Genomic DNA, 43,944 nt, shown 5'->3' with positions numbered 1-43,944 from the left:
AATTCACGCCCCAAAAGGTTTTATCTGAATGTGCTTTTAACAAATCAAAAGTTACAAACAACGCTTCGCTGATAAAAGCGTAAAATAGCCGATAAATCCAAATTATCGATGATAAAAGCTCTAATCAATCCCCCCCACTAGACCCAATCAACCTTTACTGCACCTAACTCCCCATTCTCAAAGCCCTCTTAATCCCTCATACTTGCCCCATCAAATACTCATACAACATCTTCGGAACCTTATTCGATGTTACATCTAAGAACTCCAATATATAAGGAAGATCGTTTGACTCTCTTGCATGGAATAAATCTCCCCACCATTCAGTTTCATACCGACAGATCATACTGAGATTATACAGTAAGAGGTAGTGAACCATTACTTCATTAATATCATTATATTGAGCACGATGAGCAGGGAGGAAGACGTCATCTCCCATATGTAATAACGGTCGACCACTCAGGTTAACAAATAGCCCATCTAGCTTCACTGACAATACTCCACGAGTAGAAGAAGAGATGGACGTTACTTTTACAGGAACATGCTGGTTAAGGTAATTTTCAAATCGCTCGCTCGTCATATTGAGGGTATCTAAAATACTCGATGAAACTGTGAAAGAGTTTGGTGAAGTAGGGTTAAGCTTATAGCTTTGTGTCTTATTAGACAGCACTTCAAATAGCGAATTCATTTCTGGAATGAGACTAAGAAGATCATTCATTTGATACTTCTCTCCTTCGACTTGTTTCACATGAAACATTTTCCTTGAAAAGTATTCGAATAGCCCATTCTTCTGTCCTTTCACTTCATCCTGCAGAAAGGAGTACTGACGTTTTTTACGCTTTCTTGATGTGACGCCATGAGCTAAAACGAGCGTATCTCCAGGATAGTTCGGATCTAGAGTGAGTAAACATCCTTTTAAAAGCTGGATCATGCCGTAAAAAAGCAGGATCGGTTTTAACTCCGTATCCGCTGTATTGGCGTGTTTAAAGTAACGATCGCCGTATTCCATAAAATATATAAAGCGGTAGCAGTTGTCGTAGCTCTTCCTCTCTGAATCATCAAACCCTAGTTTAGAATAGCAATCATTGAGATACTGTTGAACAAAGGTAGATGAGTGAAAAGCATGCCATGTTGTTTTGTATGGTTCCATGTATCTCATAAACAGCCTCCCTGTTTGATAATTCAAACTTATTCAATCTTTCTTGACACTAGTTTAACCAATTGATAAGCTACTAATAAATTTTTCGAAACGATCAATAGAGGAGGACGAAAGGGATGTGGGAAACAAAATTTGCAAAAGAAGGGTTAACCTTCGATGATGTGTTATTAACACCAGCTTTTTCTGATGTGCTTCCAAGAGAAGTATCTGTAGAAACAAAGCTAACAGAGAACTTGAAGCTGAATGTCCCAATAATCAGTGCAGGCATGGATACTGTGACAGAAGCTCCTATGGCGATTGCAATGGCTCGTCAAGGTGGACTTGGTATTATTCATAAGAGCATGTCGATTGAAGAACAAGCTGAACATGTTGACCGAGTGAAGCGTTCTGAAAGTGGCGTTATCACTGATCCCTTCTTCTTAACACCAGAGCATCAAGTATTCGATGCAGAACACCTCATGGGTAAATATAGAATTTCTGGCGTTCCGATCGTGAACGATGATCGAAAACTAGTTGGAATTCTGACTAACAGAGATCTGCGTTTTATTGAAGATTACTCGATTCAAATTAAAGAAGTTATGACAAAAGAAAACCTTGTTACGGCTCCGGTTGGAACGACGCTAAAAGAAGCAGAGCGTGTGCTTCAACAGCACAGAATTGAGAAACTTCCTCTAGTAGATGATGATGGTACGCTAAGAGGTCTGATTACGATTAAAGACATCGAAAAAGTCATTCAGTTCCCACAATCAGCGAAAGATAGCCGTGGACGTCTACTCGTAGGTGCTGCAGTAGGAAATACAGCTGATGCGCTCATGCGTGTAAGTAAGCTTGTAGAAGCAGGTGTCGACGTCATCGTGCTTGATTCTGCGCATGGACATACTGCTGGTATTATTAATAAGGTTCGTGAAATACGTGAAGAATATCCAGAGCTTTCAATCATTGCAGGGAACGTTGCAACAGCAGAAGGAACGAAAGCACTCATCGAAGCTGGAGCAGATGTTGTGAAAGTCGGAATCGGACCAGGATCGATCTGTACGACGCGTGTTATCGCTGGTGTCGGTGTACCACAAGTCACTGCGGTTTATGAATGTGCAACAGAAGCAAGGAAACACGGAGTAAGTATCATTGCTGACGGTGGTATCAAGTTCTCAGGTGACATCGTAAAAGCGATCGCAGCTGGTGGACATGCTGTCATGCTCGGAAGCCTTCTTGCAGGCGTAGATGAAAGTCCTGGTGAACGTGAAATTTACCAAGGTCGTCAGTTTAAAGTGTATCGAGGCATGGGCTCAATCGGGGCGATGGAAAAAGGCAGTAAGGACCGTTATTTCCAGGAAAATATGTCTAAGCTCGTTCCTGAAGGCATCGAAGGCCGTGTTCCATACAAAGGGCCGCTAGGTGATACGATTCATCAGCTCTTAGGTGGTATCCGTTCTGGTATGGGCTATTGTGGCACAAGAACGCTAGAAGCGTTACGAGAAGAAAGTCAATTTGTCAGAATTACTGGAGCAGGGCTTCGTGAGAGTCATCCTCATGACGTTCAAGTGACGAAAGAAGCGCCAAATTATTCCGTTTGATAGTACTTTTGAAGGAAGTTTTATCAGGTCTGTGACAAATTAAACTAAATACGTTAGAAAAGTAGATAGGGGACTTTCCTCTATCTATTTTTTTAATTTTAGTTGTGATAAAATAGCGGTTATGTGAGACTCAGTTGGAGGTGTAAGGGTTGAAAAACCTTGGTTTTAAAGCCATGATTTTAACCATGGCATTTGTTTTACTTTTAGCAGGAACTTTCGGTACTAGCCATGCAGAAGCTGCAGAGGCACCCGATATTAACGCAAAAGCAGCGATTTTAGTAGATGCCGAATCTGGTAAGATTCTTTATCAAAAAGATCCAGACTTAACGCTCGCGCCTGCAAGTATGACAAAGATGATGACAGAATACTTAATACTTGAACAAATTCACGAAAAGAAGATTAATTGGGACGATCAAGTAAGCATTAGTGAGAATATACATATTCTTTCTCAAAATAGAAGTCTTTCCAATGTACCCCTTCGTTCAGATGCTCAATACTCCGTCAAAGAGCTTTATGAAGCAATGGCGATCTATTCAGCAAATGCTGCTACGATGGCTCTAGCAGAGCACGTTGCGGGGACTGAGACGAAGTTTGTCGAGATGATGAATGCCAAGGCGAAAGAAATGGGTATGAAGGAATACCGTTTCGTTAACAGCTCTGGTTTAAATAACAAAGACCTTCGTGGAAATCACCCAGCAGGTGAACCGAACGAAGAGAATATGATGTCTGCTCGATCGACTGCACTTCTTGCCTACCACTTGATTAAGGACTACCCTGAAGTGCTTGATACGGCAAGCATCCCAGTGAAGAACTTCCGTGACGGCACGGATGACAAAATCGTCATGAAGAACTGGAACTGGCTTCTTCCTTCACTTGTTTATTCAAACAAGTATCCTGTAAAAGGGATCGATGGTTTGAAAACAGGATCGACTGACCTTGCAGGATATGCATTCACAGGTACTGCAAAGCAAGGTGACATGCGCCTGATTTCAGTTGTGATGAAGACAGATTCTTATGAAGCACGTTTTGAAGAAACATCAAAACTACTTAACTACGGATTCGATAATTTTGAAGCAAAAACAATCATTACTAAAGGTGATCAAGTAGAGAAAGATTCTACGATTCCCGTTGTAAAAGGGAAAGAAAAGCAAGTAGAAGTAGCTGCTGGTGCATCGTTTAATGCGATCGTTCAGAACGGCACGGAAGAAGCTTATAAAGCGAGCTACAAGCTGAACGATAAATTACTCACTGAAGATGGTGAATTAACAGCACCGTTAAAAGAAGGTGAGGAAGTAGGCCAGGTTATGCTAAAAGCAACTGGTGAAGAGTTCGGATACATTACAGGCGAACAAAGTTCTTCTGTACCACTTGTAACGACAGATTCAGTTGAGAAAGCTGGTTGGTTCACGCTCACCATGAGAGCGATCGGAGGCTTTTTCTCAAGTATCTGGAGTAGTGCAGCCGGAGCTGTAAAAGGACTTTTCAGCTAATATTTTTCAGGAAATAAGGTGAGAATACTCTTCAAATGCAAATTTGGAGAGTATTTTTAAAATCTTTTAGGAAATCAAAGCGAAGACGATAGGACAAGTCTTCAAAAAATGTTACAATAGATACGTTTAATGTAGGTTATAAAAAAATATCACTTATCTATTATAAATATGGGAGGAATATAGATGAATCAACAAACAGGTACAGATCGCGTAAAACGTGGTATGGCTGAAATGCAAAAAGGCGGCGTCATCATGGACGTTGTGAACGCAGAGCAAGCAAAGATTGCAGAAGAAGCTGGTGCAGTCGCTGTAATGGCACTTGAGCGCGTTCCATCCGATATTCGTGCAGCTGGCGGGGTAGCTCGTATGGCTGATCCTACTATCGTAGAAGAGGTAGTAAACGCAGTATCGATCCCAGTAATGGCAAAATGCCGTATTGGTCATATCGTTGAAGCTCGTGTTCTTGAATCAATGGGTGTTGACTACATCGATGAGAGTGAAGTACTAACTCCAGTTGATGAAGAATATCACCTTGATAAGCGTAAGTACACTGTTCCTTTCGTTTGTGGTGCTCGTAACCTAGGTGAAGCACTGCGCCGAGTAGGTGAAGGTGCTGCGATGCTTCGTACGAAAGGTGAACCTGGAACAGGTAACGTTGTTGAAGCTGTGCGTCATCAGCGTCTTATTCAATCCCAAATCCGTAAAATTTCAAGCATGTCTGAAGATGAGCTGATGACTGAAGCGAAAAACCTTCAAGCGCCATTTGAGCTTCTTCTTCAAATTAAAGAGCTTGGACGTCTTCCAGTCGTAAACTTTGCTGCTGGCGGTATCGCTACTCCTGCAGATGCAGCGCTAATGATGGAACTTGGTTCTGACGGTGTATTCGTTGGTTCTGGTATCTTTAAATCAGATAACCCAGAGAAGTTTGCAAAAGCAATCGTCGAAGCAACAACTCATTATCAAGATTATGAGTTGATCGCTAAGATTTCTAAAAACCTTGGTATCGCAATGCCAGGAATTGAAATTTCTTCACTACAGCCTACTGAACGCATGCAGGAACGCGGCTGGTAATTCATTCAATCACCCCCACCTGAGCAATCCAGGTGGGGGTCTTACTTAGATATAGATTAAAGGAGTCGAAAGCAGTATGGTGAAAGTTGGAGTCCTCGGACTGCAAGGTGCAATTCGAGAACACGTGAAAGCATTAGAAACAAAAGAAGCGGAAATCGTTGTTGTAAAACGCATCGAGCAGCTTGATGACCTCGATGGTCTTGTGCTGCCTGGAGGCGAAAGTACAACGATGCGCCGCCTTATCAATCAATATGGATTTCTTGAGCCTTTAAAAGCTTTTGCTGCTGAGAAGCCAATCTTTGGTACATGTGCTGGCCTCATCCTGCTTGCAGAGCGTATTGACGGGATGGAGGAATCTCATATTGGCGTCATGAATGTAAAAGCAAAGCGTAACGCGTTTGGACGTCAAAGAGAAAGCTTTGAAGCACCGTTATCCGTTGTAGGACTTGAAGAGCCTTTCATCGGTGTCTTCATCCGTGCGCCTTATATCGAAGAAGTTGGAGAAGGTGTCGAAGTTCTAGCGACGTTCAACGACAAAGTGGTTGCAGCACGCGACGGACGCTTCCTTGCATGTGCGTACCATCCAGAGTTGACGGATGACGATCGCATGCATCAGCTCTTTATCGACATGGTCCTTGAGTTTAAAAAAGAAGGGCTTGCAACCGAGTAAATTTTCGTGTAAATTATTACGTACTAGGAAGCGGGGCATAAAAACTCTGCTTGTGATACAAGATATACGAAAACGTTGACGGGAAATAGTAATAGATGTTCAATGCTAAGAGAGTCGATGGCTGGTGAGAATCGACCGTTGAACCCTGTGAATCCATCCCTGAGTAGAAAGCTGAACGTTAGTAAGCTTTCTCGGAGCAGACCGTTATTCTGTTAAGAGGCAGGCAATTGTCTGCAATCAGGGTGGCAACGCGGGTAGCTCTCGTCCCTTTCCAAGGGGACGGGGGCTTTTTTGTATTCCTAAGACGCTTATCGTAAAAAAGGAGGAAAAAGCATGATTGATTTAAAGGTTCTACGTAAGAATTTTGATGAAGTAAAAGAAAAGTTATCAAAGCGTGGGGAAGATCTTGTTGGTCTTGACCGTTTTGAAGAGCTTGATCAGCGAAGAAGAGATCTCATCGCGAAGACTGAAGAACTTAAAGGAAAGCGTAATGAAGTTTCAAAGAAAATCGCAGAATACAAGCGTGAAAAGCAGGATGCTGATCATTTGATCAAAGAGATGCGTGAAGTTGGGGACGAAGTGAAGACGCTTGATGAAGAGCTTCGCGGTGTAGAAGGGGAGTTAGAGGAAATCCTCCTACATATTCCTAATATTCCTCACGAGAGCGTACCTGTTGGTGAAACAGAGGATGACAATGTTGAGGTGCGTACATGGGGAGAAAGAAAAGACTTTTCTTTTGAAGCAAAGCCTCACTGGGATATTGCGACTGATTTGAACATCATTAACTTTGAACGAGCATCTAAGGTTACAGGAAGCCGTTTTGCTTTCTATAAAGGAGCGGGAGCACGTCTAGAGCGCTCTCTTATTAACTTCATGATGGATCTTCATGAATCTGAGCATGGATACGAAGAGATTCTACCTCCATATCTCGTGAATCGCGAAAGCATGACAGGAACTGGTCAGCTACCTAAGTTTGAAGAAGATGCTTTCAAAATTCGTGAAGAAGATTACTTCTTGATTCCAACGGCAGAAGTACCTGTTACGAACTTCCACCGTGATGAAATTCTTGATAGCGCTGATCTTCCACTTGCATACACTGCATTTAGTGCTTGCTTCCGTTCAGAAGCAGGATCTGCAGGTCGTGATACGAGAGGATTGATTCGTCAGCACCAATTTAACAAGGTTGAGCTTGTTCGTTTTGTAAAGCCTGAAGAGTCTTATGATGAGCTTGAGAAGCTTACTGGACACGCTGAGAAGGTCCTTCAGTTACTAGAGCTGCCTTACCGTGTGATGAGCATGTGTACAGCAGACCTCGGCTTCACAGCGGCAAAGAAATACGATATCGAAGTATGGATCCCGAGCTATGGAACTTACCGAGAAATCTCTTCTTGCAGTAACTTTGAAGACTTCCAGGCGCGCCGTGCAGGAATCAGGTTCCGTAGAGAAAAGAACGGAAAACCTGAGTTTGTTCACACGTTGAATGGCTCTGGGCTAGCGATTGGAAGAACGGTTGCTGCTATATTAGAAAATTACCAGCAAGAAGACGGTACGGTCATTGTACCTGAAGTGCTGCGTCCATATATGGGTGGCCGTGAAGTTTTAAAATAAAGGAAAAAAGGGGGAGAAAATCCCCCTTTTATATAAAAAATAAAAAATCTCATTCAAAGTGTTGACTTCATACCGAACCGGTGATAAGATATTATTCGTGTCACCGAGTTATTAAGCAACACACACGGAGGAATACCCAAGTCTGGCTGAAGGGATCGGTCTTGAAAACCGACAGGGGCTTAACGGCCCGCGGGGGTTCGAATCCCTCTTCCTCCGCCATTAACTAATTGAACTACCAACGCGCATATAATTTGGAGATTATATGACCGCTGTCTCTTGCAGACAGCGGTTTTTTTATGTTTTATACCTATATGAAAAAGGAGCTATCCGCCGGATAGCTCCTTCTTTATTTATCTGCTCAATAATGGAATCTGGTTAAATTTCTGTTCGATTCTTTTTAGAATCAGTTCAACTGAAGACGGGTCGTTCACAAGGTCATATTCATTGATGTTAAGTCTAAGGATCGGGCATGCGTTGAAGCTATCGATCCAATTGTTGTAGCGCTCATACATCTCTTCCCAGTAAGCAGTTGGCGTTTGCTGTTCCATCGGACGTCCGCGTTCCTTGATACGATCGACAACATCCTCGAAAGATCCTTCAAGATAGATCATTAAGTCAGGATGTGGGAAGAAAGGCGTCATGACCATGGATTCAAAAAGGTTCGTGTACGTTTCGTAATCGACGCTCGACATCGTTCCTTTTTCATAGTGCATTTTTGCAAAGATGCCCGTATCTTCATAGATCGAACGATCCTGTACAAAACCTCCACCGTACTCAAACATTCTCTTCTGCTCTTTGAATCGTTCAGCTAGAAAATAAACTTGTAAGTGGAAACTCCAGCGGGAAAAGTCATTATAGAACTTCTCAAGGTACGGGTTATTATCAACTTTTTCAAGTGATGTTCTAAATTGCAGGGCATTTGCAAGTGAACTTGTAATTGTAGATTTACCAACTCCAACAGTACCTGCAATCGTTATGACGGCGTCCTGTGGAATGTTGTATTTTTCTCTTAGATTCATACAGGGTCTCCTTCTTTCAAGGTTAATTCGAGGGATTCAAAAATGGTCTGCAAATCTTGTTCATTTGCAACGAAGTCCATCTCATCGCCATTGAACCGGAGAACAGGTATATCAGGGTGATGTGCTTCGAACTCCTGCATAAACCGTTCATAGTCAGACGATAATCGCTTAAGGTAAGAGGGGTCAATGTCTTTCTCTATTTGACGACCTCTCTGTGAAATACGATTCAATAACGTTTCGAGGCTAGCATTCAAATAGATGATCACGTTCGGTTCAGGCATGCCCTCGGTTAAAATATCGTAGATCTTCATATATTTAGAAAAGTGCTTGTCACTCAGTGTCTGTTGGGCAAAAATTTTATTTTTGAAAATGTGATAATCAGAGATGACTGGACGTTGTTTGGATAGATAGTGTTTATCCATCTCTTCTAACTGTTTGTATCGATGGCTAAGAAAAAACATCTCGGTTTGGAAGCTCCACTCTTCAATGTTGCCGTAGAACTTACCGAGGAACGGATTTTCTTCTACGATTTCTTGAAAAAGTTTAAACTGATAGTAATCAGAAATAGCGCGGGAGAGAGAGGTCTTTCCAATACCGATCGGGCCTTCGACGGCAATAAATGGGGTCTGGTTCATACGTATCCTCCTCCGTCGTTTCCTATGCTAACCAGATCTTGCTCTCTTTTTTATAGACAAAGATAATTGTAGCATAGACCAAGAACTGTGGACAGGGTTAAAACCATTGACTTAAAGGTAAAAAAAACCTTCCTGTTTTATATTTGGATGATGGGGAAGAAACGTTATGGAAAGGGGGAGAAGCATGGGATCTCATCATATTCTAATCTTATTATTCATAGGTTATCTGGTTTATACGATCGACACGAAACAGAAGAACTTTCCTGCACCGTTAGTTCTCTTACTCATTGGAATTAGTTTGTCTTTTATTCCCTTCTTTCAATCTGTACATATAACAAAAGAGATTCTTTTTGAATGGTTTTTACCAGCACTGCTATTTATCTCCGCATATCAGTTCCCATTCGATCACTTTAGAAAGCATGCAGGCATCATTTCTATGCTAAGTACACTCGGCATTATTGTGAGTGCAGTTCTTTTAGGAGGAACCATCTTCTTATTGAGCGACCCATTCTTCTCTTTTTCATTTCTTGGCGCCTTGCTAGTCGCTTCCATTTTGACACCGACTGATCCAGTATCTGTCGTTTCGATCTTAAAGAAAACATCGAAAGACCCTAAGATCGCAGATGTTGTGGAAGGCGAATCGATGGTGAACGATGGGACGAGTATCGTTCTTTTTAGCGTGTTTGCAGGAATGCTGTTGCAGGGTCGTACTTTTTCTGTGAGTTCTTTCATCTATGATTTCATTCTCGTATCCATAGGGGGAGTAGCGATCGGTGCGATTTTTAGCTATCTTGTTTGTCGTGCAATTCGTCTTACCCATCATCGTCAGTATCAGGTCATGTTAAGCATCGTTCTTGCTTATGGAAGCTTTTATGCAGCAGAAGCGCTTGAAGTATCAGGCGTACTTGCCGTTGTTGCAGCTGGAGTAGTCCTTTCTTATGAGCTTGATCGATTGATCAAAGAATCACACTACAGAGAGTACTTAAACAGCTTTTGGGAAGTTGTTGAACCGAGTATTCTTGCATTGATCTTTTTGTTGATCGGAATAGAAACGACAAATTATTTGGCACTTAATCATTGGCTGTTTATTACTCTTGTGTTTTTAGCTTCAATCATCATTCGGTTCCTTGTTTTAACGAGTATCATAAAGATGTTTAAAGCATGGCGTAGTGAGTTCGATTGGAAAGATATTTCGCTTGTGACTTGGTCTGGCATACGAGGAACGATGTCAGTCGCATTGCTCCTTAGCTTAGAAGTCGATAACGCATCGATCGATCACGATATCCTGTCCATTACGTTTGGAGCAGTCCTGTTATCTCTCATTATACAAAGCATGACGATTTATCCTCTCTCTCATTTATTTGAAAAGAAAACCGACATTGAGTAAAGCGCACCAATACAGGAAAGCGTTATGGCTTTAATAGATACTCTTGAAAGGTTTGTGAAAAAGATTTACGTTTAAGCTGGTTGACTAACAAAAATTGGAGGGATTTGCGTGCAGGAACAAACGTTGAATAGTAGCCAGCAGGATACAGTAGATTTTTTCCCGGTGCATGATGTCGATTATCTTGAACTTTATGTTGGTAATGCAAAGCAATCAGCTCATTACTTTTGTAAGGCATTCGGTTTTAAGCCAGTCGCTTACTCTGGACTAGAAACAGGTGATCGCGAGAAAGTATCCTATGTGCTTCAACAGAATAATATTCGACTCGTTCTAACAGGTGCTCTTTCAAATGATCATCCAATCGCAGATTTTGTCAAACTTCATGGAGACGGCGTTAAGGACATTGCTCTTACTGTGGAAAATGTTGAAAAGGCTTACAAAGAAGCTGCAGAGCGTGGAGCGATCGAACTTAGCCCTCCGAAAGAATATAACGATGAGTTTGGAACAGTAAAAAAAGCTGTCATCGGTACATATGGTGACACGATTCATACATTAGTCGAACGAAAAGAGTATGAGGGCGTGTTTTTACCAGGCTTCAAACAGTTCGAAGGTGATATTCCATCACAGACGACAGGACTTCTCGGTATCGATCATTGCGTAGGGAACGTGGAGTCGATGGAGGAATGGGTTTCTTACTATGAAAATGTAATGGGCTTTAAACAAATGATTCACTTTGACGATGAAGACATCAGTACGGAATATTCCGCTTTAATGTCCAAGGTTATGCATAACGGTGGTCGAATTAAATTCCCGATCAATGAACCTGCAGAGGGAAAGAAAAAGTCACAGATTCAGGAATACTTAGATTACTATAATGGCCCTGGTGTGCAGCATATCGCTGTTTTGACGAACGACATCGTAACAACAGTAGCGAAATTACGAGATGCAGGTGTAGAGTTTCTAGAAGCTCCTGATAATTACTATGATGTGTTAACGGAGCGAGTTGGTGAGATCGATGAAGAAATCGACAAGCTTCGTGAATTGAAAATATTGGTAGACCGAGACGATGAAGGCTATCTTCTCCAAATTTTCACGAAACCTGTCGTCGACCGTCCAACGCTATTTATAGAAATCATTCAGCGTAAAGGTGCAAAAGGATTCGGTGAAGGGAACTTTAAGGCGCTTTTCCAGGCGATTGAACGTGAACAAGAACGAAGAGGCAACTTATAAAAAACGAGAAAATGGTAGAAAAGGAGTTGCCAGTATGAAAGTTCAACCAGATACACTTGCATGGAAAGATGCATACAAATTACTGATCGGTTCCGTTCTTCCTCGCCCCATCGCGTTTGTCTCTAGTATCGATCGCAACGGCAGAGAAAACCTTGCACCATTTAGTTTTTTCACTGGAATATGTGCGGATCCTATGATGGTTTGCTTTGCACCGATGCGAAAAGCGGGTGAAGGTGATAAGAAAGACACCCTGCTGAATATAGAAGAAACGAAGGAATTCGTGATCAACATTGTAGGAGAAAAGATCGTTGAGCAAATGAATGAGTGTGCGACGCCTTTCGATCGTGAAACAGATGAGTTTGTTGAAGCTGGTCTAACAAAAATTGAAAGTGAGTGCATTACCCCTCCAAGGGTGAAAGAGAGCGATGTGCAGCTTGAATGTGTACTCGATCAGATCGTTGAATTTGGGGACCGTGAAGGGGCAGGCAGTCTCGTAATCGGGAAAGTCGTGATGGTCCATGTTCGGGATGAGTTATATGAAGATGGCAAGATCAAGACAGAACTTTTGAAGCCTGTTGGAAGACTTGCAGGGCAGGAGTATACTCGAGCTACAAGCGATACATTTACACTCAAAAGAAAAACAACGGCTGAAGGAAAGAGCTGAGGACATTGAAATTCGTCACGTATGAGTTGCAAGGTGAAGAGCATGCAGGGGTTTTAAAGGGAGAAAAGGTGTATAACGTCCATCAAGCTTCTAACGGCAAGGTGCCAGATGACCTTTTAGAAATTGTTAAAGGAGATTATGCACTTGATCGTTTAGAATTAAACGATGGGCACGACCTGTCCCAAGTGAAGCTGAAAGCACCTCTTCCTTGCCCTGCTAGTATAAGAGACTTTTATGCGTTTGAAGAACATGTCATTACGGCTAGAGGCAAAAGAGGACTTGATGTGGTGCCTGAATGGTACGAGATTCCCGTCTTCTACTTTACAAATCATCATGCTGTAAAAGGTCCAGATGAGGTTATTGCCTCACCAAAAGACTGTGAAAAACTAGACTATGAACTAGAAATAGCTTGTGTCATAGGCAAAAAAGGTAGAAATATAAAAGCGAGTGAAGCAAGCGACTATCTATTCGGCTACATGATCATGAACGATTGGAGTGCGCGGGACATACAAGCGAAAGAGATGAAAGTAGGGCTCGGGCCTGCAAAAGGGAAGGATTTTGCAACTTCTTTCGGACCATATCTTGTTACGCCGGATGAATTACCGCTGCACGGGGAACTCGACCTTAAGATGGAAGCTTATGTGAACGGTGAACGTTATTCCGTGGGAAATGTGAAAGACATGTACTATTCATTTGGGGAATTAATCGAACGAGCGTCGAAAGATGTCACGCTGTATCCAGGGGAAGTAATCGGATCGGGTACCGTGGGCAGCGGATGTATCCTTGAGCAAACCGGACGTGATTGGTTGAAGGCTGGTGATCGAGTGGAACTCTCTATTACTCATCTCGGTAGCCTGATCAATGTTGTTGGAGGGGAGGAATAAGAGTGGCTTTTTACCAGAAGATGGGGGAGGTCCCTCACAAGAGACACACGATGTTTAGGAAAGAGGATGGATCCCTTTATAGAGAACAGGTGATGGGGACAAAAGGATTCTCAGGCATTCAGTCCATCCTCTACCACCATCATTTTCCTACAGCAGTAAAGGAAGCGAATTATTTAAAAGATGCTTTACCAGAGTATGAGAAGCAGGATGCATTGAGGCATCGTCATTTCCGTACAGCAGCATACGACAAAAAGGGGGATGCTGTTGTCGATAGATGTTATTTCCTGGGGAATGAGGATGTTTTGATCGGAGTTGTGAATCCTGCAGAATCGATGAATTACTTTTACCGCAACAGTGATGGAGATGAGCTTTTCTTCGTTCATCATGGTACTGGTAAGATTGAAACGATGTTTGGTGAAATCACCTATGAGCCGGGCGATTATGTGTTGATTCCCATCGGCACGATTTATCGTGTCTTTCCGAACGACGAGAACCGCTGGTTAGTGATCGAGGCAACGAGCGCCATCACAACCCCTAGACGCTACCGGAATGAATACGGTCAGTTGATGGAACACAGCCCTTTCTGCGAGAGAGATATCAATGGGCCTGAGAGCCTGAATACGTATGATGAGAAGGGTGAGTTTGAGGTCGTTACAAAAGCACGTGGCAGCTTGCATCGACATGTGTTCGACCATCATCCATTGGATGTTGTTGGGTGGGATGGCTACCTTTATCCGTGGAAGTTCAATATCCGTGACTTTGAACCGATAACGGGTCGTATTCATCAGCCGCCACCGGTTCACCAAACGTTCGAGGGACATAACTTCGTTGTATGTTCATTTGTGCCAAGATTATATGACTATCATCCAGAGTCGATACCAGCACCTTACTTTCATAGTAACGTCGACAGTGATGAAGTGCTTTATTATGTAGAGGGAAACTTTATGAGTCGTAAAGGGATCGAAGAGGCTTCGATCACCTTGCATCCATCTGGTATTCCTCATGGCCCGCATCCAGGTAAGATCGAAGGAAGCATCGGCAAAAAAGAAACGCTCGAGCTTGCTGTCATGATCGACACGTTCCGACCGCTCAAGACGATTGAGCAGGCGAGGGATTATGAAGATCAAGCTTACATGAAAAGCTGGGTTACCGAGTAAACGATCAATTGGGGGAAACGAACGGAAGGCGCGGCTAGAATAATAGCCGCGCTATTACTTTTCATACATTGCCTTTTATTGTATAATAAAATCCATTCGGCCCCGTAGCTCAGGGGATAGAGCAACGGTTTCCTAAACCGCAGGTCGGAGGTTCGATTCCTCTCGGGGCCGCCAAAATATACAATAATACCAAGGGTTTATCTGTAACATTGTGTATTAATAACCTTCTTGAAACAGGTGACTTGGGGACAATTTGGTGACAAACATAACTTTAATTAGCTTCTTAGACTAAATCGCAAAGGTTTAGTTTTTTTTTTAGATGTAATACTTTCAAAGGGAGAACAACGATTTATGTATAGTCGAAGATTAAATTAGCTTAAGCTCAGGGGGGATCGGGGTTGGAAAAAAGTAATTTTGATTTTCTTAACAATCATTGGGGGTTACTAGCAAACTTAGGTGAAACAGCTGAAAGGAATTTATATAGTGATCCCAATACATCTTTAATAAAATTACGGATGTTTGCTGAAACTTTAACGAAGTATGTTCTAGCTTATGAGGAAATAAAAGAAACATATGATACCAACCAGGTGGACCGCTTAAAAACACTTAGAAGAGATGAGTTGATAACTGAAGAGTTATACTCGATGTTGGATACTATAAGGCGGAAAGGAAACAAGGCGGTTCATGAAGCTGGATATGGCACGGAAAAAGAGGCTCATACCTTATTACATATGTCTTTTCGGTTATCTATTTGGTTAATGCAGGTATATGGTGATTGGGATTTTAAAGAACCATCCTTCCAGGAGCCTGTTGAAAAGCAAGTCGTCGACGAGGGAGAACTAGAAGAGCTTTCTAACACTTACGAGGAAAAAGTTTCTCAGCTTGAAAGTGAGCTTGAGAAGTTAAGGAAGCAACAGACTTATGTTTCATCAGAGGATAAGTTACAGCGTAAAAAAGGATCGAAATCTTTTGGTAGTCGGTTTGAACTAACAGAAGCAGAGACTCGTGTTTTAATCGATGAACAATTAAGGAGAGCAGGTTGGGAAGCTGATACAGAAAAGCTAAGGTTTGGAAAGAAAGTACGTCCTGAAAAAGGAAAGAACTTGGCGATTGCAGAGTGGCCTTTAAAGAAAGGTTTTGCCGACTACGCCCTCTTTATTGGATTAGAGTTTGTGGGAATTGTTGAAGCAAAAAGAGTTAGTAAAAACATCATCTCTGACATCGAACAAGCAAAAGAATACGCGAGGTTGGTCGTACGGCACGATGAGGAAGAAATTCACCGTCCCTATGGTGATTACTTTGTTCCTTTTCTGTTTGCGACGAATGGGCGTCCTTATATTAAGCAATTTGAAGAGAAGTCTGGTATCTGGTTCTTGGATGCTCGTAAAGAAACGAATCATCCTAGACCTTTGAAAGCTTGGTATTCCCCAAGCGGATTAAAAGAATTACTAAAGAAAGATGTTGATCAAGCAAACAGAAAACTCCATGATGAAACGCTAGACTACTTGCAATTGCGCCCGTATCAAGAAAAAGCGATCAAGGCTGTAGAGAATGCACTTGAAAATGAGAGTAGAAAAATTCTACTAGCCATGGCTACAGGGACGGGTAAAACACGTATGGCAATTGGCTTGATTTATCGACTTATTAAACATAACCGTTTTAACCGTGTTCTGTTTTTAGTAGATCGAACCGCTCTAGGCGAACAAGCGGAAGCGGCTTTTAAAGACTCGAAGCTTGAAAGCTATCATTCATTTACTGAGATCTTTGAGCTTCAGTCACTTCAGGATGCATCGCCAAATCCTGAAACAAAGGTGCAAATTGCTACTGTCCAGGGAATGGTGAAACGATTGTTTTATTCAGAGACAGAAGAAGGGCAGGAAGCACCTACTGTCGATCAGTATGATTGTATTATCGTGGATGAAGCGCACCGTGGGTATACGCTTGATAAGGAAATGTCAGAAGTAGAAGAGCTTTTCCGAGATCATAATGAGTATGTTAGTAAATATCGTCAGGTGCTTGATTACTTTGATGCCGTGCGGATTGGCCTGACGGCTACACCAGCTTTACACACAGTAGATATTTTTGGAAAACCTGTGTTTACATATTCTTATAGAGAAGCGGTTGTGGACGGTTACCTTATTGACCATGAGCCACCATATCAATTTGAAACAACGCTAAAGAAAAATGGTATTCAATGGTCTGCTGGTGAATCGGTTGAAATATACAATACTCGCACTGGTGAAATAGAGACGGAGCTATTAGAAGATGAAGTAAATATTGAGGTAGCCAACTTTAATAAAATGGTTATCACCGAAAACTTCAATCGCGCTATTTTATCCGAATTAGCTAATTACATCGATCCAATGAGCTTGGGGAAAACGTTAATTTACGCAGCATCTGATGATCATGCCGATATGGTTGTTCGGATTTTTAAAGAGGCACTAGAGGAGATCCATGGTCCAATTAGTGACAATACGGTTATGAAGGTTACAGGTTCGATTAAAAATCCTTCCCAGGCGATTCGTCTCTTTAAAAATGAACGTCTGCCTAATATCGTTGTGACTGTTGATTTATTAACGACTGGAATTGATGTGCCGAACATCACTAATCTTGTTTTCTTAAGACGAGTGCGATCACGAATACTGTATGAGCAAATGTTAGGACGTGCTACGAGAAGAAGTGATGAAATTGGAAAAGATCATTTTTCAATTTATGATGCTGTTGGACTCTATGAATCATTAAAGCCATATACAGCGATGAAGCCTGTAGTGAGGAGTCCAAAAATAACAGTTCGTCAACTAGTGGAAGAGCTCGAACACATGAGGAATACCGAGCACCAAGCGCAGCATAAAGAAGAACTCATCGCGAAAGTACAACGGAAAAAGCAGGGATGGACCGAAAAGGATCAGGATGATTTTAAAGTGATTTCAGGCGGCAAATCTATTAATGAGTTTGTCGATTGGATGAAACAATCTAAACCTGCAGAAGTCGTGAAGGAACTAAATGCCACACAAAACATCCTTCAGTATATCGACGAAAACCGAGGTAGGCCTGTGCTTCAATATATCTCCACACACGATGATGAAGTAAAAGAAGTTACGCGTGGCTATGGTAAAGCTGAGAAACCAGAGGACTATTTGCAGAGCTTTAATGAATTCATTAAAGAAAATATGAACTTGATTCCTGCTCTTCAAGTCGTCTGTACACGTCCAAAAGAATTAACGCGAGCACAATTAAGAGAACTGAAAATTGCACTGGATCAACAAGGCTTTACAGAGAAGAGTCTGCAAACCGCATGGCGGGATACAAAAAATGAAGATATTGCAGCTGACATCATTAGCTTTATTCGCCAACAGGCCATCGGAGATCCATTGATTGATCATGAAGAGCGGATTAAGAATGCTATGAAAAAAATCTATGCTATGAAACCATGGCAAAAAGTTCAAAAGGCATGGTTGGAAAGAATTGAGAAACAATTAATCAATGAAAGTGTATTAGATCCAGATCCAGAGAAGGCTTTCAATGTCGAACCGTTTAAAAGTAGGGGCGGTTATAAGCAATTAAATAAGATATTCGGTGGACAACTGGATGACATCGTTAGTAAAATCAACTATGCATTATACGTTAATGATGAGAAGGAGCAAGCATAAGAATGGGCAACCAGCAGATTGTACAGAAGTTATGGAATTTATGTAACGTGTTAAGAGATGACGGTATTACCTATCACCAGTACGTAACAGAGCTTACGTATCTGTTATTCCTAAAGATGATGAAAGAAACAGAAAATGAAACAGCGATCCCAGAAGACTATCGTTGGGACTCCTTAACGAATCTTCACGGACTCGAACTTAAAACGCACTATCAGAAGTTACTAATTGATCTAGGGCAAGAAAGCAATCCGGTTCTAAACCAGATCTATACTAATGCAAAAACAAATATCGATGAACCGAAGAACCTTGAGAAAATTATCCGTTCGATTGATGAATTGGACTGGTATAGCGCGAAAGAAGAAGGACTGGGAGATCTTTATGAAGGATTACTTGAAAAGAACGCAAGTGAAACAAAGTCTGGAGCGGGACAATACTTTACCCCTCGTACACTGATTGATGTGATCGTGCAGTTAACAGATCCAAAACCAGGTGAACGATGCAATGACCCAGCTGCCGGAACATTTGGCTTCATGATTGCAGGAGACCGTCATGTGCGTGAGCAAACCGATGACTACTTTGACCTAGGTGAAAAAGAAGCTGAGTTTCAAAAGTATAAAGCTTTTTCAGGTGTTGAGCTAGTCAAAGACACGCACCGTTTGGCTCTGATGAATGCAATGCTTCATGATATTCAGGGAGATATTATCCTTGGTGATACGTTATCCGAACTTGGAAAAGATCTTAAAAATTACGATGTGATTATGACAAACCCTCCATTTGGTACGAAACAAGGTGGAGAACGACCAACTCGTGATGACCTCACGTATGCCACAACGAACAAACAATTGAACTTCCTACAGCATATTTATCGTGCTCTAAAACCTGATGGAAAAGCACGTGCGGCAGTAGTCTTACCAGATAACGTTCTCTTTGAAAGTGGCATTGGAGCCAAAATACGTGAAGATTTAATGGACAAGTGTAACCTACATACGATTTTACGCTTACCAACAGGAATCTTTTATGCACAGGGCGTTAAGACAAATGTTCTATTCTTTAATCGCGGAACAGTTGATAGAGAAAATACCGAAAATGTGTGGGTATATGATCTTCGTACGAACATGCCTAGCTTCGGTAAGCGTAACCCACTAACTGAAAAGCACTTTGAAGAGTTTGTGAAAGCTTATCAAACGGAAGACCGTACAAGTATTAAAGATGAGAGGTTTAATGTCTTTACCCGTGAAGAGATTGCGAAGAAAGAAAATAGCTTGGATATTGGGTTGATTGCTGATGAATCTTTGTCTGTTTATGAAAATCTTCCGGATCCGATTGACTCTGCGGAAGAAGCGATTGCGAAGTTAGAGCAGGCTGTTGGGTTGCTGAATGAAGTAGTGGACGAGCTTAGGGCTGTTAATAGTGGTACTACGTATAAAGAATCAGACGTTGAAGTGAGTATGGTTGCGGAAACTGCTGAGGTGGGACGTAATGAGTAAGAAGGTTAAAAAGCAGAAGACAGTTGAGGAGTTGTTGGAGGAAGCGGTAATACCCGAAAAAGATCATCCTTATAAAACCCCTGAAAATTGGATTTTAACTCATTTGGAAACAATGCTACAAAGTATTCAATACGGATATACCGATTCTTCTTCACACGAAAAAGTTGGACCAAAGTACTTAAGAATTACTGATATCCAAAATGACTTCGTTGAATGGGGAAATGTTCCTTCTTGTAATATAGATGAACACCAGTATCAAAAGTATAAATTATTAACTGAAGATATTGTAGTGGCTAGAACAGGTGCGACGACTGGTAAGAGTTTTTTAATTAAAAATCCCCCAGAGTCAGTCTTTGCATCCTACTTAATCAGGTTGAGGACAAATAAAGCACTAGATCCTAAGTATCTTTGGTTTTATATGAGAAGTCCTGAATATTGGAAGCAGATAATGGTGGTAAAAAAAGGAAGCGCTCAGCCCGGCGCTAATGCTAAGATTTTAGGTGGTTTAATATTACCGGTACCTCCAATAAACGAACAAAAACGAATTGCTGACAAAGTTGATCGACTTTTAAATAAAATTGATGAAGCGAAGCGATTGTTTGATGAAGCAAAAGAAACGTTTGAGCTTCGTCGAGCGGCGATTTTGGATAAGGCTTTTCGTGGGGAGTTGACCGAAGAGTGGCGGGAAGCACACAGCAATGTGGAGTCTGCAGATAACTTATTAAAGACAGTTGCTATAGCAAGAAAGGAAAAATACAAGCTGATTTGTGCAGAGGCTATTCAGAATGGTGAGAGAAAACCGACAAAAACATTTTTAGATAAAATTCCTAATGTTGATGGAAAACCAATCGACGTTTTACCTAATACATGGGCTTTAACTAACGTAGGTTTCCTCGCACATGTAACAAAGTTAGCTGGGTTTGAGTATACTAAATATTTTAAACTAGAGGATGAAGGGGATATACCAGTAATTAGAGCACAAAATGTTCAGATGGGTAAGTTTGTTGAAAGTAATATTAAATATATATCAAAAGATATATCTGATTCACTAAGCCGTTCACAGTTACATGGAAAAGAAATACTAATGGTTTTTATAGGAGCAGGTACAGGAAATGTTTGTATGACACCAACTGAACGAAGATGGCATTTGGCGCCAAATGTCGCAAAAATTACTGTTGATGGAATCTTACCGGAATATCTAAATTACTTCTTACAATCCCCAGCAGGACAAGGTTATATAAAATCTAAAATGAAAGCGACAGCACAACAAAGTCTGTCAATGGGGACAATAAGAGAAGTTTTAGTCCATTTACCTCCTTTAGAAGAACAGTATAAAATAGTTGATACAATAAAAAAGCTAGATGAGGCTCTATATAAAGAGAAAAACGCGCTTCTAGAAATAAACCTTGAAAGTGTGAAGCAATCTATTCTCTCTAAAGCCTTCCGAGGAGAACTTGAGACAAATAATTCAAATGAAAAAAGTGCAATTGAACTGCTAAAAGAAGTAATTAAACAGAAGCATTGATATGTATTCTTTAGCCATACAGCAATAGGAGTGATTATGATAATACCATTCTATGCAATACTTGTTACGGTATTAACAGGCTTATCGATTTATTACGCATATTTTAATTGGGAAGTTCTACAAACAAATACATCATTGCTCACACTCATTACGGCGGTACTTGCTTCGTTATATGGAGGAGTTATTGGAGGATTAGGTAGTTATTATGGTGGGATAAGTGGAGCTAAGCGAAATGCTTTATTTATTGAAGATTTGGAAAAAAAGAGAGGGGTTAAGGCATTAATCGCTCAACTAAACTACACACATGATATTATGACTGAATGGCTTCCAACTCTTGAGGATAATAAGGACTATAAATTTATTGATTTTATATATGATAAGAGTTGGCCAATACACTTATCTTTTTATAATGACAAATTATCTAATGACCAAATATCCATGATTACTACTTGGTTTCACATGTTTGATATAGTTAATTCTCTAAAGGATCATAATGATTATGTAAAAGGGGGAAAAATAAAAAGTGTATTTAATTCCCCTTTTATTGATAAAAATGATAACTCAACTGGAAAAACAACCATTCAAGAAATGGGAGAGGTATTTAAAAGCCTCCCCAACTAACTATCCATGATAATGAGCTTCATCCAACTTAAAAAATCTGCTCTCATCCTTGAATGGTTTGGGAGCTTTTTTCTATAGTTTCTTCTTAAACTGTAAATACATCATTTAATTTATCAGCAGCTTCTTGATCTGAACTTTTTAGGGCATGACCGTAAATATCCATGGTAGTTGAAATGTTAGTATGGCCTAGTCTGTTGCTGATAGTTTTGACATGGACACCTTTCTGGATAAGTAGGGTTGCTGCAGTATGCCTTAAACCATGGAAAGGTATAGGTTTAAGGTTATTCCTTCTGATGAATTTACGAAACCAGTTATTTATTGTACTAGGATGAATAGGATCTCCATCCCAAGTAGTGAACAAACGATTAGAATTATTCCAAAGGTCTCCTACCTGCAACCTCTGTTCATTTTGATGAGCTTTATATTCTTTTAATAATATGACAATCTTACTTGGTATGGAAATAGTTCGCTTGGAGCTCTCGTTTTTAGGTGCTTTTGTAATTATCCCTTTGCCACTAACGTATAGACTGGATTGGACGACATGAATAAGTTTTTCATCAAAGTCAACATGTGACCATTCTAGGCCTAACAACTCTCCTTTTCGTAACCCTGTTGAAATTGCCATGTTGATTAATAACTTATACTTAGGTTTTTCAAACAGGACAAGCTCAAGTAAATGTTTAGTCTCTGCTTCATCGTAGTACTCCATCTTTTTTTTATTCACCTTTGGTGGTTTTACGTTGGTAGCCGGATTCATAGCCAATAACTGCCACTCAACAGCGTCTTGAAACATTGCGGAGATAAGCCGGTGATGATGTAAGATTGTTTGCTCAGATAATCCACCATTTTTTCCATCTGCTCTTATACCGTCTTCTTGAAGGTTGTTATAAAACTCCAAAAGGTGAAGGGGTTTGACTTGCTCTAATTTGAAATGACCTAAGGCAGGTAATATACGAGATTCGAGGTATTCTCTATATCGCTTAAGAGTTGTAGGAGAAAGACTTTTCTCACCATAGTCTTTTAACCAACGGGAGGAAAAATCGGACAATGTAATCTTTGAAGGTTCAATGTACGATCCTCGTTCAATTTCTGCAACGAATTTTGCTAGCTCTTTTTCCGCTTCACGTTTGCTTTTTGCCTTAATGGATCGAGTGTGTTTTATCCTTTTACCATCTGAACCTCTTCCTCCGCTGGCTACTAACCTCCAAGATTCTTTTCCCCGCTTTTCAATACTACCTGCCATCTTGTTTCCTCCTTGTTCTTCTCATTTTTTGTGAATAAGCATTGTAACACTTACTGCGTTTTCCCTTTTCTTCAGACGGACAGAACTTTTGGCTACCATGTGAAGCTGCAAACACCCAACCACAATGTTTACAGTATCTAAAATCTATTTCGCCAATCAAAGCTTGTTTTAGTTGCCACCATGCCACATCTAGTAAAGAGGAAAAAAATATTGACGGAGCACCAGAGTCACCAATGTGTTGAATACCGTTGTAAATAAACCTTTGCTCAGAATTCACGATATTATAAAGCAAGCTCATTTTTTCTTTGTTATCATTCTCTTTTAATAATGAATTTGCTAGTTTTAATCGATAGATATCCTTTCCATAGTCGCTGATAGGTTCGCTTGGATAGGCATGGTTGAAAATCTTGTTCTCATTGCTTATCAAATTGTTTTCAGTTGCCTCAGTGTAAGTATATTTACGTTGGTAAGAACCAAGGAGCCCATACTTCTCTACAAAAGTAAGAAGGCTTTTTTTGGCTTTTGGGGATTTAATTTCATGTGCAGTATACTCGCTACCATCTTCAAGTGTATAAGTGAAGCTATCAAGATGAATTTTCGCTATTTCTAGATAGAGTGGGGAGTTTATCTCCAAAGGGTCATAAACAGTTTTAACTTCATAGTTTTTCGCTTTTATTATTACTTCTTTATCACCAAAGATATCTACCTCCCCATCTTCAAAATCATAACCCCAATAGACACTCCACCTTGAGCGATTATATGGGTTTGAAAAGTCATAGTCTTTCCTTACATGCAAGTTTTCGTCCTCTTTAGTATCAAACGTAATAACCTTCATTTGTGCAACAGCTACTTTCTTTTAATGTATAGTATAAAAACAAGTATTTATTACATACAAGAATTATATGCTATGTATTACTATATAAGCAAGCAGTACTTCTATTGGCCAAAAGAAGTTCAAAGCAATGGTATTACACAAAAGGATTTCAAAACAAAGGAGACTACTAAAATGAATGAAAAAGAAGTTACTAATGTTGGTTACGGTGCTATGGAACTAAACTACGGACGAATAACATTGACTGCGAAAGAAGCTGCAGAATACCTTGGTGTTTCTTATTGGTTAATACTAGAAATGGCTAAGAGAAAAGAGATACCTCATGTAAGAGCTGGGAAAAGGGTCTTGTTTCGTAAAGAGTCTTTATTGGCTTGGGTGAGAGACCGAGAAGCCACCGGTTCTCAAACTGAGGAAATTGATTCTGCAAAAGGCTCGTTGAGAAAATTACAACCGTAAGGTATATGGAGATGCAAGGATGGATAAGTTTACATCGGAAAATTCTTGAACATCCATTGTTTTTGCAAAAACGATCATTTTCAAAGTTCGAAGCATGGATTGACATGTTACTTCTAGCAAACCACAAGGAAAACAAAGTACTGCTAGGGAGTGAGTTTATCCTTATAAAGAGAGGTAGCTTTGTAACATCTGAGTTAAAGCTTATGAAACGCTGGAGTTGGTCCAAAGTTAAATTAAGGAAATACCTAAATTTACTTGAAGAAGAATCAATGATTGTGAGAGAACCAGATAACAAAAAGACCACCATCACCATATGTAGTTACGATGTTTATCAGCAGACCGGAACTACAAAAAAACCAATATCAAACCATCAACAAGACACAAACAATAATGAAGACAATGAATTAAAAGAAATATATACACACTGGAATTTGTGCGGAATTATTGTTCATAGATCGTTTACAGAAAAAATGAAGAGACATCTCAATGCAAGGCTACAAGAATATAAAAAGGCTGAGATTATTGGCGCCATAACCAACTACAACAAAGTTCTTAACAGCAGTAGTTATTATTGGACACACAAATGGACTTTTCAGGACTTTTTATTACCAAATAACATAGTTCGCTTCTTGGACGAATCGGATCCATTTAACGTCTTCCAACAACAGAAAAACAACCTAAACAATGTATTAAAAGAGGAGGAGTTTGACCTTGATGAATAAGAAGAAAGCATTTCAAATATTGAACTACATCAGCAGTGAGTATCCATCCTTTGAAGTAACGCAGTTTAAAGTAGATTTATGGGCTAAGACCTTAAAGAAAGATAATGAAGCCCTAGTAATGAGAAATGTAGAATCTCATTTAGCGAACCTCAAATATCCACCGAAGTTGGCTGATATACGGGCCTCTGCTCCTTTAGAGGTTGACTATCTACAGCTTGTAGATGAATGGAGAAAAAATGCAAAACCTAAAGGCTGAACAATCTATTTTATCGTGCATCATACGGAATGGGTTATTATTAAAGGAAACAGATGTTACAGAAGATCATTTTGAATCAATTGAGAATAAACTAGTTTTCGCAGCGATGATAGAACTTTCTAAAAGAAACGAACCTATCGATATTGTTACCATCTACACTCAATTAGGTAGCAATATATTGCAGATTGGCGGAAGCGAATATTTATCATTTCTCATTGAGGTGCAGTGTCATGAGGAGAATTTCGATACTTACCAAAAGTATGTTCATGATTACTTTAAACTACGTGAGATCAAAAAGAATCTTGGTGAATTATCTAGTATTACTGAGATTAGTGATTTGCCATTGGTAGCAGACAAAATCCAGATGCTGGGCAATATTCTACAACACCGATCCAAAAAATCATTTGATTTAATTGAATCGTTAGTTCAAATCGCAGAAGAGATGGAAACTGTTCGAGAGGGTATTACGGGTATAACCACTGGATTTGAAGAATTGGATACCATTACTGATGGATGGCAGTTGCAAGACTTGATTGTTTTGGCTGCTAGGCCATCAATTGGTAAGACAGCAATGGCACTAACTTTAACTTTAAATGCAATCGAATCTGGTAGTTACGTCAATTTCTTCTCGCTAGAAATGCCCGCTGACTCTTTGTTAAAACGAATGATATCCACTATTGGTGGAATTAATTCATTGAAAATCAAAAATGCTCTGGAGAGGTTTGATGAATCTGATTGGACAGGATACACCCATGCCCAGACTCTCCTCTCTAAATACAAAAATGCCTTGAATATTTATGATCGTTCTTCACCGACTCTACAAGAGATTCGGAAAGAAGTACAAATAAGAATGAGCGATAATCCGGACAAAAATCACCTTGTTATCATCGACTACCTCACATTAATAAAAACACAGGCTGTAAGGAGTCGTACCGAAGAAATTGGAGCATTGAGCCGCGGGCTAAAACAAATGGCTAGGGAATTAAATTGCTGTGTATTGGTGCTATCACAATTGAACAGAAGCGTTGAGTACCGACAGAATAAACGACCAGTACTATCTGATATTCGTGAAAGTGGGGAAGTTGAGCAGGATGCAGACTTAATTCTTTTCCTGTACAGGGAGGACTATTATGAGGAACAGGCAGAAAGTTCTCCGATTACTGAGGTGAATATCGCAAAGAATCGAAATGGGCCACTAGGCTCTGTGAAGTTGCTATTCGACAAAAAAACCAACAGCTTTAAGGAGGCTCGTTATAAATGACTATAAAGGATCTCTACAATGACGCTATACGTGAGAAAGATACTACACTGCTGTTGGTATTAGATTATCTCGTTATTTTCTCAAAAACGTTAAAACTTACTGACGATAAAGGAATTCTACTTTCATACTTATCAAATGAAGAAAGTTTCCAATTGAATACGAAGATCAAAGAATACAAAGGTCAAAGAATACAAAGCACAAAGTAACAAAATTACTGTTTATGAACTCTATGAGAATAGCAATGAGAGTGGGTGATTGGAAATGATGCTATCTCCAAAAAAAGAAAAGGCAATGCTGGCACTTTTAACTTCAACATCTGTAAAAAGTGCTGCAAAAAAAGCTGAGATTGGGGAGGCGACTTTATTTAGGTGGCTAAAGACTAATTCTTTTAAAGAAGCTTATCGAGAAGCAAGGAGAAATGCTTTAGAGCAAGCTATATTGAGGTTACAACAAATATCAGTTACGGCTGTAGATACGCTTGAAGTAGTAATGAACGATGATATGGCTTCAGCAAGTAGTCGGGTTAGTGCCGCACGAAGTACTCTTGATTTAACTTTCAAAGCATTTGAGCTAGAAGAGATTGAGGAGCGGATAGATCATTTAGAAAGAGAGCTTGAACGGAGGGAGAGTCAATGAGGAGTAAGAAACGATTAAAAGCACTAGAAGAAGCTTTTACAGCAAATCAGGGCATTACTTTAACAGTTGTTTTCAGAGATTTTTCAAATGGAACTGTATCAATACCTTCATTAGGGTTTATCGGTTCCAAACATGAGGGAGAAAAAATTATTAAATACAGATGTAACCAAGATACAATTGTTTACTTCAACATCCCCAGGCCGTCTCATAAATTGCATACTAATTAATTTGTACAAATAACATCTTTGGCTGTTTTGAAGATGAATAAATTGGATAAAGGTTAGTATGCTTAATATAACCTCCCTTCATCTGATTCTATTTTTTGGTTAGAGTGAATATTTATTGGAAACAATGGTGATGTCGTTCATATATTGTAAAGACTGAAAAAACAGAATATTTTGATGATTGGAGGACAAATTCATGGACAAGAAACCCCGAGGTTGGTACAATAACGTTAAAGGAACTAATTTCCAAATACTTGAGGTGAAAACAATGTCCAAAGTAATTGAGGGTATCAGTACGAGTGAATCCTCCGCTGCTTTCCAACAGTTCGTAAAAGAATCCCAAGGGATGAGGCCAGATGAAATCATTGATTTTTTTGAAGATCATTTTGCATTAGAGTACGGTGCTCCAGGTACTTTTCTTACAGATCTGTATAAGGAAGGGAAATAATGCTTATGGATAGTTTAGGAAGATCGGAAGCGTTGAACATAGGTCAGGCATCTATTTATTTAGATGCCTGTTTTCTTCTAAAGCTGGCTGATAAGAGTGATCCATTACATAATGATATTGTTCAGTTAGCTAAATCTTGGGGGAGTAATGACAGTATAGTTGGAATTAGTAGCCATGTATACGGTGAGGTAGTACATAATTTATTTATCAGAATAGTACTCGAAGCGATATATCTAAGAGAAAAGCAGAAACAGGGGGCGACTTTGACAACTCGACAAGTCAATAAAATCGTGGATACTAGCCTAGTAGATAGATTAATTGGTTCTTGTTCACCTGGCGAATTAGCTCAATATGTTTCCCATGTTGACCTTACCCTTAGAAGAATTACCAATAACAGAAACGTAAGATTTTCAATGTATAACAGAGGTATGAATATCACGTATTTAATAAAAGGATTAAAGAGAAACCCAGATTATATTGAAAGTTACAGGGGGAGCATTAAGAAATTCTACGAGAAAGCCTCAGCCCTTTTTGACACTTTAATGTACACAGTCGTGAAAGGGTATAAGCTCAGGGTTAGTATGGAAAGATCTGACCTTAGTTGTATTCAACGTGCTAAGTACAATATAGATTGGTATCAATTGGATGCTCATGATGCAATTCATCTCGCAATTGCAATGAAAAACGGATATGAGTACTTTGTAACTACAGATTCAGACTATTTCCTAAGTTCCTATGTACCAAATTTGAAGGCAACTAAGTTAATAATCATCGCTTAAAAAAGATACGATCTCACCCCTTCTTCAGTAAACAGAGAAAGGAATCACTTTAATCTGTCTACTAGGGAGGTTTTTTTTTGCTTAATTTTCCGGGGACAAATAGGGGACAAACCTTAATGAAATCACCATAAATCAACCTATTCGTAAGTCATTGAATGTAGTTTTCTCCTAATATACCAATACCAAACTTAAGTAAACTGTTTCATTTTAACAAGTAGAAGGGGTTTCCTAAACCGCAGGTCGGAGGTTCGATTCCTCTCGGGGCCGCCATTCTTTTAATAACATACATACATCTAGTAACACTCGAACAAAAATTTGTTCGGGTGTTTTTTTATATCCAGAGTTCAAAAAAACAGGCTTGTTCAACTAGGGACAAGGATGGAATTTAAGAGCACATATAGGCCTATCCACCACGACATGTACCCTTTCTATGCATAAACCTATAGGAAGTGAATATTAAGGAGGAAGAATAGTGTCATTTCCGAACGAAAATCAATATACATCCGTGCCTTTGGGATCAGGTTTTTATTTTGATGTGTTCAATGATGAATCTCCGGCAGCAGTAGATTTAGTCGGTGATACATCAAACCCATCGTTCGCCATCGCGTATGATGATACAAATGTCTACTTTCGTTTACGTTTAAACGATGACCCGCGTAATAATAAGAAAACAGGCTTTCAAAATTTTTCATGGGGTGTTTTATTCAATACTGGAGGACCGCCGGGAACGTACCAATGGCTTTTAGCTGTAGATGGGCTAAGTGGGGAGCTCGTTCTCATTGAAAACACAAACCAAGAAGTCAACTCATGGAATGATCCGGCTGAAGGAACCGATGGCAGAGGGAAACCAAATTACTCGCAGCCGATCATAAACTTCGATATTGCGAGGGTTACGCCAGCTGACACAACGTTTGGTGGGAATAACAACGTCTTTCTGGACTTTTTTATACCAGCCAACATTTTATTCGATTTTCTAAACATAACTGAAAACACACCACTGCAGCTTATATCGTTCACCTCGACGAATGCGAACAACTACAATAAGGACTCTTTGAGGATTTCTGAAGGTTTTCAGTTCACCGATGCTTTTTCTGATCCGATCTCAGTAGAGGATACTAACGTAAAAGCAAAACTAGATCTTCAAAAAATACTAGTGAGTGGTCCTACTACAGTCGGGGCAGGAGATGAAGCAGTCTATACTGCTAGATTAGTTGTAGAAAACACAGGCCAAAGCAAAGCAGCAACCGTTAAGTTGCAAGATGTGATCGAGTTTGATTTAGTGAGTGGATTTTCAATCATTAGTCGTTCAACAGGTAATGCGTATTATAATGAGCACACAAACACGCTAGGATGGGAGATTGGGATTCTACCACCGGGAGAAACAGCAATCCTTGACTTTGAAGTGAGTGGATTCTTCACGACGGATGGAGAACGTGTTCTTGAAAGAGCAAGAGCGATAGGGACGGATGGTAACACAGGTGCGAGAATATCATCCGATACGGTTACGACGGTTATTACTGTAACTAGTAATGGAGGAGTTACCGGGATCGTTAAAAACCACACAACGGGTCTTCCTTTAGCGGATGTTGTTGTGGAATTAAAAGATGGCGCAACAACGATTGCTGTAACGACAACGAATGACAGAGGAGAGTATTCGCTTACTGAGATAGCGCCTGGGTCATACACGATTGAATATTCTAAGCCCAATTTCATTACAAACATCCAGACGGTGGAAGTCAGTTCAGGAGCGATCACAAGGAAAGATGTTTTTCTAACGGAGCTGCAAGGAGCCGTAGAAGGAACTGTTACAAATGGAAGTGGCGGGGCAATTGCGAACGCTACTGTTTTACTCGTCGATTCTGCTGGAAACGTCATCGATGAAGGTACCACGAATGCGAGCGGGGAATATAACTTCCCATCGGTAAAGACAGGATCTTACACAGTTGTTGTCAGCGCGTCAGGGTTTCAGTCGGCTGAACAAGGCGTAATGGTAAAGGGGGGTCAAACGTCGACTGCAAACTTTGTCCTTGAACCGAATCCAGGAACGGTACAAGGCACTGTAACAAATGAAGCAGGTGACCCACTGAGCGGTGCGTTAGTGGAGGTATTGAATTCTGCCGGAACGACAATCGCTAGAGTGTCCACTGATGCTTCTGGTAATTATGTTATCGATGATTTAGCACCAGGGGATTATCAATTACGAGTAAGTAAAGATCTTTATCGAACATCCGTTGTTGGGTTTAATCTTGATGCTGGAGAAACAAAGAACGTGAACGTAGAGCTAATTGCAAACCCCGGGGCACTGGAGGGAGTTGTGACTGACTCTGCAACATCTGATCCGCTTCCTGGTACAACCGTTCAAGTTGTTGACGCTCGCGGCGTTACAGTAGCATCCACTATTACTGCTGTTAATGGCTCATATAGCTTTTCTAACCTTGCTCCGGGACAATACAGTGTGACGTTTATAAGCGATGGTTACGGATCGAAGACTGTTGGAACAAAAATACGTTCAAACGAAACGACACAACTTAACGTAAGTCTCGATCAATTAGTAGGGGGAATTGCAGGTCAGGTAACAGATAACGATGGGAATGTCCTGACAGGAGCGATAGTCGAAGCATTCTTCAACAATGTTCACGTTGCAACTGTTACAACGGATAACAATGGTTTGTATGAAATCAATAATCTTAGTCCAGGATTTTATACGATCACTGTCTCCAAGATGGGATATTCTACGGAAACGGTTGGTGCATCTGTTGTTGAGAATGAAGTGACTCTGGCAAATGCAACTCTTATTCCTAATCCAGGAACGCTAGAAGGGACTGTGCAATCTAGCGGTGATCCGCTTTCTGGAGCTGTCATCACCGTACGCGATGATCGAACGGAAGCTATTATTACGCAAGTCATCACAGATGATCAGGGCAGATATACGGCACTAGGATTGGCACCAGGACCTTACACGATTATTGCGTCGGCTGAAGACTTTCAAAGTCAATTTAAAGGTGCGACGATCGTTTCAGACCAAACGACTACTGTAAACTTCTCATTAGAGCCAAATCCTTCAAGTGTTTCAGGCACAATCATAAACGGAGATACTGGCCTTCCAATCACTGGTTCTATGATTGAAGTGCAGATTTTTGATGCAGCTGGAACGTTAGTAACAACTGCATTTACGAATCTTAATGGAGAATACGAAGTAACGGATCTTCCACCAGGAATTTATAACATTACTGCGCATGCAGCTGATTTTCAATCGAACTCAGCTACTGCTTCCCTATTACCAGGAGCATCGACGGTAGTAGATATTGAACTTACGCCTGCACCGGGTAATATTGTCGGCACAGTAACAGATAGTGATGGAAACCCGCTTAGTAATGTATCTGTGAGGATCATTGATGATCAGGGACTTTTAGTAGGAACGATCTTAACTGATTCAAATGGAGGTTATGTGTTTAATGGTTTAGCACCAGGAAATTATACTGTTACAGCAATTGCTTCTGGCTTTCAGTCCTCTTCTACGGGGGCTATCGTAGAACCTAATGAAACAACAATCGTGAACCAAAGTTTAGAGAGTAACCCGGGCAGCATTTCAGGGACGGTATCTCCTGTCGTTGAAGGTACTACGGTTACGCTAAGAACATCAGATGACCTTTTTGTTGCAACAACACTCCTAAATGAGGCTGGAGAATTTACGTTCAGTAACCTCGTTCCCGGAGAATATATTGTTTCCGCCACTGCACCGAATTACCGTGTATCTACCGCGGGTGCCACGGTTGTCGCAGATCAAATAACGTCTGTTGATTTAACGATGCAGCCTAACCCTTCAGAAATGAGCGGTACGATTACTGATCCTAGTGGCAATCCGATTCCAAATGCTACTATTCAAATTATCGATACGAACGGTAGTATATTAGGCTCAGGTGCAACGGACCAATCCGGGCAATATGTGATTGGAAACTTACCGCCTGGATCTTTTTCAGTCATTGTCAGTGCACAAGACTTTGCTTCCACAACTGGTGGGATCACATTAACACCTGGTCAAACTGTAACGGATGCAGATTTTGTCTTGATTCCGGATCCAGGAACCATCGTCGGGCAAGTGATCGACACTTCTGGAAATGGCATTTCTAGTGCCACTGTCATCATTCGAACCTTTGATAATAATCAAATCAAAACGCTTACGACGAATGAGTTTGGAGAATTTATCGTTGAAGGGATCGCCCCTGGTTCATATACGGTAGTGGCAACGGCCAATAACTTTTCAACGGAATTTGTCGGTGCAGTAGTTGCGAGTAACGAAAATACGATCGCAACGTTAACTCTCGAGAGTTTAGTAGGGAATATTTCAGGATCAGTCGTTGATAGTGATGGCAATTTAATCACAGGTGATAATATTGGCATCAAGTTATTTAGTGCAAGCGGTGCCTTACTTCAAACGTTTGTTGCAAATTCAGACGGGACATTTTTCATTAGTGCGCTACAGCCTGGACAGTACAATGTGAATGCAACCGCCCCTTCTTACACTGCAAACACAGCGAGTGCAAGTGTAATTGCTGGAGCGACAGAAACGGTAACGATTCCTCTTCAACTTTTACCTGCTACTCTTACAGGAAGGGTAACGAATACTGCGACAGGTGAAGGGATTACCGGGGCTGTTCTAACGTTTACAACTTCAGAAGGACTACCGATCGCAACTTCGATCTCAGGCTTGAATGGCGAATATATTGTAGAAAACATCCCAGCAGGCACGGTAGTACTAAGCGTAAACGCAACTGATTTCGGCGCGAAATCCTTGACGACAGTGGTTGAGCCAGGAGAAGTTAAAACGCTAAATGTTGATCTTGAACAGAGTTTAGGATTTTTGACAGGTTATATTACGAATATTGACACTGGAGAAGCGATTTCTGGTGCAGTCATCTTAATCAATGAAAATGGAGAACAAATCGCAACGATTACTTCTGATGAGTCTGGACAGTTTTTAACAGAAGGATTGAGTCCTGGAAACTACCAAGCAGTTGTCGCTGCAGAAGGTTTTACAAGTCGTACAGCTAGCTTTAGTATCGAGCCGAACGAAACAACCGTACTCAGCTTCGCGCTATCACCGATCCCTGGAACGATTACTGGAAGAATCACTAACTTTAATACTGGAAGTCCGATTTCTGGAAGCACAATCGTTATACGCGAACAATCCCCGAGTGGTCCAGTAATCGCTACTACGACTACGAACTCTAATGGCGAGTATATCGTGAATACTCTATCTGCAAGCACATATACGGTCATTGCTTCAGCTGAAGATTTTGGTGCTGCAGAGGCAACAACAATTGTTGGCCGCGGTGAAACCAAAACAGTCGACATTAAGTTGATACCGGACCCAGGAGCTATTCAAGGTACGATTAGAAATGCGAATACAGGTCTTGAGTTATCCGGAATAACGGTAGAGCTATTTAATCAAGATGGCATGCTTGTCTTCACAACAAACACCGATGAGAATGGCTTCTATCAATTTACGGAACTAGAAGCTCTTCAATATAGAGTTGTGACGAGAAACCCAGATTTTCAGACTCAAGAAATTGGCGTCATCGTCACTTCTGGAGACACAGAAATCGTTAATATCAACTTAGACTCAAATCCAGGAAGTATTACTGGTACGATTGTCGATGCAGACACAAATACAAGGCTAGTCGGCGCAGAGGTCACAGCATTCTTCGCTCAGGATCTTGTACCAATCGCTACGGCCACGACGAATGGTTTGGGAGAGTATACGATTTCAGGTCTTGTTCCAGGAACGTATACGATCGTCGCGAATGCGGTTGGCTACACTGAAAATTCTACGGGAAGTACCGTTTCGGCAAATGCGACAACACTCACAAATCTATCATTAACAGGTATCCCTGCTAGTCTATCTGGTACTGTGCTAGATGAAAATGGGCAGCCACTCAAAAATGCTGTTGTTAAAATTATCGATGTGAACGGTGTTGTAATCGGAACAAGTGCAGTTGATGAAAACGGAAACTATTCAATAGGAGGATTGAAGCCAGGGACTTACAGAATTTTAGCGTCAGCTCCTGGAACATCTGCACCTGACGTGGGCAGCGCATCGACAGGGGTATCGCTCGTCGCAGAACAAAACAGAGTCGTTAATTTCGTGCTTAGACTAAATCCAGGAAGAATATCTGGAATGGTGTTCGATGAAGTTACAGGAAATCCGGTCGTAGGAGCTAACGTCAACATTCTTGATAGTAACGGGCTAGTCATTGCCACAACGGCAACGACTACAGGTGGAAGTTATTTAGTAGGAGGGCTTGAAGCAGGAAGTTATACCGTTTCCGCTACGAAAGCTTCCTATGCACGGAAAACAGCTGGGGCCATCGTTGAACCTGATCAAACAACGACCGTTGATCTCTTTCTTAAAAGAACGACTGGTTCAATCTTCGGCAAACTTCAGGATGAGACTGGACATCAAATAATCTCAGATACGGTTGGGGTTCGATTGCTTGATGAAAAGGGATTGCTTCTTCAGTCAACCGTCGCTTCGCCAGAGTGCGAGTTTAGTTTTAGTGACTTAGCTCCTGGTCAATATCTTGTAAGCATCAGTGCTAACGGTTATCAATCTAAGGTTGTCCCTGTTACGGTCGTCGGAGGAGAAGTCAGTGAGTTGACCATAACCCTCTTCCGTAATGCGGGAATTATAACTGGTACGGTAACGAACATGGATACTGGAAATGGAATCGCTGGAGCAACTATTCAAATAAAGGACGCTGCGAATATTACCCTTGCCAATGGAGTCACGAATGAAGATGGCAGCTTTACGGTTCAAAATATCCCACCAGGATCTCAGGTAGTCACTGCATCACGGGATGGGTTTGGAACGGGATCTACAGGTGTAAATGTCGTTGCCAACGAAGTATCAGAAGTCACCATTTCATTAACTCCTAATCCTGGTAGCATCGGTGGAAGCATTACAGACGAAGCAACAGGCTTGCCGGTTCCCAATGCAAACGTACAGGTAATGAACGAAGCGGGTACGATCATAGCAACCGTACTCAGTCAACCGGATGGTCAGTACCTTGTTTCAGATATCCCTTCAGGCGTCTATGAAGTGATCGTCAGTCATCCTGAGTATGGCATAAAGCTTGCAGGCGCGATCGTTGAAAGTAATGAAAAAAATACCCTTGATTTCGCCCTGAATCCAAATCCAGGAAGCCTTAGCGGAATCGTTATTAATCAAGAAACGAAAGAAAGAGTTGCAGGTGCGATCGTTGAATTAAGGTGGTTGAGCCCTGATGGGGAACTTGTCGCTTCTACGCTAACAAACGAAAATGGAGAGTATTTAATAACTGGACTTACACCTGCCATCTATATGGTGGTTGCATTTGGCGGGGGTCTTGGAAGTGATTTAGCTTCAATCGAAATACGCTCCAATGAAATGGTTGTCCAAAACCTTGGATTGTTTCCACTTCCAGCTAACGTGAGAGGGAACGTAAGAGATGCAGCAACAGGCTTGCCAATCGAAGGTGCACTTGTTCGGTTGGTCACGTCAAGCGGTGGCTTTCTGCAAAGAGGGCAAACTGATCGTGATGGGAATTATTTAATCGAAGGGTTTGACCCGGGCGAGTATACGCTCGTTGTTCGAAATGAAACGTATGACTCAACGGCAAAAGAATTTACAGCAGAGCCTCTCGAAACAGCTGAAGTGAACTTTGCATTATCTTTAAGTCCAGGGTCTGTTTCAGGTAGAGTGAAAGACGAGAACACATCAAGATTTGTAGCAGGTGTCTCAATTATTGTTCTAAACGAGTTGAATGTACCGATCGCGAACACACTTACTGACCAAAACGGGAACTATGTGATCAATGGGTTAGCACCGGGCCGTTATTCAATTAGAGCTTTAGCAGTCGGCTGCGATTCAAACGCCAAAGCATTGACGATCATAGCAGGAGAAACCACTACGGTTAACTTCTTACTAACTGGTGACCCATCGATCGTTAGAGGGAACGTAACAGATGAAAATGGAAATGCACTTAACGATGTAGGGGTAACGGTTTTTGACAGCAATGGAAATGTTGTAGGAAGAGGCGTGACAAGTCGAGAGGGCGTTTATGTAATCGGTTATCTTCCAGCAGAAACATTAACTTTTGTTGCATCCTTGCCTGGATTTACACCGGATGAGAAAGTCATCACGTTATTACCTAACAGTGATCGAACTGTTAATTTTGTACTCGGTGCAGCAAACCCAGGTATCCTTTTCGGAAGAGTAACGAGTGAGAGAACGGGTGAGCCAATCGGTGGTGCAACGATCACTGCGAGGAGAAATAATGAGATCTTCGCGGAAGTTTCTACTCGTCAGGATGGAACGTACTCGATGGAGCTTCCAGAAGGTGATTATTTAATACGCGCAGCTGCACCATCATTTGAACCTCAAACAGAACCTATATTTATTCAAGCGGGAGAACGTGAAGAGCTAAACTTCACATTACAAGGCGGCTCGACACCACGAGATCAGTATTATCTATTTAGCTGTGAGAATGGTGAACCTCTAAAGGTGTCCAACAGTTTTGTGCCGACGCCGTTCACCTTGCTGACGATCGATAGAAAAACAAACTGTGGCTATTTCTCTTATATCGATCTTGGCACAGAAAGAACATTAATCGTTTGTCTAAGCTGCTTTACAATCAGTAGAATCGAGTAATGACATAACCGATGAGTGATCACTCATCGGTTTTTTGTTTTTCTACGAATCCTTACGATGTAACGTTCATTGTTAAAAAATGCAAGCTAAAGAATTGTAAAGGTGATATGATAGAGATAAAAGATTGCTAGGTTGGGAGGCTATCACGTTGGATGAGTGGAAAGGTGCAGCGGCCGATGTGTTTCGAGCCGTACGTATCAATTTAAAATCCGAGCTTACTCCACTGGTTGATGGGGTGCAAACCCTATTTTCAGACAACCCATGGGGGCAGCTTTTCTTATTATTGCTATCACTTGTGGTCCTAGTGCAGGTCATTAGTCTAGTAGCACGTGCATATGACCGCGCATTTCGGCAGACCATCGAACGTAAGATGGAGACGAACTCGAACATTAATCGTTTTTTTAAGGGCTTCTTGCATCATAGAAGGTCGGACGGATGGATGAATGATACTTCCTGGCTGCAAAAGGAACTGCAGCGCTTCGATCTGTACGAGCTTGAGTGGTTGAAAGCAGAGCTTACAAGTGCTGAGAATGATTTTCGAGATTATCGTCCGCAAACGTTACTTGCTGGAATTCTTTTCTCAATCGTTACGCTGCTTCTTGTATGGTATTACGAGTGGACGATTTTTGAGCAAGAGATCCTATCCTATGTCCTGCCTGTCCTCATTATCACGTGGTGTATCGGACTCGTATCCTATAAGGTAGGAATTAAGAAGCGCTTTTATCGTTCTTTAACGACGAATGTAGAACTTTCGATCCCTACTAAAAAAGTTCAAGACGTGATGAAGTATATCGATTCTGATTTGAAAAGGTACAAGATCGAGCATTCAATTACGGATGGTGGATATTATGAGGTCATTCGGTGTATGACGTGTACGTACCATTCAAAGTATCTAGAAGAAGTGCGTTTTCAAATCAATGATACGTTCCTTTCTTTTAAGGCGGATGAACGCGCAATCGAAGTGACGGTAAGCAGTGAGTATAACCATACATTTACCATCGACCGCCTTGAGTTTAAAAATGGATATTGTCAAAGTCTCAGAAAAGGAAGTAAGCTGTTTGACGATAAACTGATGGTAACGTATTTGAATGCTGCCTTTGAGCAAAGGCCAGCTTATTTTCAAACGAGCTCATAATCGACGAGAACCCCTTCTATAGTAGAGGGGGTTCTTCATTATCCTTCATAGGAGGTAACGGTGTTCTTGTCATCAGCTTTTTGCATGATTTCTTTCAGGTCTAGTTCGGTTGAAGGTTGGATGTTTGCCTTTAGGTTTCCTTCCATAAGTTTTAATGCATAATCGTTATCTTCCTTCACGTTCGAAGCGCTACAGTCACTTGGGATGTATAGTTCATATTCCCTCATATATGCATCGTTGGCTGTGAATAAGACACAGATATTCCCTGCAAATCCAGTCAGAATAAGGGTGTGTACTTTTAGATATTTTAATAAGGAAGAAAGTGGTGTTGAAAAGAAGCCAGAATGCTTCGGTTTGACTACTGTGTAGTCGTCATCATCAGGCGCTAGCCGGTCGACTAGGTGCTTTCCGTTCGCTTCTGCAGCGTAGTTAACGACTTTATTAAAATTCGATTGCCACATACCATAGTTATCGTTCACGTAGATGACCGGCATCCCGTTTTCTTTTGCACTCTTTTTCAAGGATGCAATGCGATCAGCGGCATCTTCTGTATATCTAGCTAGTAATTCTGAGCCTTCGAAATCCATTGTATTGATAACATCGATTAATAGTAATGCTACGGATGATTGCTGGTGTTCGGATTTTGTATGTTCTTTACTCATAAGAACTCCTCTCCTTATAATAGGTGATAGAATTGGAAATTGTATGTAGTTTACCCAAGAGTGTAAAGAAATAAAACATTGTAAGAAGGAGCTACTCTAATGGAAGATGCACAGTACGGCGATGGTTATTTTATGCAAAAAGCAATTGAAGAAGCAAAAAAAGCTGAGGCAATTGGGGAAGTTCCGATCGGTGCAGTCATCGTAAAAGATAATGAAGTGATCGCATCGGCATACAACTTAAGAGAATCTGAACAGCGTTCTGTCGCGCATGCGGAACTTTTAGCTATAGATGAAGCTTGTAGAGTGACCGGAAGCTGGCGATTAACAGGGTGTACTCTCTATGTGACGCTTGAACCCTGCGCGATGTGTAGTGGTGCGATCGTACTCTCTAGAGTTGAACGAGTAGTATATGGCGCGAGTGATCCGAAGGGTGGGTGTGCCGGTACGCTTATGAACCTTCTCGACGATAGTCGCTTTAACCATCAAGCAGAGGTAACGTGTGGTGTCATGGAAGAAGAGTGCGGCTCGATGTTATCGACATTCTTCCGTACATTAAGAGAACAGAGGAAGGAAGAAAAGCGCAGAAGGAAAGAAGATAACGTTTGATACGAACAACGCATAGATGTTATATTATTTCTTGCAATCGATAGATGGAGGCGTACCCAAGTCTGGCTGAAGGGGGCTGACTCGAAATCAGCTAGGGCGTTCACGCGCCGCGGGGGTTCGAATCCTCTCGCCTCCGCCATCTTACAAAAGTTGGAGTATTGGATCTATTGATATTTTCGCTTCGATGCGATATACTAGATTTTGCACGTTAGACGTGCACTAAAAATGTTATCAAATTTGCCGTGCTAGGTGGGGAATTAGCGGTGCCCTGTACTCGCAATCCGCTACAGCGAGACTGAATCCCTTCCCGAGGTTTAGCTACTGCAGGGTCTGCCCTGAATAAGTGGTGTTGACATTCGGGTCCTGCGCAACAGAGTCCTACGAACCCTGTCAGGTCCGGAAGGAAGCAGCAGTAAGTAGGTTCCCTCTGTGTGCCGCGGGAGTGCCCGGATCGAGCTAACTGTTCAGGTAACGCTTGTGGTGGCTTTATCGAAGGAAGGTGCACGGTTTTAATACTTAAATGCTCAACTCACTCTCTAAAGAGTGAGTTTTTTCATGTATAAATTATAAGATTGTTTTTTGAATTAGAAACAACGAAACGGTATAATAGAAAAGGATGAAGAGGTTAGGAGGAGAGTAGGCGAATGAGTTATCAAGCGTTATATCGTGTTTGGCGGCCCCAGACGTTCGAAGACGTAGTCGGCCAGAAACATGTTACACGAACAATTCAAAATGCACTGATGCAGCAAAAAATCTCTCACGCCTATTTGTTTACAGGACCTCGAGGAACGGGAAAAACGAGTGCTGCGAAAATTATTGCAAAAGCAATTAACTGTGAGAAAGCGCCAGTAGCTGAACCTTGTAACGAATGCTCAGCATGTTTAGGAATTACAGATGGCTCGATCTCAGATGTTATCGAAATCGATGCGGCTTCAAACACTGGTGTCGATGATATTCGAGACATTCGCGATAAAGTGAAATACGCGCCGAGTTCTGTTTCTTATAAGGTGTACATTATCGATGAGGTTCACATGCTGTCGACGGGAGCATTTAATGCGTTACTTAAAACACTTGAAGAACCACCAAAACACGTGGTGTTTATCCTAGCGACAACGGAGCCACACAAGATTCCATTAACAATCATATCAAGGTGCCAGCGCTTTGATATGAGACGAATCACGGCTCACGACATCGTAGGGAGATTACAAACAATCATCGAAGCACAACAGATCGCTGTTCAAGAAGATGCCCTCTATCAAGTAGCAAGAGCCGCGGATGGAGGAATGCGAGATGCATTAAGTATCCTTGATCAAGCAATATCCTATAGTGAAGCGGAAGTTATTCTTGACGATGTTCTCGCAGTCACAGGTAGTGTGTCTCAGAAAATGATCTCTCGAATAGCTGGTGCATTTTACGAGAAAGATGTAGCTGAGGCGCTAAATGCAGTGGAAGAGCTTATGGAGCACGGAAAAGATGCAGCGCGGTTCTTAGAAGATTTAATCTATTACTTTAGAGACCTGCTCCTTTTCCAAACTGCACCTCAGCTTGAAGAAGTGGAAGAACGAGTGAAGGTAGATGAATCGTTTCAACACCTTGCGAAGAATAGTTCGAAAGAGTGGGTATACAAGGTTATCGAAACACTTAACCGCAATCAGCAAGAGATGAAGTGGACGAATCACCCACGCATATTCTTAGAACTGGCGCTCGTTCAAATTTGTCAGGAAGAGACAGATAGTCAAGCAACTCAAGATCAGAGTGACCTTCTTGACCGTATTCAAAAGCTTGAAAGTGAACTCAACGAGTTGAAGCAGAAAGGAATCGAGGTCAAGCAAGTAGAATCTGAACAAGAAGCTAAACCGAAGAAACAATTTAAACCATCGAGACAGAAATCTAGTGTTTCTCATGGTAAAATAAAAGAGATCCTCAAAAAGGCAACGAAACAGGACCTCATGAAGGTAAAAAGTGTCTGGGGAGAAGTAATGGAAAACGTGCGTCAGGAAAAAGTGTCTGCTCACGCGTGGTTAAAAGACAGTGAGCCGGTTGCTGCGACAGAAAAAACGTTCCTGCTTTCGTTCCAATACGAAATGCACTGCCAGATGGCTGCCAAGGATAACATACGAGGGACTGTAGAAAGTGTCCTTTCAAGAACGCTTGGCAGAACGATGGAGATGGTAGGAATTGTTGAGGATGATTGGCAGCAAATCCGTAGCGAATTCCTGAAGACAAGAGACGAACCTGATACAGGCGAAGGTGAAAAATCAGAGCAATCAGGTGAAGATCCACTCGTCTCTGAAGCAAGACGTCTTGTAGGCGATGATCTACTCGATATTCAATCTTAAAAATTTAACTATAAATAAGGAGGAATTGTTTTATGAAACGCGGAATGGGTGGCATGAACAACAACATGATGAAACAAATGCAGAAGATGCAAAAGGATATGGCGAAGGCCCAGGAAGAACTAAAAGAAAAAACTGTTGAAGGTTCTGCTGGTGGCGGAATGGTCGTTGTAAAAGCAAACGGTCATAAAGAAGTGCTTGAGGTAATCGTGAAAGAAGAAGTTGTCGATCCAGACGACATCGATATGCTTCAAGACTTGATCCTTGCTGCAACAAACGATGCTCTTCGTAATGTAGATGAACTCGTAAACAAAGACATGGGTAAATTCACACAGGGACTTAATATACCTGGATTAATGTAGGGGGTATGCAGGTGCATTATCCTGAACCAATATCAAAACTAATCGATAGTTTTATGAAATTGCCGGGAATCGGACCAAAAACGGCGGTCCGCCTGGCTTTTTTCGTGCTAGAAATGAAAGATGATGATGTGTTGGATTTCGGTAAGGCGTTAGTAAATGCAAAGCGTCAATTAACATATTGCTCAGTCTGTCATCACATCACTGACACGGATCCTTGCCGAATTTGTTCAGATAGCCATCGAGATGAGACGGTTATTTGTGTCGTACAAGATGCGAAAGATGTTATCGCAATCGAAAAAATGAAAGATTACACTGGTTTGTACCATGTTCTTCATGGTGCTATCTCTCCGGTTGATGGGATTGGTCCTGAGGACATCAAAGTGCCTGAGCTATTGAAGCGTCTACAAGACGATAAGGTTACTGAGATCATCCTTGCAACAGATCCTACCATTGAAGGAGAAGCCACAGCCATGTATATCGCCCGGCTCGTTAAACCAACGGGTATTCGAATCACGCGTATCGCGCACGGTCTTCCTGTCGGAGGCGACTTAGAATACGCTGATGAAGTGACACTCTCTAAAGCATTAGAAGGACGACGTGAACTATAGCAGCAGGGGGGGGAGAATATGTTCTTCAAGCGGAAAGGCTACCTGAGAAAAGAAGCCGATGAGCATTTGATTCAAGCTCTGCAAGAATTAAAAGAAGTTTGGAATAAACAAAAAGAAATAGTAGGTCGCAGCGTGGAACCTTCTGGAGCTGTTCTAGCCCGGTTGAAGCTTGATGAAGCCAAGTACTTCTTCCTATTAAAAGAAGCGAAGCGTAGAAAAATAAGAATGGGGAAGCCATAAACTTCCCGTTCTTTTTTATTTGGACAGACATACACTTTAATAATTCTTGAAAAGAGCGGGGGACTTTTATGGATCCTAAACTCGTCATCGGATTATTTGCTTTATGTATTGTTCTGTTACTGTTCATCGGAGCACCTTTGAAACCCATGCGCTGGGTTGGTCACGGATTGATCAAGCTCGCCATCGGTGCACTGCTATTATTCTTCTTGAATACATTCGGAACACCCTTTGACCTCCATGTACCGATCAATTTAGGAACAGCAGCGATTTCAGGGTTTCTAGGAATCCCTGGTCTAGTTGCTTTAGCTGCTATTCAGCTCATTATAATAGCGTAAAGAGAGAGGAACTCGTTCGTATAAGAGTTCCTTTTTGTTTTTCTAAAATAATTTTTCAAAAAGGGTTGCGTTCTAATCGATGTGCTGTTAATATTATAGAAGTCGCCGATAAGACACGGCAGACGCAAAGAAATGTTTTAAAAAGTTGTTGACGGCAAACGAGTTAATATGATATATTAATAAAGTCGCTGAAAACGACATTGAAAGAAACAAATCGATCTTTGAAAACTGAACGAAACGCCATGCAAGAAATTGTTTCTACGGAAACAAACATTGTTTTAAAGCTAGA

37 protein-coding genes, 3 tRNA genes, 1 other RNA gene and 1 other annotated feature are annotated in these 43,944 nt (G+C 41.2%); of the genes, 35 read left to right on the top strand and 6 right to left on the bottom strand.

The window, feature by feature from the left end:
* Window positions 1–196: 196 nt before the first annotated feature.
* Window positions 197–1,156 carry a YaaC family protein gene (locus PFZ69_RS20580; RefSeq protein WP_270182965.1) on the bottom strand — a complete coding sequence of 320 codons (960 nt, stop codon included), beginning with the start codon at window positions 1,154–1,156 and terminating at the stop codon, window positions 197–199.
* A gap of 116 nt (window positions 1,157–1,272) precedes the next feature.
* Between PFZ69_RS20580 and guaB the strand changes: the two genes are divergently transcribed.
* The 6 genes from guaB to PFZ69_RS20550 all read left to right on the top strand — a co-directional run bounded on the left by guaB (window position 1,273) and on the right by PFZ69_RS20550 (window position 7,788).
* Entirely contained in the window at window positions 1,273–2,730 is a 1,458-nt protein-coding gene (gene guaB, locus PFZ69_RS20575) for an IMP dehydrogenase (RefSeq protein ID WP_270182964.1), read from the top strand.
* A 173-nt stretch (window positions 2,731–2,903) separates the two neighbouring features.
* Window positions 2,904–4,220: a serine hydrolase gene (locus PFZ69_RS20570; RefSeq protein ID WP_442865235.1), complete on the top strand. Its 1,317-nt coding sequence runs from the start codon at window positions 2,904–2,906 to the stop codon at window positions 4,218–4,220.
* A gap of 183 nt (window positions 4,221–4,403) precedes the next feature.
* Window positions 4,404–5,291 (top strand): pyridoxal 5'-phosphate synthase lyase subunit PdxS, encoded by an 888-nt coding sequence (gene pdxS, locus PFZ69_RS20565; protein WP_270182962.1) that lies wholly within the window; start codon window positions 4,404–4,406, stop codon window positions 5,289–5,291.
* Window positions 5,292–5,367: 76 nt separating this feature from the next.
* Window positions 5,368–5,961 carry a pyridoxal 5'-phosphate synthase glutaminase subunit PdxT gene (gene pdxT / locus PFZ69_RS20560; RefSeq protein WP_270182961.1) on the top strand — a complete coding sequence of 198 codons (594 nt, stop codon included), beginning with the start codon at window positions 5,368–5,370 and terminating at the stop codon, window positions 5,959–5,961.
* Between the two features lie 66 nt (window positions 5,962–6,027).
* Window positions 6,028–6,233, top strand: a binding site (T-box leader).
* A 61-nt stretch (window positions 6,234–6,294) separates the two neighbouring features.
* Window positions 6,295–7,569 carry a serine--tRNA ligase gene (gene serS / locus PFZ69_RS20555; RefSeq protein WP_270182960.1) on the top strand — a complete coding sequence of 425 codons (1,275 nt, stop codon included), beginning with the start codon at window positions 6,295–6,297 and terminating at the stop codon, window positions 7,567–7,569.
* 126 nt (window positions 7,570–7,695) lie between these two features.
* Window positions 7,696–7,788, top strand: a tRNA-Ser gene (locus tag PFZ69_RS20550).
* Window positions 7,789–7,919: 131 nt separating this feature from the next.
* Here PFZ69_RS20550 and PFZ69_RS20545 read toward each other — a convergent pair.
* Together PFZ69_RS20545 and PFZ69_RS20540 are read right to left on the bottom strand one after the other, a co-directional pair.
* Complete coding sequence (locus PFZ69_RS20545; RefSeq protein WP_270182959.1) at window positions 7,920–8,588, bottom strand: deoxynucleoside kinase; 669 nt, start codon at window positions 8,586–8,588, stop codon at window positions 7,920–7,922.
* Complete coding sequence (locus PFZ69_RS20540) at window positions 8,585–9,223, bottom strand: deoxynucleoside kinase (protein WP_270182958.1); 639 nt, start codon at window positions 9,221–9,223, stop codon at window positions 8,585–8,587. Before PFZ69_RS20540 ends, PFZ69_RS20545 begins: the two co-directional genes overlap by 4 nt.
* Window positions 9,224–9,407: 184 nt before the next feature.
* On the opposite strand from PFZ69_RS20540, the gene PFZ69_RS20535 reads away from it, so the two are divergent.
* The 10 genes from PFZ69_RS20535 to PFZ69_RS20490 all read left to right on the top strand — a co-directional run bounded on the left by PFZ69_RS20535 (window position 9,408) and on the right by PFZ69_RS20490 (window position 21,825).
* A complete protein-coding gene (locus PFZ69_RS20535; protein WP_270182957.1) occupies window positions 9,408–10,610 on the top strand; it encodes a cation:proton antiporter in 1,203 nt (400 codons plus the stop codon).
* 108 nt (window positions 10,611–10,718) lie between these two features.
* On the top strand, window positions 10,719–11,837 hold the full coding sequence (hppD, locus tag PFZ69_RS20530; protein ID WP_270182956.1) for a 4-hydroxyphenylpyruvate dioxygenase: 1,119 nt from the start codon (window positions 10,719–10,721) through the stop codon (window positions 11,835–11,837).
* 34 nt (window positions 11,838–11,871) lie between these two features.
* Window positions 11,872–12,501: a flavin reductase family protein gene (locus PFZ69_RS20525; protein ID WP_270182955.1), complete on the top strand. Its 630-nt coding sequence runs from the start codon at window positions 11,872–11,874 to the stop codon at window positions 12,499–12,501.
* Window positions 12,502–12,506: 5 nt separating this feature from the next.
* A complete protein-coding gene (locus PFZ69_RS20520; RefSeq protein ID WP_270182954.1) occupies window positions 12,507–13,385 on the top strand; it encodes a fumarylacetoacetate hydrolase family protein in 879 nt (292 codons plus the stop codon).
* 20 nt (window positions 13,386–13,405) lie between these two features.
* Window positions 13,406–14,542 (top strand): homogentisate 1,2-dioxygenase, encoded by a 1,137-nt coding sequence (locus PFZ69_RS20515; protein ID WP_270182966.1) that lies wholly within the window; start codon window positions 13,406–13,408, stop codon window positions 14,540–14,542.
* A 98-nt stretch (window positions 14,543–14,640) separates the two neighbouring features.
* Window positions 14,641–14,716, top strand: a tRNA-Arg gene (locus PFZ69_RS20510).
* A gap of 224 nt (window positions 14,717–14,940) precedes the next feature.
* Window positions 14,941–18,192 carry a type I restriction-modification system endonuclease gene (gene hsdR / locus PFZ69_RS20505; RefSeq protein WP_270182953.1) on the top strand — a complete coding sequence of 1,084 codons (3,252 nt, stop codon included), beginning with the start codon at window positions 14,941–14,943 and terminating at the stop codon, window positions 18,190–18,192.
* Between the two features lie 2 nt (window positions 18,193–18,194).
* A complete protein-coding gene (locus PFZ69_RS20500; RefSeq protein WP_270182952.1) occupies window positions 18,195–19,679 on the top strand; it encodes a class I SAM-dependent DNA methyltransferase in 1,485 nt (494 codons plus the stop codon).
* Window positions 19,672–21,204, top strand: a complete 1,533-nt coding sequence (locus tag PFZ69_RS20495; RefSeq protein WP_270182951.1) for a restriction endonuclease subunit S — start codon at window positions 19,672–19,674, stop codon at window positions 21,202–21,204. The genes PFZ69_RS20500 and PFZ69_RS20495 overlap by 8 nt, the downstream gene beginning before the upstream one ends.
* Before the next feature lie 36 nt (window positions 21,205–21,240).
* Window positions 21,241–21,825, top strand: a complete 585-nt coding sequence (locus PFZ69_RS20490) for a hypothetical protein (protein WP_270182950.1) — start codon at window positions 21,241–21,243, stop codon at window positions 21,823–21,825.
* An 85-nt stretch (window positions 21,826–21,910) separates the two neighbouring features.
* Here the strand turns inward: PFZ69_RS20490 and PFZ69_RS20485 are convergent, their stop codons facing one another.
* Together PFZ69_RS20485 and PFZ69_RS20480 are read right to left on the bottom strand one after the other, a co-directional pair.
* On the bottom strand, window positions 21,911–23,068 hold the full coding sequence (locus PFZ69_RS20485) for a tyrosine-type recombinase/integrase (RefSeq protein WP_270182949.1): 1,158 nt from the start codon (window positions 23,066–23,068) through the stop codon (window positions 21,911–21,913).
* Window positions 23,058–23,903: a hypothetical protein gene (locus PFZ69_RS20480; protein WP_270182948.1), complete on the bottom strand. Its 846-nt coding sequence runs from the start codon at window positions 23,901–23,903 to the stop codon at window positions 23,058–23,060. Before PFZ69_RS20480 ends, PFZ69_RS20485 begins: the two co-directional genes overlap by 11 nt.
* Window positions 23,904–24,074: 171 nt before the next feature.
* On the opposite strand from PFZ69_RS20480, the gene PFZ69_RS20475 reads away from it, so the two are divergent.
* From PFZ69_RS20475 to PFZ69_RS20425, 11 genes are all read left to right on the top strand, one after another.
* A complete protein-coding gene (locus PFZ69_RS20475) occupies window positions 24,075–24,356 on the top strand; it encodes a helix-turn-helix domain-containing protein (protein WP_270182947.1) in 282 nt (93 codons plus the stop codon).
* An 11-nt stretch (window positions 24,357–24,367) separates the two neighbouring features.
* Window positions 24,368–25,078 carry a Replication protein O gene (locus PFZ69_RS20470; protein ID WP_270182946.1) on the top strand — a complete coding sequence of 237 codons (711 nt, stop codon included), beginning with the start codon at window positions 24,368–24,370 and terminating at the stop codon, window positions 25,076–25,078.
* On the top strand, window positions 25,071–25,334 hold the full coding sequence (locus PFZ69_RS20465) for a replicative helicase loader/inhibitor (RefSeq protein ID WP_270182945.1): 264 nt from the start codon (window positions 25,071–25,073) through the stop codon (window positions 25,332–25,334). Before PFZ69_RS20470 ends, PFZ69_RS20465 begins: the two co-directional genes overlap by 8 nt.
* A complete protein-coding gene (locus PFZ69_RS20460; protein WP_270182944.1) occupies window positions 25,315–26,595 on the top strand; it encodes a replicative DNA helicase in 1,281 nt (426 codons plus the stop codon). The genes PFZ69_RS20465 and PFZ69_RS20460 overlap by 20 nt, the downstream gene beginning before the upstream one ends.
* Window positions 26,592–26,801 (top strand): hypothetical protein, encoded by a 210-nt coding sequence (locus PFZ69_RS20455; protein ID WP_270182943.1) that lies wholly within the window; start codon window positions 26,592–26,594, stop codon window positions 26,799–26,801. The genes PFZ69_RS20460 and PFZ69_RS20455 overlap by 4 nt, the downstream gene beginning before the upstream one ends.
* 55 nt (window positions 26,802–26,856) lie before the next feature.
* A complete protein-coding gene (locus PFZ69_RS20450; RefSeq protein WP_270182942.1) occupies window positions 26,857–27,231 on the top strand; it encodes a hypothetical protein in 375 nt (124 codons plus the stop codon).
* On the top strand, window positions 27,228–27,458 hold the full coding sequence (locus PFZ69_RS20445; protein WP_270182941.1) for a hypothetical protein: 231 nt from the start codon (window positions 27,228–27,230) through the stop codon (window positions 27,456–27,458). Before PFZ69_RS20450 ends, PFZ69_RS20445 begins: the two co-directional genes overlap by 4 nt.
* Before the next feature lie 193 nt (window positions 27,459–27,651).
* On the top strand, window positions 27,652–27,903 hold the full coding sequence (locus PFZ69_RS20440; protein ID WP_270182940.1) for a hypothetical protein: 252 nt from the start codon (window positions 27,652–27,654) through the stop codon (window positions 27,901–27,903).
* Complete coding sequence (locus PFZ69_RS20435) at window positions 27,903–28,682, top strand: hypothetical protein (protein WP_270182939.1); 780 nt, start codon at window positions 27,903–27,905, stop codon at window positions 28,680–28,682. Before PFZ69_RS20440 ends, PFZ69_RS20435 begins: the two co-directional genes overlap by 1 nt.
* 472 nt (window positions 28,683–29,154) lie before the next feature.
* Complete coding sequence (locus tag PFZ69_RS20430; RefSeq protein WP_270182938.1) at window positions 29,155–37,371, top strand: carboxypeptidase regulatory-like domain-containing protein; 8,217 nt, start codon at window positions 29,155–29,157, stop codon at window positions 37,369–37,371.
* 148 nt (window positions 37,372–37,519) lie between these two features.
* Window positions 37,520–38,506 (top strand): hypothetical protein, encoded by a 987-nt coding sequence (locus PFZ69_RS20425; protein WP_270182937.1) that lies wholly within the window; start codon window positions 37,520–37,522, stop codon window positions 38,504–38,506.
* 38 nt (window positions 38,507–38,544) lie between these two features.
* On the opposite strand, the gene PFZ69_RS20420 is transcribed toward PFZ69_RS20425, so the two are convergent.
* On the bottom strand, window positions 38,545–39,168 hold the full coding sequence (locus PFZ69_RS20420; protein WP_270182936.1) for an isochorismatase family cysteine hydrolase: 624 nt from the start codon (window positions 39,166–39,168) through the stop codon (window positions 38,545–38,547).
* A gap of 99 nt (window positions 39,169–39,267) precedes the next feature.
* Here PFZ69_RS20420 and tadA point away from each other — a divergent pair, with 99 nt between their 5' ends.
* The 8 genes from tadA to PFZ69_RS20380 all read left to right on the top strand — a co-directional run bounded on the left by tadA (window position 39,268) and on the right by PFZ69_RS20380 (window position 43,655).
* A complete protein-coding gene (tadA, locus tag PFZ69_RS20415; RefSeq protein WP_270182935.1) occupies window positions 39,268–39,774 on the top strand; it encodes a tRNA adenosine(34) deaminase TadA in 507 nt (168 codons plus the stop codon).
* Window positions 39,775–39,820: 46 nt separating this feature from the next.
* Window positions 39,821–39,913: transfer RNA gene (locus PFZ69_RS20410), tRNA-Ser, on the top strand.
* 101 nt (window positions 39,914–40,014) lie between these two features.
* Window positions 40,015–40,281: signal recognition particle sRNA large type (ffs, locus tag PFZ69_RS20405), an RNA gene on the top strand.
* Between the two features lie 137 nt (window positions 40,282–40,418).
* On the top strand, window positions 40,419–42,113 hold the full coding sequence (gene dnaX / locus PFZ69_RS20400; protein WP_270182934.1) for a DNA polymerase III subunit gamma/tau: 1,695 nt from the start codon (window positions 40,419–40,421) through the stop codon (window positions 42,111–42,113).
* Window positions 42,114–42,145: 32 nt separating this feature from the next.
* The gene (locus PFZ69_RS20395; protein WP_270182933.1) at window positions 42,146–42,472 is read left to right on the top strand and encodes a YbaB/EbfC family nucleoid-associated protein; all 327 of its coding nucleotides are present in this window, start codon (window positions 42,146–42,148) and stop codon (window positions 42,470–42,472) included.
* An 11-nt stretch (window positions 42,473–42,483) separates the two neighbouring features.
* Window positions 42,484–43,080, top strand: coding sequence for a recombination mediator RecR (recR, locus tag PFZ69_RS20390; protein ID WP_270182932.1), 597 nt, complete (start codon window positions 42,484–42,486; stop codon window positions 43,078–43,080).
* An 18-nt stretch (window positions 43,081–43,098) separates the two neighbouring features.
* On the top strand, window positions 43,099–43,320 hold the full coding sequence (locus tag PFZ69_RS20385) for a YaaL family protein (RefSeq protein WP_270182931.1): 222 nt from the start codon (window positions 43,099–43,101) through the stop codon (window positions 43,318–43,320).
* 68 nt (window positions 43,321–43,388) lie between these two features.
* Window positions 43,389–43,655: a pro-sigmaK processing inhibitor BofA family protein gene (locus PFZ69_RS20380; protein ID WP_270182930.1), complete on the top strand. Its 267-nt coding sequence runs from the start codon at window positions 43,389–43,391 to the stop codon at window positions 43,653–43,655.
* Window positions 43,656–43,944: the final 289 nt, after the last annotated feature.

This window comes from Alkalihalobacillus sp. CinArs1, from assembly GCF_947387515.1.
GTDB lineage: Bacteria > Bacillota > Bacilli > Bacillales > Guptibacillaceae > Guptibacillus.
The sequence above is the reverse complement of the archived record's forward strand: the minus strand, read 5'-3'. Positions and strand labels throughout refer to the sequence as shown.

Coding starts and splice junctions, on each gene's coding strand:
- pdxT (WP_270182961.1), top strand. CDS start 5,368: ATGGTGAAAGTTGGAGTCCTCGGACTGCAAGGTGCAATTCGAGAACAC.
- PFZ69_RS20435 (WP_270182939.1), top strand. CDS start 27,903: ATGCTTATGGATAGTTTAGGAAGATCGGAAGCGTTGAACATAGGTCAG.
- PFZ69_RS20450 (WP_270182942.1), top strand. CDS start 26,857: ATGATGCTATCTCCAAAAAAAGAAAAGGCAATGCTGGCACTTTTAACT.
- PFZ69_RS20540 (WP_270182958.1), bottom strand. CDS start 9,223: ATGAACCAGACCCCATTTATTGCCGTCGAAGGCCCGATCGGTATTGGA.
- PFZ69_RS20475 (WP_270182947.1), top strand. CDS start 24,075: ATGAATGAAAAAGAAGTTACTAATGTTGGTTACGGTGCTATGGAACTA.
- PFZ69_RS20385 (WP_270182931.1), top strand. CDS start 43,099: ATGTTCTTCAAGCGGAAAGGCTACCTGAGAAAAGAAGCCGATGAGCAT.
- guaB (WP_270182964.1), top strand. CDS start 1,273: ATGTGGGAAACAAAATTTGCAAAAGAAGGGTTAACCTTCGATGATGTG.
- PFZ69_RS20395 (WP_270182933.1), top strand. CDS start 42,146: ATGAAACGCGGAATGGGTGGCATGAACAACAACATGATGAAACAAATG.
- PFZ69_RS20485 (WP_270182949.1), bottom strand. CDS start 23,068: ATGGCAGGTAGTATTGAAAAGCGGGGAAAAGAATCTTGGAGGTTAGTA.
- PFZ69_RS20420 (WP_270182936.1), bottom strand. CDS start 39,168: ATGAGTAAAGAACATACAAAATCCGAACACCAGCAATCATCCGTAGCA.
- serS (WP_270182960.1), top strand. CDS start 6,295: ATGATTGATTTAAAGGTTCTACGTAAGAATTTTGATGAAGTAAAAGAA.
- pdxS (WP_270182962.1), top strand. CDS start 4,404: ATGAATCAACAAACAGGTACAGATCGCGTAAAACGTGGTATGGCTGAA.
- PFZ69_RS20495 (WP_270182951.1), top strand. CDS start 19,672: ATGAGTAAGAAGGTTAAAAAGCAGAAGACAGTTGAGGAGTTGTTGGAG.
- PFZ69_RS20525 (WP_270182955.1), top strand. CDS start 11,872: ATGAAAGTTCAACCAGATACACTTGCATGGAAAGATGCATACAAATTA.
- PFZ69_RS20515 (WP_270182966.1), top strand. CDS start 13,406: ATGGGGGAGGTCCCTCACAAGAGACACACGATGTTTAGGAAAGAGGAT.
- dnaX (WP_270182934.1), top strand. CDS start 40,419: ATGAGTTATCAAGCGTTATATCGTGTTTGGCGGCCCCAGACGTTCGAA.
- PFZ69_RS20465 (WP_270182945.1), top strand. CDS start 25,071: ATGAATAAGAAGAAAGCATTTCAAATATTGAACTACATCAGCAGTGAG.
- tadA (WP_270182935.1), top strand. CDS start 39,268: ATGGAAGATGCACAGTACGGCGATGGTTATTTTATGCAAAAAGCAATT.
- PFZ69_RS20500 (WP_270182952.1), top strand. CDS start 18,195: ATGGGCAACCAGCAGATTGTACAGAAGTTATGGAATTTATGTAACGTG.
- PFZ69_RS20480 (WP_270182948.1), bottom strand. CDS start 23,903: ATGAAGGTTATTACGTTTGATACTAAAGAGGACGAAAACTTGCATGTA.
- PFZ69_RS20380 (WP_270182930.1), top strand. CDS start 43,389: ATGGATCCTAAACTCGTCATCGGATTATTTGCTTTATGTATTGTTCTG.
- PFZ69_RS20490 (WP_270182950.1), top strand. CDS start 21,241: ATGATAATACCATTCTATGCAATACTTGTTACGGTATTAACAGGCTTA.
- PFZ69_RS20535 (WP_270182957.1), top strand. CDS start 9,408: ATGGGATCTCATCATATTCTAATCTTATTATTCATAGGTTATCTGGTT.
- PFZ69_RS20470 (WP_270182946.1), top strand. CDS start 24,368: ATGCAAGGATGGATAAGTTTACATCGGAAAATTCTTGAACATCCATTG.
- PFZ69_RS20455 (WP_270182943.1), top strand. CDS start 26,592: ATGACTATAAAGGATCTCTACAATGACGCTATACGTGAGAAAGATACT.
- PFZ69_RS20580 (WP_270182965.1), bottom strand. CDS start 1,156: ATGAGATACATGGAACCATACAAAACAACATGGCATGCTTTTCACTCA.
- PFZ69_RS20570 (WP_442865235.1), top strand. CDS start 2,904: ATGATTTTAACCATGGCATTTGTTTTACTTTTAGCAGGAACTTTCGGT.
- PFZ69_RS20445 (WP_270182941.1), top strand. CDS start 27,228: ATGAGGAGTAAGAAACGATTAAAAGCACTAGAAGAAGCTTTTACAGCA.
- PFZ69_RS20460 (WP_270182944.1), top strand. CDS start 25,315: ATGCAAAACCTAAAGGCTGAACAATCTATTTTATCGTGCATCATACGG.
- PFZ69_RS20545 (WP_270182959.1), bottom strand. CDS start 8,588: ATGAATCTAAGAGAAAAATACAACATTCCACAGGACGCCGTCATAACG.
- PFZ69_RS20440 (WP_270182940.1), top strand. CDS start 27,652: ATGGACAAGAAACCCCGAGGTTGGTACAATAACGTTAAAGGAACTAAT.